Source organism: Thermococcus marinus (assembly GCF_055389025.1).
In genome coordinates this window covers 499,797-553,227 of sequence record NZ_AP042417.1, presented here as the reverse complement: position 1 = coordinate 553,227, position 53,431 = coordinate 499,797, and the positions used below count along the sequence as shown (strand labels likewise).

Annotated in this window: 63 protein-coding genes and 1 tRNA gene (2 of these 64 only partly in view); 30 read left to right on the top strand and 34 right to left on the bottom strand. The window is 54.8% G+C overall.

The genetic code is table 11. The features are described 5' to 3' along the window. The 3 genes from gor to ACZ5ER_RS02900 form a co-directional block, all read right to left on the bottom strand. Window positions 1-186: the start of a glyceraldehyde-3-phosphate:ferredoxin oxidoreductase gene (gene gor / locus ACZ5ER_RS02910; RefSeq protein WP_464934761.1), read on the bottom strand. The gene continues 1,773 nt to the left of window position 1, outside the view; 186 of the gene's 1,959 nt are visible here — the first part of the coding sequence; the start codon lies at window positions 184-186; its stop codon lies beyond the left edge, outside the window. A gap of 167 nt (window positions 187-353) precedes the next feature. Then, window positions 354-1,481, bottom strand: a complete 1,128-nt coding sequence (gene fbp / locus ACZ5ER_RS02905) for a fructose-1,6-bisphosphate aldolase/phosphatase (protein ID WP_464935063.1) — start codon at window positions 1,479-1,481, stop codon at window positions 354-356. 139 nt (window positions 1,482-1,620) lie between these two features. Continuing rightward, window positions 1,621-1,857, bottom strand: coding sequence for a hypothetical protein (locus ACZ5ER_RS02900; RefSeq protein ID WP_050002113.1), 237 nt, complete (start codon window positions 1,855-1,857; stop codon window positions 1,621-1,623). Window positions 1,858-1,951: 94 nt separating this feature from the next. Here ACZ5ER_RS02900 and ACZ5ER_RS02895 point away from each other — a divergent pair. Beyond that, window positions 1,952-2,091 (top strand) — tRNA-Trp (locus ACZ5ER_RS02895). Window positions 2,092-2,503: 412 nt separating this feature from the next. Here the strand turns inward: ACZ5ER_RS02895 and ACZ5ER_RS02890 are convergent. Beyond that, on the bottom strand, window positions 2,504-3,334 hold the full coding sequence (locus tag ACZ5ER_RS02890) for a DMT family transporter (protein ID WP_464934760.1): 831 nt from the start codon (window positions 3,332-3,334) through the stop codon (window positions 2,504-2,506). Window positions 3,335-3,374: 40 nt separating this feature from the next. Continuing rightward, the gene (gene gcvT, locus ACZ5ER_RS02885; RefSeq protein ID WP_050002116.1) at window positions 3,375-4,571 is read right to left on the bottom strand and encodes a glycine cleavage system aminomethyltransferase GcvT; all 1,197 of its coding nucleotides are present in this window, start codon (window positions 4,569-4,571) and stop codon (window positions 3,375-3,377) included. Between the two features lie 104 nt (window positions 4,572-4,675). On the opposite strand from gcvT, the gene ACZ5ER_RS02880 reads away from it, so the two are divergent. Further along, on the top strand, window positions 4,676-5,512 hold the full coding sequence (locus tag ACZ5ER_RS02880) for a universal stress protein (protein WP_050002117.1): 837 nt from the start codon (window positions 4,676-4,678) through the stop codon (window positions 5,510-5,512). 89 nt (window positions 5,513-5,601) lie between these two features. Here ACZ5ER_RS02880 and ACZ5ER_RS02875 read toward each other — a convergent pair whose 3' ends face one another. After that, window positions 5,602-6,189, bottom strand: a complete 588-nt coding sequence (locus tag ACZ5ER_RS02875; RefSeq protein WP_464934759.1) for an endonuclease dU — start codon at window positions 6,187-6,189, stop codon at window positions 5,602-5,604. Beyond that, window positions 6,186-6,500 (bottom strand): divalent-cation tolerance protein CutA, encoded by a 315-nt coding sequence (cutA, locus tag ACZ5ER_RS02870; RefSeq protein WP_050002119.1) that lies wholly within the window; start codon window positions 6,498-6,500, stop codon window positions 6,186-6,188. Before cutA ends, ACZ5ER_RS02875 begins: the two co-directional genes overlap by 4 nt. A gap of 70 nt (window positions 6,501-6,570) precedes the next feature. Between cutA and ACZ5ER_RS02865 the strand changes: the two genes are divergently transcribed. Beyond that, window positions 6,571-6,846, top strand: coding sequence for an acylphosphatase (locus tag ACZ5ER_RS02865; protein WP_050002120.1), 276 nt, complete (start codon window positions 6,571-6,573; stop codon window positions 6,844-6,846). Here the strand turns inward: ACZ5ER_RS02865 and ACZ5ER_RS02860 are convergent. Then, a complete protein-coding gene (locus ACZ5ER_RS02860) occupies window positions 6,830-7,423 on the bottom strand; it encodes a regulator of amino acid metabolism, contains ACT domain protein (protein ID WP_050002121.1) in 594 nt (197 codons plus the stop codon). The genes ACZ5ER_RS02865 and ACZ5ER_RS02860 overlap by 17 nt on opposite strands. A 124-nt stretch (window positions 7,424-7,547) precedes the next feature. Here ACZ5ER_RS02860 and ACZ5ER_RS02855 point away from each other — a divergent pair, with 124 nt between their 5' ends. The 4 genes from ACZ5ER_RS02855 (at window position 7,548) to ACZ5ER_RS02840 (ending at window position 10,237) form a co-directional block, all read left to right on the top strand. Further along, entirely contained in the window at window positions 7,548-8,420 is an 873-nt protein-coding gene (locus ACZ5ER_RS02855) for an ADP-dependent ribose-1-phosphate kinase (protein WP_050002122.1), read from the top strand. 82 nt (window positions 8,421-8,502) lie between these two features. Then, window positions 8,503-8,790, top strand: a complete 288-nt coding sequence (locus ACZ5ER_RS02850) for a hypothetical protein (protein WP_050002123.1) — start codon at window positions 8,503-8,505, stop codon at window positions 8,788-8,790. Between the two features lie 132 nt (window positions 8,791-8,922). After that, on the top strand, window positions 8,923-9,459 hold the full coding sequence (tfe, locus tag ACZ5ER_RS02845; RefSeq protein WP_050002124.1) for a transcription factor E: 537 nt from the start codon (window positions 8,923-8,925) through the stop codon (window positions 9,457-9,459). 46 nt (window positions 9,460-9,505) lie between these two features. Continuing rightward, the gene (locus tag ACZ5ER_RS02840) at window positions 9,506-10,237 is read left to right on the top strand and encodes a DUF2110 family protein (protein ID WP_050002125.1); all 732 of its coding nucleotides are present in this window, start codon (window positions 9,506-9,508) and stop codon (window positions 10,235-10,237) included. On the opposite strand, the gene ACZ5ER_RS02835 is transcribed toward ACZ5ER_RS02840, so the two are convergent. From ACZ5ER_RS02835 to ACZ5ER_RS02795, 9 genes are all read right to left on the bottom strand, one after another. Beyond that, window positions 10,224-11,582: a hypothetical protein gene (locus tag ACZ5ER_RS02835; RefSeq protein WP_464934758.1), complete on the bottom strand. Its 1,359-nt coding sequence runs from the start codon at window positions 11,580-11,582 to the stop codon at window positions 10,224-10,226. The genes ACZ5ER_RS02840 and ACZ5ER_RS02835 overlap by 14 nt on opposite strands. Before the next feature lie 130 nt (window positions 11,583-11,712). Beyond that, a complete protein-coding gene (locus tag ACZ5ER_RS02830; RefSeq protein ID WP_464934757.1) occupies window positions 11,713-12,609 on the bottom strand; it encodes an Mrp/NBP35 family ATP-binding protein in 897 nt (298 codons plus the stop codon). A gap of 96 nt (window positions 12,610-12,705) precedes the next feature. Then, window positions 12,706-13,701 carry a pyruvate synthase subunit PorB gene (gene porB, locus ACZ5ER_RS02825; protein ID WP_050002128.1) on the bottom strand — a complete coding sequence of 332 codons (996 nt, stop codon included), beginning with the start codon at window positions 13,699-13,701 and terminating at the stop codon, window positions 12,706-12,708. Between the two features lie 10 nt (window positions 13,702-13,711). Continuing rightward, window positions 13,712-14,896, bottom strand: a complete 1,185-nt coding sequence (gene porA, locus ACZ5ER_RS02820; RefSeq protein ID WP_050002129.1) for a pyruvate synthase subunit PorA — start codon at window positions 14,894-14,896, stop codon at window positions 13,712-13,714. Window positions 14,897-14,907: 11 nt separating this feature from the next. Continuing rightward, window positions 14,908-15,225: a pyruvate synthase subunit PorD gene (gene porD / locus ACZ5ER_RS02815; RefSeq protein ID WP_050002130.1), complete on the bottom strand. Its 318-nt coding sequence runs from the start codon at window positions 15,223-15,225 to the stop codon at window positions 14,908-14,910. A gap of 58 nt (window positions 15,226-15,283) precedes the next feature. After that, entirely contained in the window at window positions 15,284-16,219 is a 936-nt protein-coding gene (locus ACZ5ER_RS02810; protein WP_050002131.1) for a 3-methyl-2-oxobutanoate dehydrogenase subunit beta, read from the bottom strand. A gap of 5 nt (window positions 16,220-16,224) precedes the next feature. After that, window positions 16,225-17,415 (bottom strand): pyruvate ferredoxin oxidoreductase, encoded by a 1,191-nt coding sequence (porA, locus tag ACZ5ER_RS02805; protein WP_464934756.1) that lies wholly within the window; start codon window positions 17,413-17,415, stop codon window positions 16,225-16,227. A gap of 1 nt (window position 17,416) precedes the next feature. After that, the gene (locus ACZ5ER_RS02800; protein ID WP_050002133.1) at window positions 17,417-17,734 is read right to left on the bottom strand and encodes a 3-methyl-2-oxobutanoate dehydrogenase subunit delta; all 318 of its coding nucleotides are present in this window, start codon (window positions 17,732-17,734) and stop codon (window positions 17,417-17,419) included. Between the two features lie 40 nt (window positions 17,735-17,774). Next, a complete protein-coding gene (locus tag ACZ5ER_RS02795; RefSeq protein ID WP_050002134.1) occupies window positions 17,775-18,332 on the bottom strand; it encodes a pyruvate/ketoisovalerate ferredoxin oxidoreductase subunit gamma in 558 nt (185 codons plus the stop codon). Between the two features lie 199 nt (window positions 18,333-18,531). On the opposite strand from ACZ5ER_RS02795, the gene ACZ5ER_RS02790 reads away from it, so the two are divergent. Then, entirely contained in the window at window positions 18,532-19,494 is a 963-nt protein-coding gene (locus ACZ5ER_RS02790; RefSeq protein WP_464935062.1) for an anion permease, read from the top strand. A gap of 3 nt (window positions 19,495-19,497) precedes the next feature. Here ACZ5ER_RS02790 and hflX read toward each other — a convergent pair whose 3' ends face one another. Then, window positions 19,498-20,772 carry a GTPase HflX gene (gene hflX, locus ACZ5ER_RS02785; RefSeq protein ID WP_464934755.1) on the bottom strand — a complete coding sequence of 425 codons (1,275 nt, stop codon included), beginning with the start codon at window positions 20,770-20,772 and terminating at the stop codon, window positions 19,498-19,500. 82 nt (window positions 20,773-20,854) lie between these two features. Between hflX and ACZ5ER_RS02780 the strand changes: the two genes are divergently transcribed. Further along, window positions 20,855-22,396 (top strand): HEAT repeat domain-containing protein, encoded by a 1,542-nt coding sequence (locus tag ACZ5ER_RS02780; protein WP_050002137.1) that lies wholly within the window; start codon window positions 20,855-20,857, stop codon window positions 22,394-22,396. Between the two features lie 32 nt (window positions 22,397-22,428). On the opposite strand, the gene ACZ5ER_RS02775 is transcribed toward ACZ5ER_RS02780, so the two are convergent. Continuing rightward, on the bottom strand, window positions 22,429-22,764 hold the full coding sequence (locus tag ACZ5ER_RS02775) for a nascent polypeptide-associated complex protein (RefSeq protein ID WP_050002138.1): 336 nt from the start codon (window positions 22,762-22,764) through the stop codon (window positions 22,429-22,431). A 60-nt stretch (window positions 22,765-22,824) separates the two neighbouring features. Here ACZ5ER_RS02775 and ACZ5ER_RS02770 point away from each other — a divergent pair, with 60 nt between their 5' ends. Further along, complete coding sequence (locus tag ACZ5ER_RS02770; RefSeq protein WP_227738742.1) at window positions 22,825-23,037, top strand: hypothetical protein; 213 nt, start codon at window positions 22,825-22,827, stop codon at window positions 23,035-23,037. A gap of 84 nt (window positions 23,038-23,121) precedes the next feature. Here the strand turns inward: ACZ5ER_RS02770 and ACZ5ER_RS02765 are convergent, their stop codons facing one another. From ACZ5ER_RS02765 to ACZ5ER_RS02755, 3 genes are read right to left on the bottom strand one after another with little or no spacing between them, the layout of a single operon-like run. Next, the gene (locus ACZ5ER_RS02765) at window positions 23,122-24,156 is read right to left on the bottom strand and encodes a tetratricopeptide repeat protein (protein WP_464934754.1); all 1,035 of its coding nucleotides are present in this window, start codon (window positions 24,154-24,156) and stop codon (window positions 23,122-23,124) included. Beyond that, window positions 24,144-24,668: a methylated-DNA--protein-cysteine methyltransferase gene (gene otg / locus ACZ5ER_RS02760; RefSeq protein ID WP_464934752.1), complete on the bottom strand. Its 525-nt coding sequence runs from the start codon at window positions 24,666-24,668 to the stop codon at window positions 24,144-24,146. Before otg ends, ACZ5ER_RS02765 begins: the two co-directional genes overlap by 13 nt. Then, the gene (locus tag ACZ5ER_RS02755; protein ID WP_464934751.1) at window positions 24,669-25,370 is read right to left on the bottom strand and encodes an RNA methyltransferase; all 702 of its coding nucleotides are present in this window, start codon (window positions 25,368-25,370) and stop codon (window positions 24,669-24,671) included. It abuts the gene before it with no gap. A 37-nt stretch (window positions 25,371-25,407) separates the two neighbouring features. Here ACZ5ER_RS02755 and ACZ5ER_RS02750 point away from each other — a divergent pair, with 37 nt between their 5' ends. The 7 genes from ACZ5ER_RS02750 (at window position 25,408) to ACZ5ER_RS02720 (ending at window position 31,218) form a co-directional block, all read left to right on the top strand. Next, window positions 25,408-25,875 (top strand): VHS/ENTH/ANTH domain-containing protein, encoded by a 468-nt coding sequence (locus ACZ5ER_RS02750; RefSeq protein ID WP_144244790.1) that lies wholly within the window; start codon window positions 25,408-25,410, stop codon window positions 25,873-25,875. Window positions 25,876-25,879: 4 nt separating this feature from the next. Continuing rightward, on the top strand, window positions 25,880-26,794 hold the full coding sequence (locus ACZ5ER_RS02745) for a 2-dehydropantoate 2-reductase (protein WP_050002144.1): 915 nt from the start codon (window positions 25,880-25,882) through the stop codon (window positions 26,792-26,794). A gap of 13 nt (window positions 26,795-26,807) precedes the next feature. Then, window positions 26,808-27,455: a TIGR00153 family protein gene (locus ACZ5ER_RS02740; protein ID WP_050002145.1), complete on the top strand. Its 648-nt coding sequence runs from the start codon at window positions 26,808-26,810 to the stop codon at window positions 27,453-27,455. Window positions 27,456-27,458: 3 nt separating this feature from the next. Next, on the top strand, window positions 27,459-28,373 hold the full coding sequence (locus tag ACZ5ER_RS02735) for a hydroxyacid dehydrogenase (RefSeq protein WP_464934750.1): 915 nt from the start codon (window positions 27,459-27,461) through the stop codon (window positions 28,371-28,373). 179 nt (window positions 28,374-28,552) lie between these two features. Continuing rightward, entirely contained in the window at window positions 28,553-29,845 is a 1,293-nt protein-coding gene (locus ACZ5ER_RS02730) for an ATP-binding protein (RefSeq protein WP_464934749.1), read from the top strand. A gap of 15 nt (window positions 29,846-29,860) precedes the next feature. Then, on the top strand, window positions 29,861-30,712 hold the full coding sequence (locus ACZ5ER_RS02725; RefSeq protein WP_464934748.1) for a fumarate hydratase: 852 nt from the start codon (window positions 29,861-29,863) through the stop codon (window positions 30,710-30,712). Beyond that, window positions 30,703-31,218, top strand: a complete 516-nt coding sequence (locus ACZ5ER_RS02720) for a FumA C-terminus/TtdB family hydratase beta subunit (protein WP_464934747.1) — start codon at window positions 30,703-30,705, stop codon at window positions 31,216-31,218. The genes ACZ5ER_RS02725 and ACZ5ER_RS02720 overlap by 10 nt, the downstream gene beginning before the upstream one ends. Here ACZ5ER_RS02720 and ACZ5ER_RS02715 read toward each other — a convergent pair. The 3 genes from ACZ5ER_RS02715 to ACZ5ER_RS02705 form a co-directional block, all read right to left on the bottom strand. After that, on the bottom strand, window positions 31,209-32,495 hold the full coding sequence (locus ACZ5ER_RS02715; protein ID WP_050002150.1) for an NAD(P)-dependent malic enzyme: 1,287 nt from the start codon (window positions 32,493-32,495) through the stop codon (window positions 31,209-31,211). The genes ACZ5ER_RS02720 and ACZ5ER_RS02715 overlap by 10 nt on opposite strands. 117 nt (window positions 32,496-32,612) lie before the next feature. Then, window positions 32,613-33,110: a signal peptidase I gene (locus tag ACZ5ER_RS02710; protein ID WP_050002151.1), complete on the bottom strand. Its 498-nt coding sequence runs from the start codon at window positions 33,108-33,110 to the stop codon at window positions 32,613-32,615. Continuing rightward, window positions 33,086-33,634, bottom strand: coding sequence for a DUF531 domain-containing protein (locus tag ACZ5ER_RS02705; protein ID WP_050003907.1), 549 nt, complete (start codon window positions 33,632-33,634; stop codon window positions 33,086-33,088). Before ACZ5ER_RS02705 ends, ACZ5ER_RS02710 begins: the two co-directional genes overlap by 25 nt. 61 nt (window positions 33,635-33,695) lie before the next feature. Here ACZ5ER_RS02705 and ACZ5ER_RS02700 point away from each other — a divergent pair, with 61 nt between their 5' ends. Together ACZ5ER_RS02700 and ACZ5ER_RS02695 are read left to right on the top strand one after the other, a co-directional pair. Further along, entirely contained in the window at window positions 33,696-34,772 is a 1,077-nt protein-coding gene (locus ACZ5ER_RS02700; RefSeq protein WP_050002152.1) for a hypothetical protein, read from the top strand. A gap of 4 nt (window positions 34,773-34,776) precedes the next feature. Continuing rightward, a complete protein-coding gene (locus ACZ5ER_RS02695) occupies window positions 34,777-35,709 on the top strand; it encodes a dipeptidase (protein ID WP_464934745.1) in 933 nt (310 codons plus the stop codon). On the opposite strand, the gene ACZ5ER_RS02690 is transcribed toward ACZ5ER_RS02695, so the two are convergent. Beyond that, window positions 35,706-36,149, bottom strand: a complete 444-nt coding sequence (locus ACZ5ER_RS02690; RefSeq protein WP_050002154.1) for a hypothetical protein — start codon at window positions 36,147-36,149, stop codon at window positions 35,706-35,708. The two genes, ACZ5ER_RS02695 and ACZ5ER_RS02690, sit on opposite strands and share 4 nt — an antisense overlap. Beyond that, entirely contained in the window at window positions 36,146-36,838 is a 693-nt protein-coding gene (locus ACZ5ER_RS02685) for an RAD55 family ATPase (RefSeq protein WP_050002155.1), read from the bottom strand. Before ACZ5ER_RS02685 ends, ACZ5ER_RS02690 begins: the two co-directional genes overlap by 4 nt. Before the next feature lie 78 nt (window positions 36,839-36,916). Between ACZ5ER_RS02685 and ACZ5ER_RS02680 the strand changes: the two genes are divergently transcribed. After that, entirely contained in the window at window positions 36,917-37,774 is an 858-nt protein-coding gene (locus tag ACZ5ER_RS02680; RefSeq protein ID WP_464934744.1) for a class I SAM-dependent methyltransferase, read from the top strand. Here ACZ5ER_RS02680 and ACZ5ER_RS02675 read toward each other — a convergent pair. From ACZ5ER_RS02675 to ACZ5ER_RS02660, 4 genes are all read right to left on the bottom strand, one after another. Further along, the gene (locus ACZ5ER_RS02675) at window positions 37,771-39,171 is read right to left on the bottom strand and encodes a metal-dependent hydrolase (RefSeq protein ID WP_050002157.1); all 1,401 of its coding nucleotides are present in this window, start codon (window positions 39,169-39,171) and stop codon (window positions 37,771-37,773) included. The two genes, ACZ5ER_RS02680 and ACZ5ER_RS02675, sit on opposite strands and share 4 nt — an antisense overlap. Window positions 39,172-39,177: 6 nt before the next feature. Continuing rightward, window positions 39,178-40,500, bottom strand: a complete 1,323-nt coding sequence (locus ACZ5ER_RS02670) for a tripartite tricarboxylate transporter permease (protein ID WP_050003908.1) — start codon at window positions 40,498-40,500, stop codon at window positions 39,178-39,180. Window positions 40,501-40,505: 5 nt separating this feature from the next. Continuing rightward, window positions 40,506-43,493, bottom strand: coding sequence for an OB-fold nucleic acid binding domain-containing protein (locus ACZ5ER_RS02665; RefSeq protein WP_050002158.1), 2,988 nt, complete (start codon window positions 43,491-43,493; stop codon window positions 40,506-40,508). A gap of 205 nt (window positions 43,494-43,698) precedes the next feature. Then, entirely contained in the window at window positions 43,699-45,567 is a 1,869-nt protein-coding gene (locus ACZ5ER_RS02660) for a prolyl oligopeptidase family serine peptidase (protein ID WP_464934743.1), read from the bottom strand. Between the two features lie 121 nt (window positions 45,568-45,688). Here ACZ5ER_RS02660 and ACZ5ER_RS02655 point away from each other — a divergent pair, with 121 nt between their 5' ends. Continuing rightward, window positions 45,689-46,015 carry a hypothetical protein gene (locus tag ACZ5ER_RS02655; RefSeq protein ID WP_050002160.1) on the top strand — a complete coding sequence of 109 codons (327 nt, stop codon included), beginning with the start codon at window positions 45,689-45,691 and terminating at the stop codon, window positions 46,013-46,015. On the opposite strand, the gene ACZ5ER_RS02650 is transcribed toward ACZ5ER_RS02655, so the two are convergent. Further along, window positions 45,983-46,633: a serine/threonine protein kinase gene (locus ACZ5ER_RS02650; protein ID WP_050002161.1), complete on the bottom strand. Its 651-nt coding sequence runs from the start codon at window positions 46,631-46,633 to the stop codon at window positions 45,983-45,985. The two genes, ACZ5ER_RS02655 and ACZ5ER_RS02650, sit on opposite strands and share 33 nt — an antisense overlap. Before the next feature lie 49 nt (window positions 46,634-46,682). Between ACZ5ER_RS02650 and ACZ5ER_RS02645 the strand changes: the two genes are divergently transcribed. The 9 genes from ACZ5ER_RS02645 (at window position 46,683) to ACZ5ER_RS02605 (ending at window position 51,733) form a co-directional block, all read left to right on the top strand. Beyond that, window positions 46,683-46,910, top strand: a complete 228-nt coding sequence (locus ACZ5ER_RS02645) for an Lrp/AsnC family transcriptional regulator (protein ID WP_014122803.1) — start codon at window positions 46,683-46,685, stop codon at window positions 46,908-46,910. Between the two features lie 251 nt (window positions 46,911-47,161). Beyond that, window positions 47,162-47,371: a hypothetical protein gene (locus tag ACZ5ER_RS02640; protein ID WP_050002162.1), complete on the top strand. Its 210-nt coding sequence runs from the start codon at window positions 47,162-47,164 to the stop codon at window positions 47,369-47,371. A 158-nt stretch (window positions 47,372-47,529) separates the two neighbouring features. Further along, on the top strand, window positions 47,530-48,540 hold the full coding sequence (locus ACZ5ER_RS02635) for a hypothetical protein (RefSeq protein WP_464934741.1): 1,011 nt from the start codon (window positions 47,530-47,532) through the stop codon (window positions 48,538-48,540). A gap of 10 nt (window positions 48,541-48,550) precedes the next feature. After that, complete coding sequence (locus ACZ5ER_RS02630) at window positions 48,551-49,219, top strand: hypothetical protein (protein ID WP_050002164.1); 669 nt, start codon at window positions 48,551-48,553, stop codon at window positions 49,217-49,219. A gap of 4 nt (window positions 49,220-49,223) precedes the next feature. Next, the gene (locus tag ACZ5ER_RS02625) at window positions 49,224-49,889 is read left to right on the top strand and encodes a hypothetical protein (protein WP_050002165.1); all 666 of its coding nucleotides are present in this window, start codon (window positions 49,224-49,226) and stop codon (window positions 49,887-49,889) included. A 71-nt stretch (window positions 49,890-49,960) separates the two neighbouring features. Further along, window positions 49,961-50,308: a hypothetical protein gene (locus ACZ5ER_RS02620; protein ID WP_227738744.1), complete on the top strand. Its 348-nt coding sequence runs from the start codon at window positions 49,961-49,963 to the stop codon at window positions 50,306-50,308. Between the two features lie 10 nt (window positions 50,309-50,318). Further along, the gene (locus tag ACZ5ER_RS02615) at window positions 50,319-50,579 is read left to right on the top strand and encodes a hypothetical protein (protein ID WP_050002166.1); all 261 of its coding nucleotides are present in this window, start codon (window positions 50,319-50,321) and stop codon (window positions 50,577-50,579) included. Then, entirely contained in the window at window positions 50,542-50,919 is a 378-nt protein-coding gene (locus tag ACZ5ER_RS02610) for a hypothetical protein (protein WP_464934740.1), read from the top strand. Before ACZ5ER_RS02615 ends, ACZ5ER_RS02610 begins: the two co-directional genes overlap by 38 nt. Before the next feature lie 169 nt (window positions 50,920-51,088). Further along, window positions 51,089-51,733, top strand: coding sequence for a hypothetical protein (locus ACZ5ER_RS02605; RefSeq protein ID WP_050002168.1), 645 nt, complete (start codon window positions 51,089-51,091; stop codon window positions 51,731-51,733). Between the two features lie 258 nt (window positions 51,734-51,991). Here the strand turns inward: ACZ5ER_RS02605 and ACZ5ER_RS02600 are convergent, their stop codons facing one another. Both ACZ5ER_RS02600 and ACZ5ER_RS02595 read right to left on the bottom strand, forming a co-directional pair. Further along, window positions 51,992-52,909 carry an ABC transporter ATP-binding protein gene (locus tag ACZ5ER_RS02600; RefSeq protein ID WP_464934739.1) on the bottom strand — a complete coding sequence of 306 codons (918 nt, stop codon included), beginning with the start codon at window positions 52,907-52,909 and terminating at the stop codon, window positions 51,992-51,994. 5 nt (window positions 52,910-52,914) lie between these two features. Continuing rightward, window positions 52,915-53,431, bottom strand: the 3' portion of a protein-coding gene (locus ACZ5ER_RS02595; protein WP_050002170.1) for an ABC transporter permease subunit. 404 nt of this gene lie beyond the right edge of the window; the window shows 517 of its 921 coding nt (coding positions 405-921); the start codon falls outside the window, past its right edge; the stop codon is at window positions 52,915-52,917.

The following is a 53,431-nucleotide window of genomic DNA, read 5'->3' as shown; positions in this document are numbered from 1 at the left end:
GCCAGAAAACGGCCCCATACCCATGACAACGACGTTCTTGGGGTCGTAGGGGTCGAGGGAGTGGGTTTCAAGAGATTCGTGAAGGTCGATACCGTAGTCTATGATGCCGTACACTCCGTCCTTCTCAAGCTCTTCGTTCTCCACCTTTTTTTCGCCCAGGTTGATCCTGAGAACTGTGAACTTCATACTCCTCACCCCTTTGTATCACTCCGGGTGTTAGCTTTTTAGTGAAGAATATTTAAGGCTTCCGATTGTTTCAATAAAGTAGTTGGGTGTTGAATTATAAAAACCTTAGCAATTTAACTCATGATAGCACTCTGAAAGCAAGTAAAACCAAGAAGAAGAGAAAAGAATCACTCGATGTCCTCAAAGCGCTCCTCAAGCCTCTTCAGCACACCGGGCAGGGTGGTGTACTCCATGTCCTCGAGCGGAAGCCTGTGGGGCTCGAACGGGCCGTGCCTGCGCATGTATTCTGTAATCTCAAGGGCCTTCTGCCTGGCGTAGTCAAAGGCCGGGTCGTCGAAGAGGTCAACAGGACCGACGAGCTTTCCTTCTGGGCTTATCTGCCAGCCGAGGGCGACGACGCGCGGCGGGCCGTCGAACCTCGTCGGGTTGGCCTGGTGCATCGGGACGGGCATTATCGGGCCGTTGTGGCTTCCCCTCATCCAGCCGCTGACGAGGTGCGGGAAGGCGAATGGCTCAAGGACTTCTCCGAGGGCAGGGAGCCCGCTCTGGGCCCTAACTATCGCAACCGGGTCGTCCTTGCCGACGTACTCGCCGGCTATCTCGTAGAGCTTCTCGGTGCTGATGACGGCGACCGGCTCGTCCTTTGGAATTGGGTGGCCCTCCTTCGGGAAGACGCGCTTGATGACGTAGCGGCTCTTAGCTCCTATGAGGGCAAGGAGGTCGTAGAGCTCCTCTGGGGTGTTGAGGATAACGCGCTTGTGCTCCTTTATGTCCCAGACCTCGAAGCGGAAGCCCATGTGCATCTTGGGGTCAATGACCAAACCAGCGGTGTTGAACGGGTCGGCGAACATCCTGAATATCGGCAGGTTGAAGGCACCGGGCTCGGTCTTGTCCATGTGGAAGGTAACCACCGGCTCGCTCTTCCTTAGGGTAATCTCCATCTCGGCAACGCCTGGGCCCATTCCGCGGACGTTTCCGCTGAAGGCGTCCTTGAGAAGGTCCTGCCCGGCACCGTAGAGTCCGAGCTCCTTGGCGACCTTGGTTGCCTCCTCGAAGGCCTTCCAGGCAAGTCCGTGAACGTCGGGGCTGTCAACGCCCTTCTTGTGGGTCATGATGAGCTGGAGGTCATCGCCCGCGTAGGCCACGTAGAAGTCGATTATTGTTCCTTCCTCTTTGGCCTTGGCGAGAACTTCCTCAGCGGTCTCGATGAGCTGGGGGTGCACCCTTGAGTGTCCCGGCCAGCCGCCGATGTCGGCCTTGATTACACTAATCGTTATCTTGTCTCCAACTGCCACAGCAACCACCCCGAGAAAAATTGAGTATTTTATGTTTATAAAACGTTAATATCACCGCCGATGATATACAAGAAGGCGTCAAAATCCAAATGAGATGCGGGAAGCAGAAAAAATAGGTGGTTGCCCAGAAATCAGGAAATCACTCACAGATATCCGTCCAGCCGAACTGCTCCTTTACGACCTTTATAAGGTTCTTGAGCTCGTCTTTCTTGATGTTGACACTTGAGCTTGCGCCGACGAGGGCAATGATGCCGTGAACTTCTTCCTGAACCTGTATGACGTCGTCGTGAACTTTAACGACGCGGAGCTCCCTCTTGGCGGTCTCGTCCTCCCCAATCCTGAACTTGTCCTTTCCGATAACAACGGGCTCCTCCATACTTGGCCACCTCAGAATATTTTTGGGCATTGATGGTAATAAAACTTCCGGGAGCAAAGTTTATAAACCCCAGACGGTTAAGGTTGTGTCGGACGGGGGCGTGGTGTAGCCTGGTCCATCATCGCGGGCTCCAGAGGTATGAGGACTTGCGGGTTTGCTGATTGGGGATGAGCCTTTGGAGCTCTGACCCGGAGAAACCCGCGGACCGGGGTTCAAATCCCCGCGCCCCCACCATTGCAAACTTCGCCTGCGCGAAGTTTGACCAAGGTTCAAGAATACACAATTCTAAGAAGTTTGAGCTTTTAAACGGCCATTTTCTTGGAGGAATTCCCTTTAAGAGGGCCTTAAAGGTGGGTTTTCTCTAAGAAGCGCTCCTGCGGAGCGCAAGAAAAAAGCAAACCTAAATCCAAACGTTTTCAAAATCATGGAATTCCACAGCTCACGGGAGCTGTTAAAAGCGCAAACGCTCTTGAAGAAGCCCCTGTTAGAAGAATCACAAACTTTGATGAAACTTTGCGAAGGCAAAGTTTCTTGGTGAAGCTTTTTCCAAAAGCTTCTTGCCAGCCTTTCCTGAAGGACATTAATAGCTTCAAACCGCTCTCATAGCGTTCAAACGTTTCAACTGATAGCGAAAGATAAAGTCACTTTACTCTCCCCTTCCAAGAAGGATTCCCACCACTATCAGAACCAAGCCCAGAACGGTTGTCGGTTCTATTCTCTCACCCAGGACGAGGGAGATAAAGAACAGGCTGAGGAAGGGCACAAGATAAGCTAGGTTCGAGGCGAAGGCAACGTCGCTCTCAACTGCCCGGTACCAGAGGAGGAACGTAACCCCCATCTCGAACAGACCTACATAAACCGCACCCGCGAGGCCCTGAAGGGGAGGCACTGAAAACTCTCCCGAAACGGCAACTGCCACGGATATGTATGCAAGCCCAAAGATGAAGTTCCAGAACATCTTTTCAATGAGAGGCCTCCCGTCCCGGAGGTTCAGCAGCCAGTAGCCCGCCCAGATAACCGCGCTCCCCAGGCCGAGGGCTACACCTATTGGGTCGGTAAAGTTCAGTCCCGTGACGTTGCCCTTCGTCGCAACGATGATTGCGCCCAGAAAGCCAAGGAAGAGGCCAAATACCGTCTTCACACCAGGTCTCTTCCCAAGCATGGGGACTGAGAGGAGGACGAGCATCAGAGGCCAGGTGTAGTTTAGCGCCTGGGCTTCCTGGGCCGGCAAGCGGTCGTAAGCGGAGAAGAGCACGGTGTAGTAGAGGAAGGGGTTTATCAGACCGAGGTAGGCCGAGCGGAGGTTCTCCCTCGTGGGCCTAAACTCCCTCGCGTAGAGGATTCCGAAGAGGACGAGCGAAGTTAGGGACGCGTAGAACAGGAGCTGGAGCGGGCTCATGTAGCGGAGCGAGAGCTTAAAGGCGCTGGCAACCGTTGACCACAGTAGCACCGCACCAACGGCGTGTTTTTTAGACATGATCGAAGTGGAAGAAGAGAAGAATAAAAAATTTCCGGAATCACTCCTCCCTAAAGGCACCGTACTTCTTGGGGTCATAGAAGGGCGGAGTTACAGTTACAGCCTTCTTGGGCTTGCCCCTAATCTCGACCTCAATTTCGAGGCCCGGCTTGGCGTACTCTTCCTTCACGAAGGCTATTCCGATGCCGATTCCAAGGAGCGGTGAGAGCGTTCCGCTGGTGACCTCACCGATGACCTCACCGTTGGCCAGAACCTTATAGCCTTCTCTCGGGATTCCCTTGTCAACCATCTTGAAGTGCACCATCTTCCTGCCGAGGCCGCGCTCCCTCTGCTTGAGGAGTGCCTCCTTGCCTATGAACTCCTTGTCCCAGAATATGGCGAAGTCGAGGTTGGCCTGGAGCGGGGTGACCTCGTCAATATCAGTGCTGAGGAGCTGGAGCTCCTTGGTCTCGTTTCCGTATAGGGTGTAGCCGGCCTCAAGCCTGAGGGTGTCCCTCGCTCCAAGTCCCGCGGGCTTTATGCCGTACTTCTCGCCGGCCTCCAGAATCGTCTCCCAGACGTGCAGGGCCTTTTCGGGCTCGCCCCTCTTCTCCGGGTCGGGGTGGTAGGGGTTCTTATCTTCGAAGTAGACCTCGAAGCCGTTCTCACCGGTGTAGCCGCTCCTCGAGAGGAGCATCTTGATTCCGTCGAGTTCAACCTCCTTGGCCTGGAACCACCAGAGTTCGTTGATGTCTATGCCGAAGAGCTCCTTCGCGAGGTCCCTCGCCTTCGGGCCCTGGATTGAGAACATGACCATGTCGTAGGTCTTGTTTTCGATTTCGAGGTCAAGCTCGCCGAACTTCTCAATCCCGCGCTTTATCGCGTTGAACCAGGCGTCGAGCTTCTCAAAGGCGTCGCTGTCGCAGACCATCATGTAGGTGTCGTCCCCCATGTTGAAGACGAGAGTCTCGTCCTTAACGGCTCCCCTCTCGTTGAGGACGAGCGTGTAGGTTCCGCTTATCGCAGGCGGCTTGCTTATGTCGTTAGTCGTGACGTACTGGAGGAACTCAAGAGCGTCCTTACCGCGGAATATGAACTCTCCCATGTGGGAGACGTCGAATATTCCAACGCCATTCCTGACGGCGAGGTGCTCCTCCTTTATGCTGGAGTACCAGATAGGCATCTCCCAGCCCGCAAACTCTTCAACCTTCTTGGCATGCTCCTTATGCCAGTCGAAAAGGTGAACCCTCTTGACCATAGCAATCACCGCTCAAACTTGGACTTGAACGTTATAACGCTTTCCAATAGCTCATCGCAACGATAATAAACATTGGAGGACATATTTATACTTGGGTGACCAAAATGTTTGAGAGAATTCTGTATCCAACCGACTTTTCTGATGTATCTCTCCACGCGCTGAGGACGTGCATCCCCAAGCTCTTCGAAATGGGGGCCAAGGAGCTCTACCTCCTCCACGTCATAGACCTGACCGTTGCAGAGCTTGAGGCATTTGAGCTTGAGGAAATCTACCGCGAGAAGCTCGAAGAGCTCGCAAAAGAGCTCAGGGAGAAGGGAATCAACGCCAAGGCAGAGGTGAGAGTGGGAATTCCTTCTCTGGAGATAGCCGAGGCCAGCGAGGAAGCTGGGGTAGACCTCGTCGTGACGCCAAGCGTCGGCGAGAACGTATGGAGGCAGATGTTTCTTGGGAGCACCGCCTCGAACCTCACGAGGACGACGAAGAAGCCCGTCCTGTTGCTCAAGTACGTCAAAAAGGACGACTCCTTTGAGCTGGCGGTGGACTGCTCCGAAATCTTCAGGAGACCCCTCGTGGCGCTCGACTTCTCCAAGTGCTCCATTAAGATAGTCAAGACCGTCAGGAAGTTCGAGGAGCTCATAGAGAAGGGAATCCTCCTCCACTCGGTCGATTACGGAAAAATCGACGAGCTTGAGCACAACATTGAGATCGCCAAGGAGAATCTTGAAAAGACTGCCAAAGGAGTCAAAGCCGAGTTCGAACGCGAAGTCCTGGTGGGAGCCGCAAGCCAAGCGATAATAGGAACCGCTCTAGCCAAAGGGGCAACCCTCATAGTCATCGGCAAGAAGGGACGCAGCGTCCTCAAAGACCTGATACTCGGAAGCACTGCGGAGAGGGTCATGAGGGACTCAAAAGCTCCCGTCCTCCTCGTCCCGTGCGAGTGACCTCAGACTGGAACGGCTTCCTCATCACTTCGGTAGCTACCCTGTTGCCATCATCGGTCGTTTCTTCCTATCTTTTCGGCCTTATAAAGCTACTCCCTCGTGCTCTCGCCGGTCATAACGGCGCTCGCCACGATGTGTGCAAGCCTGAGGGGCTCGGGGATTAAGCCCGTCCTCGTCGTTACCCTGACGACCTCAAACGCGGTCTCGGGCTCCAGCCCGACGGCCTGGACGTAGAGCTTTCCTGGGATCATCTCAAGGAGCGGCGGGGCCTTTCTGAGAAGTTCGGCCCGCCCCTCCCAGTCGGGGAAGTGTTTCCTCAGCGCGAGCTCCATCGCCTTCAGGTCTGGCCTCTTCCTTACGACGACAATAACCGGCAGGCCCGTCTCGCGGTGGAGGGCCTCAAGGTCGACCACGTTGAAGCCGCCGTAGGTAATCCCCTTGAGGAGAATCACCCTCAAGTCCTTGAAGCGGGAATTGACAACGGCATCGATAAGCTTCTCCGTGGCATCGGTGCCGTCAACGGTTATCCACCTCGATACCGCACCAACGACTTCCCTAGAGCCCTTCATGACGACGCCAAAGAGGATTGTCTTCTCCCTTTCGAGCTTGGAAGAAAAGGAGAAGGTCCCGTCGTCAAACCCAACGACGCGGATTTCGGGTTTAACCTTCCTAATCATCCAAACAGCACCTTCGCCATCCACTCTGAGTACTCCCTGTTGAGCTTGTCGAGGTCAATTCTGGCTATTATGGGAACAGTATAGGGGTGGAGCTCCTTCAGAGCCTCCCTGAGGTCTTTCCACTTGCTGACCTCGGTCTTGAGAATTACGCCGATTTCCCGGCCCTCCTCGATTTTCCCTTCCCACCAGTACATGGCCTCGTGCTCCCTCATGTTGGCGCAGACTACCAGCTTCCTCTCAAGGAGCTCCCTGACGACTTTCCTAGCGCTCTCCCAGTCAGGGAAGGTCGTGTAAACGAATATCGCCTCCATCGGACATCCCTTATATAATGGGCCAATAAAGCTTAAATTCATTGTGGGAGAAATTGAAACGGGATGGTGTATGGGCAAGGTCAGGGCTCACCTAAGGATATACGGAAGAGTCCAGGGAGTGGGATTCCGCTGGAGCATGCAGAGGGAAGCGAGGAAGCTCGGAGTGGCTGGCTGGGTAAGGAACCTGCCGGACGGCAGCGTCGAAGCAGTCATAGAAGGCGATGAAGAAAGGGTCGAGGCACTGATAGGCTGGGCCCACCAGGGGCCGCCCCTAGCGAGGGTAACGAGGGTGGAGGTAAAGTGGGAAGAACCGGAGGGCCTTGAGGGCTTCAAGGTCGTTGGGTAGTCGCCTCAAGGAGAACTCTCTTCGGGCAGTACTTGACCTCACAGTAGTTGCACACCAGCTTTTCCTTCTCCCTCTCAGGCGTGTGGAGTATGAACTTCTGGAACCCGCGGATGTCCTTTATCTTTGCGAACGTTTCGACTGGGAGGGTGCCGTCTATGACGATGAATATCTTGCTCGTTCCCTCCCGCAGGTTTCTGCTGAAGACCTCCATGACGCGGACGTTGTTCTCGGCGAGAATCCGCATTACCTCGGCAAAGGCCCTCTCGTAGCCCCCCTTATCCACGTCAATCTCAAGCACTTCCCAGCCCATTAAAGGCGCGACGTCTATGAGGCCCGGAAGAGGGTTCAGGCGCTCGAAAATGAGCTTGAGGGAGTAAGTCTTCTCGATGTATTCTATGGTGTGGTAGATTATCTTCCTGTTCACCCCTATTGCCCTCGCGAGCTCGCTTATTGGAACCTCCACGTTCCTGATGTAAATTTTACCGTTACGCACGCTCAGGCCGTTCTCAAACAGGAACTCGGCAACCTTTCTTCTGGCAGGATAGTTCTTGAAGTAAGCCTCGAGTATGAGCATCATCTTTGTCCACCTCTTACTCATATGTGGGTAGGAATGGATATTTAAACTTTTTTCTGGAGACAAAGGTTAATAACGCAAATACCCTAATGCCCACACAATTCGAGAGCTGAGGGAGGTGAGAAAGATGTTTGACGTCATCGGGATGGGCAACCTCAACTACGACATAATTTTCCTCCTTGACCGCTTCCCCGAGTTCCATGAGAAGGTCGTCTCAAAGGAGGCACACTTCGGCCTCGGAGGTGCCGCCGGGAACACGATAAGCTGGCTCGCGACGTTCGGACTGAAGACCGGATTCATCGGCGCCGTTGGAAGGGACGAGATTGGCGAGGCCCACCTGAGGTACTTCGAAAAGCTAGGCGTTGACACGTCCGGCATAGACGTTGTTGACGTCCCGTCAGGAGTGGCTGTGGCCATGGTTCACGGGGACGACAAGAGGATTATCAAGCACCCCGGCGCCAACGCACTCAGGAAGTTCAAGCCGGACTACGCGAGAAAGGCGAAGCTCCTGCACCTCTCGTCCAACCCGCCGGAGCTCATAGAGGAAGCCGTCCGCTTCGCGAACGCCAACGGAATCCTGATTTCGGTGGACATCGGAGAGGCGACTCTGCCGAGAGAAGTTGAGGGGATGATAGACCACCTCCTGATGAACGAAGACGAGTACAGGAGGAAGTACGGCTCCCTCGACACTTCCCTCAGCAACGCAAAGAACCTCATAATAACCCTCAATGGGGGAGGAGCACTCGTCCGTGAAGGGGACGAGACCTACGAAGTCCGCGGACTGAGCGCAAGGGTCGTTGACAGCACGGGGGCGGGAGACTCCTTCGACGCGGGAGTGATTTACGGGGTTCTCCAGGGATGGTCTCTCAGAGACGCCGCCAAGCTCGGCATGCTCCTGGCCTATCTGACCGTCCAGAAGGTCGGCGCGAGGAGTGCAATAATACCGCTCGAAGAGGTCATCAAAATGTCAAAAGAGCTGAACCTCGATTTGCCATGGTAACAATGGCCCTCCACCGTTGGAAAACCTTAAAAATTCGGGCTTCAAAAAAGGTTAGAGAGGCTAAAGAGCGGAGGTGAGCCCTTTGGAAATAGTGATTGACAACTTCAAGCCAAAGATAACAAGGCCATTCAAGAGAAAAAACGAGTACTGGGTCAAGCTCATCCTTCCTGATGGAGAGGAGTACATAATGAAGTTCAAGAGCCCCCTTGAGGCAGAGGACGCGATATACGGCATGCTCGACGACCTTCAGGTCTACGGAGGAAAGGTCAAGCTCAAGCTCCGCGAGGGAAACGTCATCGAGGACATCGAGGTTATCGAGCTCTACAAGCCGTCCGCAAAGGAACTCCTCAACGAGTACTTCAACGACTGACGTCCTTTTCTGTTCATTATCGTTGTCATTTTGACAGGAAACTTATATATAGCCCCACGCCCAATATTTATATCGGAGTCTATCCGTTTAGGTGTCTTAGGCACCACGATCAAATACGTGGAGGTCGTCCCAGTGGCAAGACGGAAGGACAAGGAGCTCATCGAGATTGCAATGGACATCGGTGGAGAAGAGGCCGTTGAGGTAGTTAAGGCCCTCGAAAAAATGAAGGAAGCCACCGACGAGGAGCTGGCCGAGAAAACGGGCATAAGGGTCAACACTGTGAGAAGAATACTCTACCAGCTCAACGATCAGGGGCTGGCCGACTTCAAGAGAATCCGCGACCCGGAGACGGGGTGGTATTACTACTACTGGCGCCTTGAGACCAAGAGGCTGCCCGAAGTAATAAGGGCCAAGAAAATGGCCGAACTGAAGAAGCTCAAGGAGATGCTCGAAGAGGAGACCAGCGAGATTTACTACTGGTGCGGTGAGGAGGGGCACCCGAGGCTCACCTTCGACGAGGCCATGGAGTACGAGTTCCAGTGCCCGATATGCGGTAAGATGCTCATGCAGTACGACAACAGCCGAATTGTCGAAGAGCTCAAGAAGCGTATAGAAGAGCTTGAAATTGAACTGGGCCTCAGGAAGAAGCCCAGGCAAAAGAAGAGTTAAAATAAGGAGGAATGGCTCCCTTTAATGAACTTCGGGGATGGTGAAGATGGAAGAAGTGGTTATTCTTGAGAAGGTTTACGGGGACAGGAGCGGTTTTGACAAGCTCAACAGGAAGCTCCGCCCCCTTTTGGCGGACCTGGAAGTCGAGTGGAAGCTCTCGGCAACGACCAAGAACTGGGTGAAGGTAAGCCTCTCCGGCGAGGACGAAGAGGTAAGCGCCAACCTCGTCAGAGAGGAGTTCGGCGAGGTTCCCTACAGCCTCAAGAACGTTGAAGTTGGGAAGACCTACAGGGGGCGCTTCATAGACCTCGGTAAGGTCGGGTACGGCACCTACGTCGATATAGGGATTTTCAAGCCCAGGCCAAAGGACGCGCTAATTCCCCTTTACTACCTCAAGAAGACCTTCAGGGACAAGCCGGTAAGGCAGATGATACGCGAGTTCGGCTGGATTGACAACCTCCCGGTAGAGGTGGAAGTCACTGACATCGAGTTTGGGGCGAGGGAAGTCGAGCTCGCCTTCAGCGAAGCCCAGCTGAGGAAGATTAAGGAGTGGCTGAGCGACGGCCACGACAAGCTCTTCATAGCGGGAACCATAAGCGAGAAGGTCGAAGAGGCGCTTATCAAAACCGGTCACGGAAGGGACGTCAAGAGGATGGAAGAGCTCGGGCTCATGGAGACCCTTCTCGTCCTAAAGAAGGGCACCCAGGCACCGGGCATCATCAAGGAAATCGGCCCCCACCTCAAGGGAGCCGTTTTCGGGGCAATCAAGTTTGAATGACCGAGTGAACGAGCCTGACTGCGAGCACTGAAATGAGAACCAGGACGTAGGGGAATAACCCCTCAACGAAAGGTGCCATCAGAAAGAACGCAAGCGTCGAGAGCGTTATGAACGCAGTCGGGCCCTTCCACCTTATTTTTCTAAAACTTGCCGCCAGGGCGTAGAGCAAAACTACAAGGCTTAAGAAAGACTGCGATACTATGCCCTCAAAGAAACCCACGTTGAACTGAAAGCTCGTCCAACTTGCCAACCAGTCGGAGCCGTAAACTCTAACCAGAGCTCCAAAGCCAGCCCACGTCAGGACAAGGTAGAGAGAGTTCATGGACTTTCTTCCGGGGTACGTGAGGGCGAGAAACAGGGGGAACAGCAGGGCGTAGGGGTTCACGAGGGACGCGACGAGCGTGGCGAACGAAAGCACCAGTACCTGAACAGTTCTTCCCATGCCAGGGGTAACTGGCAGGTTCATTGCCAGGGCAAGGGCGAGGAGCATCAGTACGACGCCCGGGAGGACTGAGCCGAGGGCACAGACCTCGGAGCGGAAGACCGGCGAAGATAGGGCCAGCCCAAGGGCGACAAAGCCGAGCCCCCTCTCATGTCTGGGCGCAACATAAAAGAACAGCCCCGCCATTGAGAGGAGGAGAAGCCAGTGAACCAGCCAGAGGTTCTCGTCAACCGGAGGGATGACGGAAAGAATGCCTCCCACCAATGTAGCCAGTGGAGAAGACGACGCTCCACCGGATGAAACGGTCAGTGCCTCAAAGAGGAAATTCACTGAGTTTTCAGAGAGAGAAGGTTCATTGGAGACAAAGAACCACGAAAGTACCAAAGAAGCCGCAAGGATAAAGAACCTGGGGGAGTAGTCCCTGCCCTTTCTGAGACTGAGCACCACGAGAATGATTATAGCCAGCGCCAGCACTGCAAAGACGGTTAATGCCTCCTTAGTAGGGGCCCAGATTTCGGAGAAAGCCTCGTGCGTCAGGTAGATGTTGTCCTCGGCCCCGGTTATAAAAACGGTGTCGTTAACGACAACCACCATCGGGGAAAGGGAGAAGCTTTCAGGGAGACCCGTCAGGTTCCAAAGCAGTCTCATCTCGGGGTTCTCGTAGACGTTACCAACGAGAACTGTTGTGCCGTTTCCGTGCTCCAAGACCTCACCGAGCTTTGCATCAACGTAGCGCGCCCAGCCCCTCGCCCATGCGTCCTCTCCGGGAACAACTTGATAGGTTGTGTTGGACTGCAAAAACTCTTCAAAACTGGCCTTATCAGGATAATAACTAACCCCGCCGGCAGAAACGGGCGGCAAGAGGAGCAGGAGAAGCAAAAGCACGGCCGAAACCTTTCTCATTCTCCCCCCTCTGTTATAAGTGGAGACAGGGGTTAAAAGCTTAACGTAGCCTGGTCCAGCGCGGCCCCATCGCAACGGCTCCCGCCGGCCTGAGCCGCGCCGGGGAAGAATGAGTAAAAGGAGTTAAAAATCACTCGGTTTTCTGCTCCTCTCCCTCACCCTTGAGCTCCTCAAGCTTCTTCACGAGCTCATCGGCTATCTCCAGGAAGGCCTTCGCCGCAGGGGTGTCGCCGTAGAGGACTATCGGCATGCCGGCGTCGCTGGCTTCCCTGGCCTTGAGGTCTATCGGGACATCACCGAGGAAATCAACCCCCTCCTTCTCGGCCAGCTTCCTGCCTCCGCCCTTGCCGAAGAGGTCAATCTCGTTGCCGCAGTGCGGACAGATGAGGTAGCTCATGTTTTCAACGACGGCTATGTAGGGCACTTCCATCTTCTTCATCATGTTGACGGCCTTGCCGGTGTCGAGCAGGGCAACTTCCTGTGGGGTAGTGACTATAACCGCCGCGTCGAGCTGGACGTTCTGGACGACCGTGAGGATTTCATCGCCCGTTCCGGGCGGGAAGTCGATTATCATGAAGTCGAGCTCACCCCACTTCACGTCGCCGAGGAGCTGTTTGATGGCCTTGGTAACGAGGGCCCCACGCCAGATTATCGGCTGGTCTTCGGGGACGAGGAAGCCCATGCTCATGACTTTGATCGGGGTCGTCTGGCCGAGGAAGTCGTTCATGGGGGGAATCATCTCAAAGTGCCCGTCCTCCATGCGCTCGGCCAGGACATCGGCCTTGTCAACGCCGAGCATCTTCGCCACGTTCGGCCCGTGTATGTCCGCGTCGAGGAGGCCAACGTAGTAGCCCTTCTTGGCGAGGGCCGTGGCAAGGTTAACCGCAACGGTGCTCTTTCCAACGCCGCCCTTACCGCTGAGGACGGCTATCCTGTACTTCCACTTCTTCTGCTTCTCCTTAATCCTCTCGGTGAGCGGGTCAGTGCCCAGACCACCCACGTTAAGTGTCGGAGCCTTGATCGTCATTTACATCACCGGAGAGAATAGTTCGGGCAACTTAAAAACCTTTGTCCCAAAATCCGGCAGAATTGCTCAAATATGGGTAGAAAAGAGGGGAAAGGTTCACTCCTCCGGCTTCGGGAGGGTGACATCGACGCCGAGGACTTTCCACATGGCCTTTATCTGCTCGCGGAGCTCGTCGATGGCTTCAGGCTTCTTGAAGAGGTGCTTGAACCTGCCCTGGAGCTTGAGGTACTCCTCTATGGGCTTCTTAAACTCGATGGCAACTACTTTGCCTCCCTCGCGCTTGACCTTGGCGCCTCCTCCGGGCGGCTGTATCTTGATGTTGTGGAAGTCGCCGTTCTCAATCTCGAAGAGCGGCCAGACACCGGTCTCGATGGCGAGGCGGGCTATCTCAACGCCCTTCTCAAGCGGGCTCTTCCAGCCGGTCGGGCAGGTGCAGTGAACCTGGACGAAGGCCGGGCCGTCCACCTTGGCGGCCTTCTTCATCTTCCTGACGAAGTCGAACGGGTTTCCAATGCTGGCGGTGGCGACGTAGGGCACCTGGTGGGCTGCAGCTATAAGCGCGACCCACTTCTTGGGCTTGTCCTCACCGATGGAGTACTTGCCGGGCGGGCTGGTGGTCGTCCAGGCTCCATAGGGGGTCGAGCTCGACCTCTGGATTCCGGTGTTCATGTAGGCCTCGTTGTCGTACATGAGGTAGACCACGTTGTGCCAGCGCTCGAGCATACCGCTGAGGGCCTGCATACCGATGTCGGCGGTACCACCGTCTCCACCGATGGCCAGTATCTTGCCCTTCCTTCCGAGCTTCTTCCAAGCGGCTTCGACACCACTGGCGGCGGCGGCCGCGTTCTCGAAGGCAACGTGCACCCATGGGACTTTCCAGGCAGTGTACGGGAAGACGGCACTAACGACCTCCATACATCCGGTGGCCTGGGCTATGGCGAAGGCGTTCGGGTCGCCGTACTTCTCCTCCATGGCCTCGCTGAAGGCCTTTGTGGCGAGCTTAAGAGCGATGGCACAGCCACAGCCGGCACACGCAGCGTGGCCCGGTGCCCAGTACTCGCGAGTGGTAATGGGGGGCTTCCTAACGGCCATTTTCCTCACCTCACAGGATCTCCTTCCTAAGTCCTATCCAGTTGACCTCATCAAACTCCTCTCCAGCGAGGGCCTTCTGGGCGATCGCGAGGGCCTCGTCGAGGTCCTTGAAGGTGACGTCCCTTCCACCGAGACCGAGGATGAAGTCGACGATCTTCGGCTTCTCCTCCTGGTTGATGAGGGCCCTGCTGAAGTCCTGGAAGAGTGCTCCACCGACGCTGAAGGTGACGTTCTTCTCAAGGAGCGCGAGAACCTTGGCCTTCTTGGCGAGCTCCCTGACCTCCTCGGTCGGGAACGGGCGGTAAACGGTGAGCTTCGCGGCACCGACCTTGAGGCCCTTCTCCCTGAGGTGGTCAACATACTCCTTGACGGTTCCGGCGAGGGAGCCCATGGTGACGAAGATTATCTCCGCGTCGTCGGTCCTGTACTCCTCAACCTTCTGGTACTTTCTACCAAAGCGCTTCTCGAACTCGGCGAAGACCTCGTCGATGACCTTCTTGGCGTTCTCGTTGGCCTGCCAGACGGTGTAGCGGGCCTCCATGTAGTGGGCCGGGAAGGCGAGCGTACCCTGGGTGATCGGCCTGGCCGGGTCGAGGTAGGCGTGCTTCGGCTCGTACTCGCCGAGGAACTCGTCAACGAGCTCCTGGTCAGGTATCTCGACGGGCTCGACGGTGTGTGTGAGAATGAACGCGTCGAAGCCGACCATCGCCGGGAGGAGGACACGCTCGTCCTCGGCGACCTTGAAGGCCATCAGGATGAGGTCTAAAGCTTCTTGATTGTTCTCGGCGTAGAACTGGAGCCAGCCGGTGTCGCGCTCGCTGATGGTGTCCTGCCAGTCGTTCCAGATGTTGATCGGAGCGCTTAAAGCCCTGTTTCCAACGGCGATGACTATCGGAAGGCGCATTCCCGCTGCTATGAAGAGGATTTCATGCATCAGGGCGAGACCCTGGGAAGCGGTCGCGGTGAAAGTCCTGACGCCCGCGGCGGAGGCACCGACACAGGCGGAGATAGCGGAGTGCTCGCTCTCGACCTTGATGAACTCGGCGTCGAGCTCGCCGTTGGCGACGAACTCGCTGATCTTCTCGGGGACGAGGGTTGACGGGGTAATGGGGAACGCGGCTATAACCTTCGGCTTGGCAAGCTTCGCGGCCCAAGCGGCGGCTTCATTTGCCTTCATAACGGTTCTAATCGGCATTTTTCACCACCTCACTTGCTCTCCCTAACCATAACTATGGCATCAACAGGGCACTCGTTCGCACAAATACCACAGCCCTTACAGTAGTCGTAGTCAAAGACCGGGTAGCCCTCCTCGTCAAGGTAGATTGCAGGCTCAGGGCAGTAGATGTAGCAGAGGTAGCACCTGGTGCACTTGTCCCTGTTGAACTCGGGCATGAAGACTCTCCAGCTTCCGGTCTTGTTGATTACGCTACTGCCCGGGATGTAAGCAATTGCTCCCGGTGTCATCTTTTCGCTATACTCCTTCTGAACCCGCTCAATGTCGGCCTTAAACGGACTCTCAGCCATATGTATCACCTCGGGTGAGTTATCAGCGGGAAACTTAAACCTTATGGAAAAGGAAAGGTCAGCCGAAGACCTCGGCAAGCTTCTTGAGCTTCTCCCACTCGCGGAGCACCCAGCTCTGGAGGTTCTCGATGTCCTCCTTTGTCATGTACTTGAACCTGCCCTGGAGCTTGAGGAACTCCTCGATGGGCTTGGGCTCCTTCTTCGGGCTGGGCATGTTTATCTTGTACTTGCCGTTCTCGTACTCGAAGAGCGGGAAGTATGCGGTCTGAACGGCGAGCCTCGCGAGCTCGATGCTCTTGTCGGTCGGGGCGCGCCAGCCGGTCGGGCACGGGGCAAAGAGCTGGATAAAGCTCGGGCCCTCAATCTCCCTGGCCTTCTTGAGCTTTCTTATAAAGTCCTCGGGATAAGCCACGCTAGCGGTCGCCGCATATGGAATGTTGTGGGCTATGACGATGTCGATGACCTTCTTCTTGTGCCTCTTCTCAAGGAAGTGCTTCTTTCCGCCCGGAGTGTTGGTGGTCCACGCACCGTAGGGGGTTGAACTTGACCTCTGGATTCCGGTGTTCATGTAAGCCTCATTGTCGTACATTATGTAGACCGCGTCGTGGCCCCTCTCAAGGAAGCCCGAAAGCGCCTGGAGACCGATGTCGGCGGTACCACCGTCGCCGGCCCAGCCGACGACCATGACTCCGTCCTCGCCCTTGACCTTGATTCCCCTCGCCTTCAGGGCGGCCTCTATACCGCCAAGGACGGCACCGGTCGTCTCGAACGCGGTGTGGAAGAGGTTCGCATCAAGGGCGGTGTAGGGCCAGGGGCCGGCTATGATGGTCGAACAGCAAGCCGGGATGGTGAAGATGGTCTTCCTCCCGTAGGCCTTGAGGACGTAACGGAGGCCCAGGGCGGCACCACAGCCCTGGCAGGCGGTGTGACCAGCGTAAAAGTGCTCCTCAGCGGGAATGCTCAACCTCTTCTTAACGTTCTCAGGAATCTCCATCGTTCTCACCTCTTAAGGTGGTACCAGTCAACCTCCACATCAAGCTCGCCCTTCTCGATTATGGCCTTCATGTTCTCTGCAATCTTCTTGACGTCCGGCACTGTGAAGTCCCTGCCTCCGAGACCGACGATGTAGTTCTTCATTATCGGCCTCGCCGAGGTGTTGTAGAGCGCTCCCTTGGCCTCGTTGAAGAGTATACCCTCCTGGCCAAAGGAGAAGTTCCTGTCGAGAACCGCTATTCCCTTAACGCTCTCGGCTATCTCCCTGAGCTCCTCCTTCGGGAACGGGCGGAACCACCTGACCTTGGCGTAGCCGACCTTGTAGCCCTCCTTCCTGAGGAGCTCGACGGCCTCCTTGACGGTTCCCATGAGGGAGCCCATACCCATGAAGACGAAGTCGGCATCGTCAACGTAGCCCTTCTCAATCATATCGCTGTAGTCCCTGCCGAAGCGCTCGCCGAACTCCTTACCGACGTCCTTGATGACCTTCTTGGCGTCTTCCATGGCCTTGGCTATCTTGTAGCGGAACTCGTAGTAGTCAGCCGGAGTTCCAAGGGCACCGACTGAAAATGGCCTGCTGAAGTCAGCCAGGTCGTAGAGCGGCTTCCTCGGCGGGAGGAACTCGTCAACGAGCTCCTGCGGAATCATCTCGACGACGTCGTAGGTGTGGCTCAGGATGAAGGCGCTCTCAACGACCATAGCCGGAAGGTTGACGGTCTCGGCTATCTTAAAGGCCATCAGGACGCCGTCGTAGACCTCCTGGTTGTTCTCGGCGTAGAACTGCATCCAGCCGGTGTCACGCTGGGCCAGGCTGTCGGTCTGGTCGTCCCAGACGCTCCACGGCGGAGCCATGGCACGGTTAACGTCAACCATAACTATCGGCAGTCTCGCACCGCTCGCCCAGTGGAGCATCTCATGCATGAGGGCAAGGCCCTGGGCAGAAGTGGCCGTGAAGGCCCTCGCACCGGCCGCGGAAGCGCCTATGCACGCGGCCATGGCGGAGTGCTCGCTCTCGACGGGGACGTACTGGAGGTTCTCAACCTCACCGTTGGCTATGAACTCGGCAACCTTCTCAATGATGCTGGTCTGGGGGGTTATCGGGTAAGCGGCAACTACCTGGACGCGGGCGTGCTTGACGGCGTAAGCGGCCGCGTAGTTACCACTCACAACCTTCCTAATAGGCTTGTACTCGGCCATATCACTTCTCCTCCTTCTCCATTGTTATGGCCTTGGTCGGGCACTCGTTCGCACAAATACCACAGCCCTTACAGTAGTCGTAGTCAATCGCCACGTAGCCGTCTTCCTTGATGTATATCGCCGGCTCTGGGCAGAACTTCCAGCAGATGTAGCACTTGACACACTTGTCTTCATTAACAACCGGTATGAAAGTTCTCCAGTCGCCCGTGAAGTTTACCAGGGTAGTCCCCAGGGTTATCGGCGCCTCCGGGTACTGCTCAACAGACGTGAAAGTGAGCTTCTCGGCCCGCGCCTTCTTTTCTCCAAACAAAGTGTTCAACTTCACCACCACCCGCCTCTTTAAGGAAGGGAAGAGAAGATCAGAGCTCGTAGACAACGGTCTTGTTGAATGCCTCTTCGGCGGCCTTGGCGTTCTTCTCGCCGAGGGCTCCCGAGAAGGTCTCCTTGATGGCCTCCTTGACGTAGTCGAGCTCGACTATGCCGGTGGCCTTGGCGACGGCGCCGAGGATAGCGGTGTTGGTGATCGGGAGGCCGAGCACGTCAAGGGCGATGGTGGTAGCATCTACGAGGGCCAGCTTGGCCGGCTTCTTCTTGAGCTTCTCAAGGACCTCCTCCTTGCTCTTCTCGGTGTTGACGATGACTATTCCGTCGTCCTTGAGACCGGCGGTAACGTCGACGGTGTCGAGAAGGCTCGGGTCGAGGACGACAACGATGTCGGGCTCGTAAATCTGGGTCTTAATCCTTATCGGCTTGTCGTCAATCCTGGTGAAAGCCGTAACCGGCGCTCCACGCCTCTCAACACCGAAGAAGGGGAACGCCTGGACGTACTTGCCTGCCTTGAAGGCTGCTGAGGCTAAAATGTTGGCGGCCGTAACGGCACCCTGTCCACCCCTACCGTGAAAACGTATCTCAATCATCTTCCCTGCCTCCTTGAGGTTTTTCACCCGTAGTTAATCCGAAACATTTATTTAGGTTTCGGTATCGTGTTTAGGAATTCTAAATGGGGATTTTTTGGGTAAAGGTGAACTTTGAGTTCCGCCGATGGTTTTTTTCGCTCATCGTTTCCCGAAAACTTTTTTAATCAGCTATATAGACTATATAGGTCAGGTGGTGGGCATGGAGGGAATAGCAATAGCAGCGATTGCAGTGGCCTTCTACATCGCATGGAACATAGGCTCAAACGACTCGGCGAACGCCATGGGAACCGCCGTAGGTTCCGGAATACTGAGCTTCCGCCAGGCAACCCTCACGATAGCGATATTCGTCCTTCTCGGGGCATACCTGAAGGGCCACAAGGTCATGAAAACGGTCGGAAAGGGCATAGTGCCCGAAGGCTTCCTTACGATGGAGATGGCACTCATAGCCTTATTAGCCGCAGGGGTCTGGGTGACGATAGCGACCGTAAAAGGCCTCCCGGTTTCAACGACGCAGGCAATAGTCGGGGGCGTCATAGGGGTCGGCTTAGCCATGAAGGCCCCCGTCAACTGGGCCACCCTCGGAAAGATAGCCGCCGCGTGGGTGGTCTCGCCAATACTATCTGGAGTCTTTGCAATGGTTCTCTACAAGTTTTACTCCCGCGTGATTTCGAGCATAAAGAGCGTCTCGACGATTGAGACCCTCTACAAGGCACTCGCTATTCTCGGAGGCTCTTACATGGCCTTCAACTTCGGGACTAACGAGGTGGCCAACGCCTCCGGGCCGATAGTTGGTGCCGGCTTTATGGAGCCCAAAACAGCTGGAATCCTCGTCGCCCTAAGCCTCGCGGTAGGCTCTCTTACATTCAGCTACGCTGTGATGCACACCGTCGGAAAGAAGATAACGGCCCTCGGCCCCGTCTCGGCCTTCGCGGCCCAGTTCGGCTCTGCCATAGCTGTCAGCCTCGCCAACTTCTTCGGCCTCCCGGTCAGCTCAAGCCAGTCCATAGTGGGCGGTGTCGTCGGGGTCGGCCTGCTGGCCGGGCAGAAAGTCGAGAAGAGGGTCATCAAGGACATCATATTCGGCTGGGTGGCGACTCCTTCGACGGCAATTGTGATTTCATTCGTCCTCGTCAAGATTTTCAGCCTCGCCGGAATGGTGTGAGGGTCAGGAGGGGCGCTCTATCCTGACCCCCATTCTCGTGAGCTCCTTCAGCATGCCGGTCTGAATATAGGCCCTCACCCTTGTCACATCACCGTAGTCCACCGAAAGAACCTCGCCCACAGAGCTCACGAAGGAAATGACGGCGGGAACCTTTGAGGGGTCTTCAACGACTATCTCAAAGTGGCCGTACTTCGGTAGCTTGAGGAGAGTCCCCTCAAGGAGTGAGTAGAGCTCGTCAAGCCGGCCCTCTTTGGCAGATACCTTCGCAACGCCACCTATCGGGATTCCCAGCTCTTCACCGAGTTCAGCTATGAGCCTCGCCTTCTCCTCCGCGTCTTTCCGCTCGATTAGGTCAACCTTGTTGAGGACAACCAGGAGGGGCTTGTCGAGGGCCTTCAGCTCGCGGAGGACGTCTATAGACGCCCTAAACTTCCTCGCAATTTCACGCCAGGGTTCGCTCGAATCGAGGACGAGGAGGACTATATCCGCCTTGACTATCTCTTCAAGCGTCGAGTGGAAAGCCTCGACTATGAACGGGGGGAGGCCGTCTATGAACCCGACAGTGTCGGTGATGAGAACCCTCTTGCCCCCTAACCTGAAGCGCCTTGTAGTGGTGTCCAACGTCGTAAACATCTGGTTTCTGGCCTCTACGCTCTCCCCGGCCAGCGCGTTGAGGAGGGTTGACTTCCCCGCGTTCGTATACCCGGCAAGGGAGACCAGTATAAAGCCCACTTCTTCGCGCTTCTTTCTCCTGACTTCGCGCTCGGCCTTTACCCTTTCAAGCTCCTTCCTTATCTTACCCATGCGGTAGCGTATGTGTTTGAGGTACTGATGGGTCTGGTACTCACCCATGCCCTTAAAACCCGCCCTGTCACCGAGCTTGATTCGCCTTATTGCCTCTTTTACCAGCGGAATTTCGTACTGGAGGGAAGCCAGCTCGACCTGGAGCTTGGCCTCCTTGGAGTGGGCCCTCTTTTCGAAAATCTCAAGGACGAGCTGCCAGCGATCCATTATCTCAACTCGAAGCTCCTTCCAGAGGTTGTACGCCTGGGAGGGGGTCAGCCTGTTTGCAAAAATAACCTTATCCGGCCCCAGCTCTTTAACGAGTTCCTTAAGTTCTTCAAGCTTTCCCTTTCCTATGTTGTAGCGCGGGTGCTCCTCACGGTTCTGCTCAAGGACGGCCACGACATCATAGCCCGCGCTCCTAAGGAGCTCCTCAAACTCCACGCGGCTGAGCCTTTCCCTTCGAGAGTACCTGATGACACCTATTGCCCTCATCGTCTACCCCCTTGAAGGGGGGCTTAATAACCTTTGGGCTAAGCTTAAATCCAAACACACCGTAATATGTTAGGGGAAGACAATGCCGTGGCTAACACTCCTCGCCGTTCTGAACGGTAAAGATATAATTGTAGATAAAGGCGGCATAAAAGAAGACCTCTTGGCGTGGCGTCTTAATGACATCAAGATGCTAGCCGAGGAGTACGACAAGGCCTTCACGACCCTTCTCGAACTGCTAAACGACGACAACCCCCACGTGAGGGCGAACGTTATTCAGGTGCTCATGGACATGCTCTCAGAAGGAAAACTAGAAGGCGAAAGGCTAAAGCTCGCGCTCGATTCCGTGCTCGAGCTGGTGAAGGACGAAGACGAGAGGGTAGCACTGAAGGCCCTTGAATTCATAAACGCACTCCTTGAAACCGGTGAACTCACGGAGGAAGAGTATAAAAGGGTCACCGAGGCGCTGAAAGAGGTCGTGAAGTCCGGAATGCCCATTCTTGGCGAATATGCGGCCGAGGGCCTGGGCAAACTAGGCGCAAAGGTCGCCAGGATAGCATACAAGATAATCCAGTGGCTGTTTTCGCTCATAGGCTCAAGCAAAAAGAGGGAAGTCCAGAGCGCGGCGATAACTGCCCTGACCGAGATGGCCATGAAGACCAGCGACAGCAGGGTTCTAAACGAGGTCTTTGACGGAATATCCGACCTGCTCGCACACCCCGACCCGTACGTCGTTGAAAGGGCCCTCTACTCCATTGACCGAATGCTCTCAAGGGAAAAGGACATCAGCATGAGGAACAAACTAAAAGCGATAACTAGAATAAAGGAGCTTAGAAGTGACATCAAGCTCGGAACCAAAGCGTCCCAGGTGCTTGAAAAGCTTGAAAAAGCCACCGTGACGAGCGAGGAGGTAATAAGCGAGGCAGAGGCCAAAAAGAGGCTTGAGATAAGCCAATACAGCATAGACGACGTTGACAGGCTCTTGGACGCCGGAAAGACCGAGATAGTCGCAGAGATGGCCAAACTCGACTCAAACGTTATGGACATGGTTCTCGATATGCTGGAAAGCGACGACTACAGCAGGAGAATGGACGCGCTCTGGATTGTCGCACGGCTGACGAGCCACTTGACCCCAAGCGACGCCTATAGAATTCTTCCCGTGCTCGGGGACTTCCTGAAGAGCAAAAACCCATGGGCCCGTGAGACGGCCGCGAAGGTTCTCGCAGACATATACGCCCTCTACCCGGGCACGTCCAGGTTTTTCACCACGCTCCTTGACACCCTCCTTAAGTCGGGCAATCCAAGGGACGTTGAGGGGGCCCTCGAACTAATGGCCAAACTCTTAGACAGACTGCCGTCAAAAGATATGTTCACCGGAATGCTCAAGCTGGTTCTAAGGCTGCTGGACGACGAGAAAACCAGGGGAGTTACACTCCGCGTCCTCGCGAGGGAAGCACAGAAGCTCCTCGACCTGGACACGGAAGACCTCTTTGCGCTGGAACACAAGCTAAAGGAAATCTACGGAAAAGAAGGTGGAAAATACGACAACATAATAGCGGGCCTCATAGACGTGATAGAGGACATCCTCAAAATGCGCAGACAGGGAATAGTGATGACGAGCGATTGAGGTACGGCGAACAAAAGGGTAAGAAGAGATTATTACTCCCCGCTGAGCTTGAGGATTGCCTCAGCTATGTCGCCCTTCGTTTCTTTTAGGGCCTTGAGGGCCGTCTCCCTGTCAACTCCGGCCTGCTCCATGACGAGCTGGATGTCCTCTTCAGGTATCTCAATGACTTCCCTAACCTCCTCACTCCCGGGAACAATCTGGTAGGTCTTCTCGCCCTGGACGACCATCACGGTAACGGCGGGATCCTTAAGGACGATCTCCTTCCCCTCAAACCTCAGGACGACCTCCTTAACGCCCTCAAGCTCCTCCATCTTTATGCCGAGCTGGCGCATGAGCTTCTTCATCTGCCTCGGGTTCATACCCATCATCATGACCACCTAATAAGGAAGTCCCTCCGCAGTTTTAAAAAGGTTGGCAAAGTTTTTCAGGTGCTCCGCGAAATCCCGTTCGGTGAGAGTATGCCCTACATCCCACAGAGGGTTCCCTCTGATTTCCAAATTCTATTCGGCACACTGGGTGTAGTCCTGCTTTTTCTCGTATTCTGGCTCTTCTCTAACTGGATGAAGAGGTACGCAGAGAGAAAGGAGAAGGAAATCGAAGAGGAGCTTAAAGAGTTGGAGCAAATTGGGGAGCTACATTAGCCTACGTACAGACCGTTTGTCCCAGAACTGATAAACATAGAAAAAGAGCCGTGCCGCAGTTAGGAGAAGAAAAAACCTTCAGCCTCAGGCCCCTTCCTTTTCATCGCCGGGGAAGTTTGAGGTCTCCTCGTTGGCCTTCATTATCTTTTGCCTGTACTCCTCGTACTTCCTCCGCGCCTCTTCTGCCTTCTCCTTCTCGCCGAGGTACTCGTAGGCCTCTGCAACGTGCTTCCACCACATCGGGTCATTTTCAGCTTCCTTGAGGCAGTACTCGAGGAACTTCTGGTATGCCTCGCGGGCCAGCTCCTCTCTGCCGAGCTTCCTCGCTATGTTGCCGACGTCCTCCCAGAAGACGCCCTCCTCCTGGGCCTCCTTGGTGTAGTACTCAAGGGCCTTCTCCCAGGCTTCCTTAGCTTTCTCCTCGTTTCCGAGCTCCTCGTAGAGCTTGGCAACGTCCTCCCAGAACCAGGGCTCCTCCTCGGCGTACTTTTCAAGCGCCTTGGCGGCCCTCTCCATGTTTCCGGCCTTCTTCCAGTACTCGTGGGCCTCCTTCAGGTAGTAGGTGTCCTTTTCCTTGTCGTAGAGGGCCTCGTATATCTCGGCGGCCTTCTCGTACTTTCCGGCCTTCTCGTAGGCCCAGGCGGCGCTCTCAAGCCAGCCGAGCTTTAGGTACATCTCCGCGGCCTTCTCGTAGTTTCCGGCCTTCTCGTACTTTCTTGCCGCCTGCTTGTAGCGTCCCATCCTCTCAAGCTTTTCAGCCGAGCGGAAGCGGTCGGCTATGCTCAAATCGGGCTCGCTTATGTACCATATTCCGAAGGCCAGCAGGAGGACGAAGAACGCTATGATTCCCCCAACGATTTCGAGCTTCTGCCAGGTGAGCACGAGGTAGGAGCCGTAGCCCGCTATCGCGGTGAGGACTGCCAGAATGGCCCCGTACTTCCAGCTCTCGGCGTAGAGTGTCAGCGCCGTAAAGAAGAGCAGCGCGAGCGTGAAACCGACGAAGCCTATCGCGAGGACAACCTGCACCAGCTTCCAGAAGCCCCAGTTGTAGACTATGAAACCGGCCACCGCAAGGAGGGCAACGAGGAAGCCGATTATATAGGCTTTCAGCTTGTCCATTCCTTCACCCCCTCAAGTTCGAGCAGGAACTTCTTTTCTTCAATCCCAAGGTTATAGTGGCCTATGCCGTCATTCGCCACAACCCTGTGGCAGGGAACGATTATTGGATACGGATTCCTCTTCATCGCCCCGCCGACCGCTCTCGGCGACGTTTCAAGGGCCTTTGCAAGGCTACCGTAGGTTATAACAGCCCCTCTTTTAACGTTTTTCGTGAGCCATTCGTAAACGCGCCTCTCAAAGGGTGTTACACCCTCGAAGGAGAGCTCGGAAAGGGCTTTCTCGTTGTCAAGCTCCCCAACCATAACGCGATAAACGAGCTCGGTGTAGTTGCTCGGCTGGACGTCGAGGGAAACGGCAACGTTTCTCCCCCGCAGGAACCCGGCGAGGTTTCTGATTCTCTCCAAAAGCTCGCCCCTCGTGAAGGCGAAGCTTACACCCTGAATCCTCCCGTGAAAGATTACCCCAATCCAGACGTCTCTCCCGTTGACCCTAAACCTCTCCACCGCGAGCATTCAGCATTCCTCCAGCCTCTTAACGGCCCTTCTCAGCGGGCCTATGAGGGTGTGCACCTCCCGACCATAGAGGAAGGCCTTACCGACTGCCTTCCGGAAGACCTTAACGAAAACCTCTCGCCTCTCCTCGTCCTTGGGGTAGTTGAGAGCGTTTAAAAGCTCGGCCCATACCCTAACGAGCGCCTCCTTTTCATCTCTCGTCGCAGGTTTTAGGGCTTCAGCGGAAGGCTCGGGCCTGGTCTTTGAAAGCTCGTAGAGTATAACCGCGACCGCCTGCGCGAGGTTCATAACGGGGTAATCCTCGCTCGTGGGGATTGTGACCGTGATGTCAAGCCGCTCAAGCTCCTCGTTTTTCAGGCCAATGCTCTCCCTGCCAAAGAACAGGCCCACCCTACCGGTGTAGCCCTTGAGGGTCTCCCTAAGCTCCCAGGGGTACATAGGGGCCCGGTATGGGATAAACCTTGCCCCAGGTTTCCCGGTAGTCCCCACGGTCAGGTCAAACAGCTCAAGGGCTTCATCAAAGCCCTCCAGCACGACGGCGTTATCGAGCACGTCCTTGGCGTGAACGGCGTAGCTGTAGCTCTCCTCTGTCAGGTTCGGCCTCACGAGGACTAACCTCGAAAAGCCGAAGTTCTTCATGGTCCTCGCTATCATTCCTATGTTCGCCGGCCCCTCCGGTTCGACTAGAACAACAGAGAGCATCGGTATGCATTTAAGGGGAAGTCTTTAAACAGTTGCGGTGGGAGTAATGTATTCGCTGGCTTACATTCCGCTTGTCCTCCCCGCGGTGAAGAAAAAAGCAAGGCCGTTTTCGGCGGGGGCTTTGCTGGCCTTTGCGGTGAGCTATCCCCTCCCAGAGGAGGCCATGTACGGCCTGATTGCGCTCTCCGTTCTTCTCCTTGCACTGGGCTACCCCTACGAGAAACAGCCCGTTAAGTTCTGGGAGCGCTTCTTAAACGCCGTGATAGGGGGCACTGGCCTGGCGATAGCGCTCGGCCTCCGTGAACTTGGAGAGGCAGGCGCAGTCCTCGGCGTTGCAGTTCCATTCCTGCTAACGAAAAACAGGGTTCTTGCCTCGTTTGGGCTCCTGCCCGCGTCGGCGCTCTACCTGACAGGGGCTTACAGGGTTTCAGAAAACGCGAAGCTGACACTCTTTGCGCTGGTTTACATCTATTCGCTCCACCACATGAGAAAGCTGCTGAGGTGAGACCATGAAAGTCTACGTGCTCGGTGCGGGAAGCATTGGCTCCCTTTTCGGTGCCCTCCTGGCGAGAGCGGGGCACGACGTCCTTCTCATAGGGAGAGAGGAGCAGGTCCGGGCAATCAAAGAGAAAGGGCTGAGAGTTGTGGGCGCTGAAGAGTTTAAGGTGAAGGCAAAGGCGACGACTTACGCCCCCAACGAGCCCCCGGAGCTGCTTCTCCTGACAACGAAGTCGTACTCGACGAAGACGGCCCTTGAATGCGCGAGAAGATGCATAGGGGAAAACACGTGGATTCTAAGCGTCCAGAACGGCCTCGGGAACGAGGAGCTGGCACTAAAGCTGACACCGAACGTAATAGGCGGAGTAACGACCAACGGGGCCATGCTCGTTGAGTGGGGAGTCGTTAAGTGGGCGGGAAAGGGGATAACCGTCATCGGAAAGTATCCGACAGGAAGAGCTGAGTTCGTTGAGGAAGTCGCGAGGGCCTTCACCGAGGCGGGATTAGAAACGAAGGTCACAGAAAATGCCATCGGCTGGAAGTGGGCGAAGGCAATAGTGAACTCCGTGATAAATGGGCTGGGAACAGTTCTGGAGGTCAAAAACGGTGTCCTCCGCGAGATACCGGAGCTCGAAGGAATTTCCATAGAGATAGCGAGGGAAGGCTGCATAATCGCCCAGCAGCTCGGCATCGAGTTCGAAGTCCACCCCCTTGAGCTCCTCTGGGACACGATAGAGAGGACAAAGGACAACTACAACTCGACCCTGCAGGACGTAATGCGCGGGAGAAGGACGGAGGTGGACTACATACACGGCAAAATCGTGGAGTATGCGCACTCGGTCGGCCTTGAGGCCCCGAGGAACGAGTTGCTGTGGGCACTTATCAAGGCAAAGGAAAACCTAAATAGGAGTTCCACGAATCCTTAAGTGGGGTGTGAACATGTCACTCTTCGGGGGTAAGGAGAACGACGTTTTTGAGGCCATAGACAGGCACCTTAACGTTGTTTACGAGACCGTCAAGACGTTTGAGAAGCTTATCGAAGCCTACCTCAACGGCGACTTCGAGAGGGCCAAGGAGCTTGAGGAGGAAGTAGGGACCCTTGAGAGCGAAGCAGACAAGCTCAGGAGGAGCATCGAGCTCATGCTCTATGAGGGCGCCTTCCTCCCCGCCAGCAGGGGAGACTACGTGAGGCTGAGCGAGCTGATAGACCAGGTCGCCGACGCTGCCGAAAGCGCGGCCCACACCCTCATTCTGGCCAAGCCCAAGGTTCCGGGAGAGCTCAAGAACGACCTAATGAACCTTGTAAGGGAATCCGTGAAGACGTACGAAAAGCTCATGGAAGCGGTAAAGGCGCTCAACAGGGACGTAGATAAAGCCATAGAGCTCGCCAAGGAGACCGAAGACCTCGAAGAAAATGCCGATGAAGTAGAGTACCGGCTCAAGGGGATGGTGTTTGAGAGCGAGACCATAACCACCTACGCAAAATTAATATGGAACCAGATTCTTACAAAAATCGGCGACATAGCCGACCGCGCGGAGGACGCCTCCGACCAGGTCATGCTGATGGCTATAAAGAGGAGGGGATGAAAAATGAAAGTTCTCGTTGCGGCGCCACTTCACGAGAAAGCTTTGGAGGTTTTGAAAAACGCAGGTTTTGAGATTGTTTACGAGGAGTACCCAGACGAGGACAGGCTCCTTGAGCTCGTCCGTGATGCTGACGCTATCATCGTCAGGAGCAAACCAAAGGTTACGAGGAAGGTTATAGAGGCCGCTCCAAAGCTCAAGGTCATCGGAAGGGCCGGCGTCGGCCTCGACAACATAGACCTTGAAGCGGCAAAGGAGCGCGGTATAAAGGTCGTCAACAGCCCGGGAGCGAGCTCAAGGAGCGTTGCCGAACTGGCAGTTGGGCTCATGTTCGCCGTCGCCAGGAAGATAGCCTTCGCCGACAGGAAGATGAGGGAAGGCGTCTGGGCCAAGAAGCAGTGCATGGGCATCGAGCTTGAGGGCAAGACCATTGGAGTTATCGGCTTCGGAAGGATAGGCTACGAGGTCGCCAAGATAGCCAACGCCCTCGGCATGAAAGTCCTGCTCTACGACCCCAAGCCAAACGAGGAGCGCGCAAAGGAAGTTGGAGGAAAGTTCGTCAGCCTTGAGGAGCTCCTCAAGGAGAGCGACGTCGTTACTCTACACGTCCCGCTCCTCGATGCAACTTACCACCTCATCAACGAGGAGCGCCTTAAGCTCATGAAGAAGACCGCGATACTCATAAACGCCGCCCGCGGGGCCGTCGTTGACACCGAGGCCCTCGTCAAGGCCCTCAAGGAGGGCTGGATCGCCGGGGCCGGCCTCGACGTCTTCGAGGAGGAGCCACTGCCGGCGGATCACCCGCTCACCAAGCTCGACAACGTTGTTTTAACGCCGCACATCGGCGCCTCAACTGAGGAGGCCCAGATGCGCGCTGGCGTTCAGGTCGCGGAGCAAATAGTCGAGATTCTCAAGGGCTGATGCCCTTTCCCTTCTTACTTCTAACGCCCGCTGAACCAAGTTCGGTGTTCTCGGGGCAGATACTACCAGTATAATGTGATAGTTTGGGCGAAATGTTTACCAGTATGGTGGTAGAGTTTTGGGAAAAAGTCCGCCAGTATAGTGGTAAACTTTATAGGAAGTTTGCACCAGTTTAGCCCATGAAGGCGGAGAAACTCAAAAGGATTTTAGCCGACCAATGGGAGACCCTCCGCGAGAAGCTCGAAAGGGAGAACATCGTCGAGAGGGAGCTAAAAGAGAAGATAGTGAAAAACTTCAGCCCAACGGCCCACATAATAACGGGGCCGAGGCGCTCCGGAAAGTCCGTTCTCTCGGCAACCCTGCCGGGCAAGCCACTCTACGTGAACTTCGAGGATCCTGCGATGGCAGGGTTCGAGGTGAGGGACTACAAAGAGCTACTCAAAGCCGGTTACGAGCTCCTCGGCGAGTTCGACTACATAGTCCTCGACGAGGTTCAGGAAGTTGAAGGCTGGGAGCGAATGGTCTCGGTTCTGAGGGAGAGCTATCCCACCGTCGTCACGGGAAGCAACGCCCGCCTGCTCTCGCGGGAGTTCTCAACCTACCTGACCGGCAGGTACCTGAGCTACACCCTCCTCCCGTTTTCGTTCAGAGAGTTCTTAGCTTACAGGGGAATTAAGCCGGAGGTTAGAACCACGAGGGACGAGGCAAGGGTAAAGAGAGCCCTAACGGAGTACATCGAGCGCGGGGGCTTTCCAGAGGCACTGCGCTTCGGCAGGGAGTACCTCGTGAACCTCTACAACGACATAATCACGAGGGACGTTATAGTCCGCTACGGCATTAGAAACGTCCGCGAGCTGAAGGAGGCCGCGTTCTATCTCTTCTCGAACTTCGCGGGCAGGTTTACCTATAGCAAGACAAAGAACGTCCTTAGAATCGGCAACGTCGAGACGGTCAAGAACTACGTCGAGGATCTCCAATCGGCCTACCTGATATTCGAGCTTCCCAAGTTCTCCTTCAAGCCGAAGGAAGTCGTTAGAGGCGATAAAAAGGTCTATGCAATCGACACGGGAATGCTCAACGCCGTCCTGCCGAAGGTTTCCGAGAACATCGGCAGACTCATGGAGAACGTCGTCTTCCTTGAACTCCTACGGTTCAAATATTACAAGAGACCCAGTGTTGAACTCTACCATTATCGGGACACCAAAGGCGAGGTGGACTTCGTCGCCAAAGAGAACGGAAGTGTTGAGCTGATTCAGGTCACCTACGCTTCAGAGGAAGGGGAGATAGCAAAGAGGGAGCTGGAAAACCTGTTCAGAGTTATGGAACTCTTCGGCGTGAAAACCGGGACGCTCGTGACGTGGAACTACTCCGGAGAAATAACGAGGGACGGACTACGGGTTAACGCCGTTCCCCTCTGGAGATGGCTTTTAAATTCTCGCGTCAATCTTTTTAACTTTCACACCCAACCTTAGACAGGTGAGTGCCTATTGATAGATGCCATCGTCGAGGCGATAAGGCTCGCTGTGACGAGGATTCCAGACGACGTCGTTTCCGCTTTGAGAGAAGCCTACGAGCGCGAGGACAACGATGTGGCGCGCTTCAACCTCGGGAACATCTTGAGGGCGATAGAGATTGGCAGAACCGAGTCAATACCCGTCTGCCAGGACACGGGGACGCTTACGTTCTTCGTAGAGGCCGGCGTGGAGAGCCCGTTTCTCGGAGAAGTTAAAGACTGGCTCGTCGAGGCGACGAGAAAAGCTACCACGGAAATCCCGCTCAGGCCCAACGCCGTGGACGTTCTCACAGGGGAAAACTCCGGCGACAACACGGGCAAAGACGTTCCAGTAATCCACTGGGAGCTCGTCCCTGGTGATGCTATAAGAATAGCGGTACTCCCCAAGGGTGGCGGAAGCGAGAACTGCTCCGCCTTGGCAATGCTCACGCCAGGCGAGGGCTGGGAAGGAGTTAAGCGCTTCGTGGTCGAGAAGGTTAAGGCCTGCGGTGGAAAGCCCTGTCCTCCGGTTGTTCTGGGCATAGGCGTCGGTGGTGGCGCCGATTACTCCCTCCTGCTGGCGAAGAAGGCCCTCCTCAGGCGGGTCGGCGAGAGGAACCCTGACGAAAGGATTGCGGAAATCGAGGGGGAGCTTCTGGAGGAAATCAACGCCCTCGGAGTCGGCCCGATGGGGATGGGCGGGAAAACGACCGCTCTGGACGTGAAGATAGAGGTCACCCACAGGCATCCTGCGAGCTTCCCCGTTGGTCTAATAGTCCAGTGCTGGGCCAACAGGCGGGCCTTCGTGAGGATAAAACCCGACGGGAGGGTCGAGGTGTGGCAGTGAGGCTGAGAACCCCGCTGAGCACGGAGGATGTCCTTAGACTGGAGGTGGGGGACGTCGTTTACCTATCGGGAGAAATCGTTACCGCGAGGGACTCGGCCCACAGGCGGATTCTGAGCCTTCCGAAGGAGGAACTGCCCTTCAACCCCGAGGGGGCCGTAATCTACCACTGCGGGCCCGTCGTGAGGAAAACCCACGGGAGCTACGAGATAGTCTCGGCAGGGCCGACGACGAGCGCGAGAATGAACCGCTACCTCGACGGGGTTCTTGACCTGGGTATCAGGGGGATAATAGGGAAGGGAGGAATGAAAGCTGAGCCGTTCAGGGGCAGAGCGGTTTACTTCGCCTTTACTGGAGGGGCCGGCTCACTCGCCGCCAAAAGCGTAAAGCGGGTCAGGGCCGTCCACTGGCTTGACCTTGGAATACCTGAGGCCCTCTGGGTCCTTGAGGTGGAGGACTTCCCCCTGCTGGTTGCAATCGACGCGCACGGGAACTCGCTCTACCGGTAGGCCTTACGCTCATCATTCATGGGGACTATGAACCTGGAGTAGAACTCCCTCCACTTCCTTAGCCTCTCCGCGACCTCCTCTGGATTAACGCGAACCCTTGCAACGCCTTCCTTCATGGCTTCCTCAGCGACAGCCTTCGCCACAGTGGGGTGAACGTCGGGGTGGAAGGGTGAGGGGATTATCTCCTCCTCGCTCGGCTCTATCACGGAGGCCATGGCCTTTGAGGCTTCGATTATCATGCCGTCCGTTATCGTCCTGGCCCTCACGTCAAGGGCCCCGCGGAAGATTGCAGGGAAACCGAGCAGGTTGTTTATCTGGTTCGGGTAGTCGCTCCTCCCCGTTGCCACGATCCTCGCACCGGCTTTCTTTGCCTCTTCCGGCAGTATCTCGGGCGTTGGATTGGCGAGCGGAAACACTATCGCGTCGTCGGCCATGCCTCTTACCCACTCGGGTTTTATGACGCCCGGCCCGGGCCTCGTGAATGAGATGAGAACGTCCGCTCCCCTGAGCGCCTCAGCCGAACCTCCCTCAACTCCCTCGCCGTTCGTTCTTGCCAGAAGTTCGCCCCTGTATGGAAACAGCTCTTCAAGGGGAAGGTCTGAAGTCAGAACCCTCGGCTTCCCATCAACGAGCTCAACGACGCGGACGTTTTCAGGCTTGACGCCGGCCTTGACGAGGAGCCTGAGCGTTGCAAAACCGGCAGCACCAGCCCCGAACAGTGCGATGCTGACCTCCCCCAGCTTCTTGCCGACGACCTTGAGGGCGTTGATAAGGCCAGCCAGAACGACGCTCGCTGTCCCCTGCTGGTCGTCGTGAAAGACAGGTACCTCCAGCTCTTCCCTGAGCCTCTCCAAGATGTAGAAGCACTTCGGCGAGGCTATGTCTTCGAGGTTTATCCCGCCGAAGGAGGGTGAAACGGCCTTAACGACCTCGATGAACCTTTCTGGTTCTTTTTCCGCCAGAACGAGCGGAAAGGCATCAACACCGCCGAAGGCCTTGAAGAGAAGCGCCTTTCCTTCCATCACGGGTAGGGCGCCGAGAGGCCCTACGTCGCCGAGGCCGAGAACCCTGCTCCCGTCGCTCACCACCGCAACCGTGTTAGCCCGATTGGTATATTCGAAAACCTTCTCAAGTTCTCTGCTTATCTCACGCGAAACCTCGGCGACGCCTGGCGTGTAGGCCAGCGGGAGCGTCTCCCTGGTGAGGGGAACCTTCGGAATGACCTCTATCTTGCCGTTGCCTATGAAGTTGCCCCTGTGAAACTCCTTCGCGTCCATTCAACCACCGGAGGGGTTGGCATGAGGAAGTTAAAATGCCTTTCGATGAAGGGAAAAATTGACAAGAACCGGTCAGGGGCCGATTAGCTCATCACGGCTCAGCTACCTACCCTCACATCATCCCAGCCCCAAAGCGGTGCGAATCCAGAGCGGAATGAGGCCTATCTTCGGGAACACCATCTCGGCCTTGGCCTCGACGGCGTAGGCTGGGACACAGCCGGCCATATACCCCTCGGGGAGCAAGACTTCCAGCGGGCCTTCAGAGGAGGGGTACGGGGGGTCGGGGACGGGGTTGTTGTCCCCCCACGTCACGTAGCACGTCTCGGGCCTTCCGTTGATTTTAACGGTGGAAACGTACCGGACGCGGTGGATTATCGGGTACTCGTAACCGGGGCGCTTGTAGACTATAACGTCGCCGACCTCCACTTGGTCGGGGCTCGTAACGCCCCTCAGGAGGACGATGTCTCCCCGGTAAAACACCGGCTCCATCGAGCCGCTGACGACTATAACTAAGGGAGAGTCCGTGTGGAGGGCCACCCTAAGCCCCACGTGGATTCCAAAGACGACGACCAGTGCAACAACGAGCCACGCTACTTCCCTCTTCCACTCCCCCATCTCAGGGCCTCCATATACGTGGCGATTCTAACGGCTATGGCACCTATCGCGGTGCACGTCTCAAGGCTGACTCTCTTGCCCGTGACGTCCATATGATAGCGTGCCAACTTAAAGGTTTCCTTCGGGAGACCGTGTCTCCCGAGCCCGATGAGGAGCAGAAAGCGCTCGCCGTTGAGAGCCCTCTCAGCAAGTTCTAAGGGGGTTATCTCCTTATCCCCAGAAGGCTTTCTCGTGGTCGCCACAGGAACCCCAAACTGGGGCGGAAATCCCCTCTTCGGGAAGTCCAGCAGGTGGAAGCGGTTCCCGCGGGCGAGCTCAATCAGGTACTTACCCCCCTCTCCTATCGTGGTGTGCCCGCTGACTTCCTCCGCAACGTCGAGGGGCTTTCCGTCGAAGGGGAACCCCACAAGGGCCAGGTGAAAGCCGTAGGCGTATGCTATCGGAGCGGAGCGGGCTATCGCACGAAGATGGGCCTCGTGAAGCCTCCTAACATCGTATGTGTTGTACAAGGCTAAGGTCAGCATCGGCATGGTTCTTAGAACACTGGGAATGTTTATAAGGGTTTAGAAGCTAGTAAAAACCACTATGACCACTCTAGAGGATATCCGGGCTCTGGCGGAGAGGGGGCAGTTTGAGGACGCGCTCGGGCGGATTGAAGAACTTGACAGCAGGCTAGACCAGATAAAGGCCCTCATAGACGTCGCCATAATTATGAAGGAGAAAGGCAATCCTGAGGACTGGATTATAGGACTCATTGAGGACGCCGAATACATAGCTGGGCACTGTAAGGACCCGTACACCAGAACAGTAGGATACGGCATAATCGCGTTTGCTTTTCACACCCTGGGATACTACAATGAAGCCTCAGAGGCATTTAACACGGCCATAGATGAGGCCGGGAAGATTAAGGACCCCCTGGCACGGGGACAGGCCATAGCGACTGTAGCCTACTACATCGCCACCACCGGCGACGCCGAGACCGCAATGGAGCTCTTTAATACGGCCTTTGAAGTGATAGCCAGGGCCGAGGTTGAGTACCGGGCCAAAGTTGACGGCCTCCTTAGGGTGGCTGAACTCCTAGAAAACGCTGGAGACGCGCTGTTCTCAAAGAACGCAATAGAGTTCTACAGAATAGCCTTCGATATCTTTGACAAACTCCACGTGAACCAGAGGGCAGGGGTCGTTGAGAAGAAGCTCCAGCTGGCAGAGATTACCAGCGAGACGGGCCTGCCCGAGATACGGCGGGCCCTACTTGAGGGGCGTTACCACTACGCACTGGCACTCATAAGGAGGAAGTTTAGGGGGGCGTCTAGGCTTATAGGAGAGCTTGAGGCCGCTCTGTGGATGAAGCGCGTAAACGACCCGACTTATATTGACGTGGTCGAAGAGGCCCTTAAGGAGACAAGAGAAGTCGAGCTCTCACCCGCGAGCGCCGAGAGGATAGCAACCCTTCTTACCCAGCTTGGAAGCCTGAGGGAAGCCCTTGCCTTCGCACAGCTGATAGACGATGCAACCAGGAAGAGCAGCGCCCTCAGGGGGATAGCCCTTGCCCTCGCAGAGAGGGAGGAGTACGAGGACGCCGAGAAGGTCGCGGAGCTGATACCTCTACCACACGTCAGAGAGGAAACCTTAAGGGACATAGAGACCATGTCCCTTGGGTGAGCCCATGATTTTCGATGCCCATTCCGACCTGCCGACCTTTGTCTATGATGAGAGAAAGGCCGGAAAAACGCGCGTCCTTGAGGAAAACTATGAGAAGTTCTTCAACGGCTGGGTTAGTTCGAGGGTTATGGCAATCTGGACGAGGCCCGAGAGGAGAAAAGACGCCACCACCTACGGCCTGGAAGTCCTAAACGCTCTTCTGAGGGACGTTGAAGAGAGCGAGCGCTTTGAATTAGTCACAACAGTCAAAGAAATGAAAAAAGCCATAGAAGACGGGAGGGTCGCCCTCTGGCTCGGCCTTGAGGGCGGAGAGCCAATAGGGGAGAGCCTCGACGTCCTTGAGGTCTTCCACAGGCTCGGCCTTAGGGTTCTAACACTGACCTGGAGCCTGCGCAACGCGATAGGCGACGGTGTCTTTGAGAGAACTGGCGGCGGACTCACCAACTTCGGCGTCGAGGTCGTCGGCAAGGCAGAGGAGCTCGGCATCGTTATAGACCTCAGCCACATAAACGAGGCCGGCTTCTGGGACACCCTTGATGTAACGTCTTTCCCGGTCATAGCCTCCCACTCCAACGCAAGGGCCCTCTGCGACAACCCAAGAAACCTGACGGACGACCAGCTGAAGGCGATAGCCGAGAGGGACGGTGTCGTCGGGGCAGTTGCGATACCGAGCTTCGTGGACAGGGAAAGGCCAACACTGGGGAAGTACGTGGAGCACATAAAGTACATGGCAGACCTCATCGGCTACAAACACGTCGGCCTCGGCTTTGACTTTGTTTACTACCTCCAGGGCTGGAGCGGAAGGAGCGTTGAGGGCTTTGAAAACGAGTCAAAGATTCCCGCGCTGGTGGAGATGCTGAAGGAGAACTTCAGCGAGAAAGAGGTAGAGGCAATAACGTTCAAAAACTTTGAGAGGGTTTTTGAGAGGATAACCTAAGGCTTCCTCAGGAAGGAGGGGCATCTTAGGGGCCTCTTGCTGTTGGGAAAACCCACAAAGCCGAGGAATCTCACCTCGCCAGTGAGACGTACTGAGAGCATGCCGAAAGTCTTTGAACGCTCCGTGGCTGAACGAACTGTCTCAGTGCTGAGCTCGACCTCAAGGGTAGGGGGACTGTAACTACCAAGCGCTATGGCCTGCTCCCTGTCAGAGGCCCCCTTTCGCCTCCCTTTTTTGAAAGCATTGACAGCACTCGACAGGACGTTATTGGCCTCTGCCTCCATGAAAACACGGTTCTTAAGCTCCCTGGCCCACCCGCTCCACGCGAGATGACCCGAGTAGCCCAAGAGATAGCCGAGTAAGTAGGCCTTTCGTACGGGGTCGGTCTCCAATAGTATCTCCTTTACCGTCACCGGCTTTTCGCTGAAGCGTTTGCTCATACGAGCGGCCCCCTGACGTAGAGCCCGCGAGGCCCGAACTCAATTCGGTGCATCTTCGTTTCGTGGTTCGTCCTGCGCATCTTGAGAACCTGAATCGCCCTCACCATATCGGCACCGTCCAAGTAGTAGTGAAGCATTATAACGCCATCAACCAGGTAGTATTCCTCCGTATAGCGGTCGAGTTCAGTCATTTCAGCAATGAAGATACTGGTTATCCCCAGATCCTCGATTGTCCTAATAAACGTCGCCAGCTCGGCCCTCTTCTCCGCAAGATTGGTGGTTGGAAAGTCTATCGCCGTCAGGGGATCTATCACGAGCCGTGAGACATTCGCCTCCCTCGCGAGGTCTTTAATGCGGATCATCACACTGCTCCACTGGGGCGGCTTTGCAGTGGAGCCCCAGAGCTCCCTCCCAAGGTCGTAGAGGATGAAGTTCCCATTGGCAACGTAGTCCTTCACCCGCGGATCAAAGCGCTCAAAATCCTTGAGAACTTCATCAGGCTTGTAGACGAGTGAGATGTAAGCAACGCGTTCGCCGTTCCTTGCACCCTCTGCAAGGAACTGCATTGCGAAGGTCGTCTTCCCGCTCCCAGGAGGACCAGTCACTAGGTAAGCCTTTCCGGGTATAAATCCCCCCTCAATTAGCTCGTCAAAGCCGGGCACCCCGGAGGGGATCCTTCCCCACGTCATGTTTTCGCCCCCCACAATAATAAAACCAAGGTGCAAAATTATATAAAAGTATGGCGGACTGTAAGGCTGGGGAAAGGCATGGACGCTTACTTTTTAACGGCCAGGGACGCAAGGAGAATGCTCCTTTCAAGGGGGGCAGTTAAGCTCAACCTCGACCTTAGAAAAACAAACAGGACGTGGGAAGTTGTCCGAGAAGGCGCCGAGTTCATCTTTCCCGACGGTACGCGGGTTGAGAGGGAAATAATCGAAAGAATTGCGAGGGACGAGGGGAGCGTCTACTTCGTTAAGGACGGGAAGGTCTACAAGGCGGCGATAGCGGGTGAGCACTTCTACAAGCTCGTTCCAACAATCCCGCCGACGATAGAGATAAACGGCATCAGGATGCACAGGACTAAGGGGGTAAACCCCCTCCAGGACACGAGGAACAAGGTGAACACGGTCAAGCCAAAGGAAGGAGAGACCGTCCTCGACACCTGCATGGGGCTCGGCTACACCGCCATAGAGGCCTCGAAGCGCGGGGCCTACGTCATGACCATCGAGAAAGACCCCAACGTCATCGAGCTCGCGCGCATAAATCCCTGGAGTCGGGAACTGTTCACGGGAGGCAAAATCCAGGTGATTCAGGGAGACGCCTTCGAGGTCGTGAAGAAGTTCAAGGACGGGAGCTTTGACGTTGTAATCCACGACCCGCCGCGATTCTCGTTAGCCGGCCACCTCTACTCGGAAGAGTTCTACCGCGAGCTTTTCAGGGTTTTAAAACCCGGAGGAAGGCTCTTCCACTACGTAGGTAACCCAGGAAAGAAATACCGGGGGAAAGACCTTCAGAAGGGCGTCATGGAGCGGCTGAGGAGAGCGGGCTTCATGGGGGTTAAAAGGGTCGAGGAAGCGCTTGGAGTCGTTGCGAGAAAACCCGAAAAGAAGGGGGGAAGGGATTAAATCCCTCCGACCTCTTCAAGCTCTTCGAAGGCCTCAAGGTTCGTGTAGTAGTCCATCAGCTCGGCTATCTCCCTTCTGAGCTTGAAGCTCCTGAGTATTGCAATTCCAAAGCCTATTATTGACGGCCACGCCAGCAGGAGGAGCAGCTTTGCGTCGCTCATCGGTATGGGTCTCGGGTCGGTGAAGCGGTTGAAGTTCCATATCATAAAGGCTATCATCAGCCAGGCGGTGGAGAAGTTGGTGAGCCCGCTGCCGCTCTCGCCGAGCTTGAAACCGGGGATAACGTCCTTGGTGATGGGTGGCAGGAGGTTGCTTCCCATGAATCCGAGCTGGTCTTCGAAGACGTGGAGCCACTGGCCAATCATTGAAGCGATGGCAAGCTCCGTGGCGTGCGAATAGCCTATCAGCTTGAAGAAGGCGAAGACGACGAGGCCTATTATGATGCCCATCGTGAGGGAGTGGCTGAAGCCGTGGTGCCATGGCAAAAACCTGTCCTTGACGACGGTCTTGCCCTTGAACGTGGCTCTCCTGAACGCTATCTCCGGGCCGGAGAAGGAGTCTATCCTCGTGGGCTTGGGGTAGGTCTTGATGAAGGGAACGCTGACCTTCGCTATTCCATAGCGCCTGTACTCGGGCGGCTTGTCCGTTATGGCCACTCCTCCAGGGGTCACTATCGGCCCCATCTCGACGCGGACTTCCCTCTTCGGCGGGTCGAGGTGGACGAAGAACTGCCTGTAAACGTCTCCTGGCAGGCGGATGTTGTGTATCTTGACTATCCTCTCGCCCTCGTGGTAGGCCTCCTCGATGGCCCTTGCTATCGTCTCCGCTATGCCCTGCGGGTGCGGTGCGTCGCTGACGACGAGCTTGAGGGAGCCGTCCTCATCAACATCGACGTAGCCAAAGACGAGCATCTCCCTGCCTTCCTCTATCTTTCCGAACTCCTCCTCGAAGAACTCGTAGTCATCTCCGAAGGCCTCAACGGTAATCTTCCCTGTTCCGTCGTTGAGGGTGAAGACTATGCTGTTGTAGCTATCCGTCACGGTCTCTTCCGTTCCGTCCTCGCGGAGCACCTTGTAAGTGAGCTTTCCTGAACCCCGGACGAGGATTTCCTCGACCTTTCCCTCGACGGCAAAGAACTGGTAGCGGTTCTTCTCGCTAAGCTCGCTGATTTTAACGAGCTTCGGAGCGTAGTGCTTCTTCTCGTCCCACGGGGCCGGGTCTATCTCGTAGTCCCTTCTGGCGAAGAACTTCCCGAACTTGAAGTCCACGAAGTCGGGGAAGTAGGCAGCGGCTGCAGCTATGACGGGGATGAGTATGCCGAGGCGCAGGTCGCCGACGAGGGCGGCGAAGAAGGTCGCCGCCGCGAGACCCGATATGTAGTGCGTGAATCCTCTCATCTTACATCACCCCAGCCCGAGCAGGTGCATGAAGTACCCGGTGTGTCCAGTCATGCTGATGAGCACGGGCAGTACGAGCCCTCCAAGGCAGTAGCTCCTCCTGGTGTTGAAGGCCGCCGCCATCATTCCAATGGCCGTTGAGACGAAGAGCACGACAACTCCCATCGGGCCCGTGAGGAGGTAGGAGATAACTACTAGGACTACTGCCACGATGTACGAGAGCTTCTTGATGTGGAGGACGTTGAAGCTCCTGGCTATGAACTTGGAGAGGTAGTAGGTGAACAGGAAGCTTATTCCCGCGCTGAGCAGTATGACGCCCATGGCGGCAAGGTACTCCGAGTAGCTCTTTGGCGTGTAAACTGAGCTCACGAGCCATGCCGCCGCTCCCCTCGTGAGCCTGAGGTTCGGCAGGAAGAGGAGCGTGAAGGCTCCAACGTAGTAGATGACCCTGTTCACGCCCTGGCTTATGATGAAGGCATCGTCTCCACGCTGGCTCGTCATGTGGCCGGCTACGAGCGCACCCATACCTCCGGTGATTATTGGGTAGACTGCCGCTATGGTTCCACCGAGCGCTCCACCGAAGGTGGCCTTGAGGGCGTTGTATATGCTACTCTCGACCTTGTCCTCTGGGACCTGCTCAAGCATCGGCGGGTTGGAGAGTATGTTGAGGAGAACCCACGACATTCCGAAGAAGCCTATGAACATCGGGGTCAGCCTGGTGTAGGCGCTCGTAGTCGGAAGGAGGTTGGTGTTCATAACGATGAAGCCCAGTATTCCTGAGATGAAGAACACTAGGATTCCGCCGAGTATCTGCCTCCAGGCCAGCCAGAGCCTCTGGAGGGGCGTCTTTCCGCGGTCGCCTTCCTTGGGCCACTCACTCATGAACATGAAGACCACTATGGCGACGAGGAAGTAGGTTATGTAGGGGCTGGTGGCCTGGTAGATTGGAGGTAGAACCTTCGGGAATATGAAGAGCGCCCCCAGCACGAGGACGAGGGTTCCTGCAACTGCACCGATGAGGTAAAGGAGAACCGCCTCATGTCCCCTGCCTAGGAGCAGGTAGCGCTGGGTCGGGAAGAGGAGGAACACCGCGCTCTCGTCGGCGACGCTGAAGTAGACGCTCGATATCGCGCTTACGAAGGCATAGGCCACTATGGCCCCTATGGCGAAGAACGGGAAGGCCTGCACGGGCATGAGCTCGCCGACGCCAAAGACCGCCACGAGGAGGGCCATTATGTTGAATATGTGGAACCCCGGAATCCACGAGATTAGTGAGCCGAACAGCACTCCAGCGAACGACCAAAGTAAAAGGTCGGAGAGGGGAATCATGGCCATCACCTCACCTCGATACAGTCAGTTCTGTAGGGAATGACCTCAACGGTTCCCTTGTACTCCGAGACGTAGCCCGCTACTCTGACCGTCTGGCCCTTCTCGAAGCTCATGTCTCCAGCAACGCTCTTCGGAATGAATACCACCAGCTCGCCGCTTCCGTCGTCTACGGTAAGCTTGATGAAGGAACTGCCCACATAGACGTCCTTAACGGTGCCCTCGACAACGACGGTCTTTCCGAGCAGGTCAAGGGTGACCTTGCCGGTCTTGAGCTCCTCCGCCGGGACTGCCTCAACAACGGTTATGGAGACGACCTTCTTGGCGTCAGCGTCGTAGGTTATCCTGAGGGTGCTTCCGGTTCCAGCTTCCCTCGGGTCTGGGAGGAGCTCTCTCTGGACCGGGAGCTCTGCACTTCCGCTGTCGTCGTGGACTTTCATGAAGTAGCCGTTGTCGTAGCCAAGCTCGTCCCATACCACCGTGAGGTTAACGACTCCGGTGGCACTTGAAAGCTCGGCGACTTTCACTTCTTCCGTTGCGGAGGTCTCCTCAGAGGGGCCCTCGGAAGGTGCCTCTTCCACGATGACCGCGTTGAGGTCGTAGACGACTATCTCCGCCTCACCGTTGTACTCATCAACGTATCCAGCTGCACTGACAATCTGCTCCTCCTTGACGCTGAGGTCGGCTCCACCCGGTATGAAGACCGTTACCTCACCGCTTCCATCGTCCACCTTCAGCTTGAGGTTGCTTCCAACGGTGGCAACCTCGGAAACGGTTCCCTTTACGGCAACGGTCTTGCCCTTCATGGAGAGGTCGACGGCACCCGTGCCGAGCAGTGGCGATGGTTTGGCCTTGATGACCTCAAGCTGGGTTATTCTGCCGGAGAGCGGGTCAGCAACTACCTTAAGGGTGCTTCCGGTACCGGCTTCAAGCGGGTTCGGCAGGAGCGAGCGCTCGGCGAGGAGCGTCGCGCTTCCGGTGGAATCGCTGACTGTCAGGGCGTAGTCCGGCTTCTGGTAGGCAATTGAGTCCCAATTTACAGCCAGGAGGAGCGGTTCAGAGGCGGTCTTCAGGTCGGAGACCGTTCCTTCGACTGATCCGCCCTGCTGGAGCTTTTCAATGGCGAGAGGGTTGAAGACGACAACCTCTGGCTCGCCGCGGTAGATTTCAACGTATCCACCGACCTGCACGATATCGCCAGCAGACGGAACATAGGTCAGCTCATTGGCAGCCGCCCTCGGAACGAAGACCGGCAGGTTACCGATGGTTATCTTGAGGTTGCCGCTGAGGTTTGCCACGTCAGTGACCTTGCCGACGACCGCGACGAGCTGGCCCTCCATCTCCGTTGTGACCTCGTCGGGCTTGAGCGGAACCGGGGCCACGGGCACTTCAACCGTGATGTTCTCGCCCTTCACAAGGCTCTCATCAACGACCGTGCCCCTGACAACGACCTGGCTACCGGTACCCGCTTCGAGCGGGTTGAGGTTGAGGAGTGCATCCCTCTGGAGGGAGACTTTAACACCGTCGACGGTGATGTAGTATGTGCCGTCGGAGTACGTTACTCCCTCCAGAGAGCCAGCGAACTCAACGGGCTGACCCTTGTAGTCAGCGAGCTGAGAGGCGCTGACCCTCGGGAGCTCAACGGTCTGGGGCCGGACGGGTTCTCCAAGGGCCCTTATGCCGGCTCCAGTGTAAACAACTATTTCAAGCGCACCGCGGTACTCCTCGAGGTATCCGCCAACCTCAACACCGAGACCGTCCTTGAGCTTGTCAATAGTCTCGTTGGAAATCTCGGCGAGGGTTGCCGACGGAATGAAGACGTCAATCTTTCCAGTTCCGTCGTCAACAACGAGCTTGAGGTTGGAGCCCACCCTGACGACTTCCTCGATGTTGCCCTTCACCGCAACTATCGAGCCAATCATGTCAGAGGTTAGGGTTCCGATGGGCCTGAACTCGGCCTTACCGGGCTTGACGATGCTCAGGTAAGCCGCAACGAGCCTGCCGTCGTCTCCCATCTTTCCGGCAACCTTAATGACGCTCTCGCTCGATACTCTGAACGGGTCGAGGTTTGCGAGAACCTCGCGCGGGGCAATGACCTCAAGGTAGTTCTGACCGTCGGTAAGGGTAATCACATAGCGGCCGCTCTCGTAGGTTACGCCCGCAAGGGAACCCTCAACGGACATTGCCATTCCTGGATAGCCGTGGGCTTCTCCTATCTGAACGACTGGGGCGTTTTCAATAGACTTTACCGAGACCTGGGAGAGGTCCCTAACGACTATCTCAGGAGATGAACCCTTGTAGAGATAAACTATTCCCGGGGCGTACACAGTGTCGCCAACTTTCACATTGAAGTCATTGAAGACCAGCAGAACCCTTGGGATAAGGACTGCAACCTCAGAGTCGCCCGTGTCCACAGTAAGCAGGTATCCAGAGCTGACGTTTAAGAACTCGGTGACGATGCCCTCAACAGCCACGTAGGTGTTGGCCATATCGGGGGTCAGGGAAGTGACGACCTGAGGGTTCTCGGAGTAGAGCTTCGAGTCGAACTTCAGGCCGTCGAGGTACTGGAGCATCGAGTAGGTGTACGTCTCCCTCACGCGGAGCTGGACTTCTGCAGTCACGTTGTCCCCTGGGAAAGGGATAACGCCCTTTTTCAGCATCTCATCGGCGAGTGGCGAGTATACCCTGACGTCAATTTGACCCGTCCCATCGTCAACCGTGAAAGTTAAGGAAAGCTTTCCGCCCGACTGCGACACGTAGGGAACACTGGCCACTGTGCCGCTAACCCTCACCACCGCGTAGTTCATCATGTAGTTGCCGTAGACGTCGCTTACTTTCACAAGAGGAGCCTGAGCACTCTGAGCGGCGACGAGAAGAATAGCGACGCCGATTACCGACAGGAGAATGGAGATATATTTGAGCCTCGACACGTCGAGCTTCTTCTGTTCTTTCAGCCCGTGGTAGTAGAGCTTTTTCTCACGTTTCTTTTCCGTCATACATGATACCTCCTGGCCATTGATTTGGCAACCCAGTTGATGGATTGTATTTTTAACATTTTCGTGTCAAAATAAGGCAGAGTTGGGCAGTTTTGAGCAAAATAGTACATTACACGTTGGAGAAATAATTAAATACTCTGATTAAAAGTCCACACTAGACAGTGTCAAGACAAGGAAAATCGCGTTAAGAAGAAAAAAGATAACATCAGTTCCCATTCCCCTTGAGTATCTTCTCTACCTCAAAGCCCTCCTCGTACTTCTTGAGCTTGCGCTCGAAGAACTCTATGAAGAGCCTGTAGCGCTTCGCCCTGTGCCTCGGGCTTCCGCGGACGCTGTGGCCGTGGGCGCCGCGCTTGAATATCGCTATGTAGGCTTCCTTGCCCATGTCCTTGAGCACGTTGTAGAACATAAGGCTCTGGTCGAGCGGACAGCGGTAGTCCTCAAGCGAGTGGATTAGGAGTATCGGCGCCTTCACGTTCTGAGCGTAGAACAGCGGGCTGAGCTTCCTGAAGTTCTCGTTCTCTAACGGATTTGGCCCGATGACCTCGACGTCGTACCAGAGCCCTATGTCCGAGAAGGCGTAGCTGGTGAGCCAGTAGCTTATGCCGTTCTCGCTTATTCCTGCCTTGAAGAGGTCGCTCTGAGTCAAGGCCCAGTTGGTCATGAAGCCGCCGTAGCTTATGCCCGTTATTCCAACGCGCTCCCTGTCGGCCTGCGGTTCGAGCTTGAAGAACTCCTCGATGCCGTTCATTATGTCCTCAAAGTCCTCCAAGCCAGTCCTCTCCAGGACGCGGAGCGCGAAGTCCTCGTCGTAGCCGTCGCTGCCGCGCGGGTTCACGAAGACGACGTAGTAGCCCTTGCTCGCCATCAGCTGCATCTCGTAGACGAAGCGGTGGCCGTACATCCCCTTCGGCCCGCCGTGGACGAAGACTATCACCGGGGCCTTCTCCTCTTTAACCTCCGGCCTGAGGTACCAGCCGTCTATCTCGAGGTCTTTGCTCTTGAAGCGGAAGTGCCTCGGCTCGAAGGTCTTGAGCTTCCTGAATATCGGCCCGTTGTATTCGGTGACCTGTTTCAGCTCGCCGTCGTAGAGGTAGAGCTCGCCTATCCTCGTGGCGGTCATGATGAGGAGCAATGCTTTGCCATCGCTGACGTCAAGCCCGTAAATCCAGTGGTCGCCGGTAACAACACGCTCGGCCTTCCCGTCCCAGAGCCAGAGGTTTACCCTGCCAGCATCTGGAGTGAGGAAGTAGACCTTTCCTTCCGTGAGCTTGGCTTCCCAGACGTCGAGCGGGCCCTCGTAGATCGGTTTAAGCTCGCCGTCCCAGAGGTACAGCCAGTCGTGCTCGCTGATGAACCGCTTTTCTTTCTTGCCCCTCAGGAGTATTCTCTTTCCGTCGGAGTCAACCGCCTCGAAGGAGACCCTCTCGAAGAGCTTCTCTTCCTCCCCGTCCTTCCATAGGACTATGTCGTAGAACTTGAACAGGGCAGGCTTGCTCCCCTCGCGGTGCGGGACGTTCACAACTATCGCATCGCCGTGCCAGAGGCCACTCGAAAACCTCAGCTTCTCAAACTGTTCGAGTATCTCCTCGCTTTCAGTGTCGAGAACCCAGAATGTGGTCTTCTCCCCGTCGAAGAATCCCATATTGTCGAACCAGACCGGGACGTCGTCGTCAAAGACGAAGTCCTCATCGTCCCTCCTCTTGAAGCCGACAACTAAGAGTCTCCTCGAATCGTCGTTCCACTGCATCGAGCGGACGTTTTTAGTTGAGAGGACTTTCTTGGCGCTCAGGGTCTGGATATCGGCCACCCATATCTCGGTCTCCTTCTTCTCCTCGTTAAAGCAGGTGAAGGCGAGCTTTCTGCCGTCTGGCGAAATCCTCGGCATTGAGGCGTTCTCGATGAAGCGCCTTGAGCCCGTTTCAAGGTCTTCAACAACAACCGTGCTCTCGTACTTGTTGTCCTTCATGTTGGCCTTCGTCAGGGTGTACGCGATTAAGTTTCCCCGTATCCTCGGGTCGCCCAGGTAGGCGAACTTAGAAAAGGTCTCGTGGTTCCATTCGATGCCGGTCATAACGCTATCACCAGGTTTCAATAGACACAGCGGAGTATATAAGCTTAACTTTGATGGACAGCATTGGGCACGGAGAACATTTAAAAAAGAGCCCGCCGATATGATGGGCCAGGTGAGAGACGTGAAGGAGACGAGCGCTATAGCGATAATCTTCTCAACTGGGATAGTCCTCTCACTCCTGCTCAAGAACTACATAGGGATAGCGGTGGCGGCCATTGGAATTCCGGCGTACCTAGCGTACACCGCCCGCGAGCAGAACATCCTCGCGAAGTCGAGGCTCTACGACAGAGACCTCTTTATCATGATTGGAATCTCGGTAGTGGTAATCCTCGTGTTCAACTACTTCCTCGACCCGAGGATTGGGCTCATAGCCCTTGCCGTTGTTGTCCCGCTTCTTGCGGTCTGGGCAGACAGGCTAAAGACCGGAAAGGAGCTCCAGAAGGCGTGAGAGCCGGCCAGTCCTCTTGTATTCCCTCAGCGCTTCTTTAACATTCTCTCGAAAGCCCTCGTCGAGGTCGAACTTTGAGTAGAGCCTCTCGGAAATCGCGTTTTTACCCACGAACAGCATTGAAAAAGTTGACGTGAGGTTGTTGGGCTTCCTCCAGCCTGCCTTCTCGAAGTCTATAATCCACACACGGGCGCCAACTATGATGTGCTTGCCCCCCTGCATCTGGCCGTGGTCGAGGCCGAGCCTGTCGAGGAGGGCAGTCTTTTCGGCTATCTGAAAGAGGTGGCGCTTTTCGATGTCGGCGTAGAGTATAGGCTCGCCCTCGGCGAACTCCCTGACGATGTAGGGGAGTCCCTCAAACGTCCCGGTGAAGAGCAACGGCGGGGTTATTCCAAAAGGCCGTATGGCCTTAAGTATATCGGCCTCCCTGTCGAAGTTGCTCCTCGGGGAGTCTGGTCTCTGGAGCTTTACGATGGCCTTTTTTCCCTTAAACTCTCCCACGAACACGAGGCTCGTCGTCCCCTTGGAGAGCGGCCTAACCCCATCAAACCCAAGTTCACCGAGGCGGGTCAAAAACCGCTCAAGCCTTTTACGACCAATGATGTTCTCGAACGTCATTCTCGATAAGCTTAAATAGGGCGAGGGTTAAATATTTTTGGTGATACCCATGGTGACGGCTTTTATTTTGATGGTTACGGCCGCTGGAAAAGAAAGGGAAGTTATGGAGAAGCTTCTTGCCATGCCCGAGGTTAAGGAGGCCTACGTCGTCTACGGCGAGTACGACCTCGTCGTTAAGGTTGAGACCGACACGCTAAAGGACCTCGACCAGTTCATAACGGAAAAGATAAGGCGCATGCCGGAGATCCAGATGACCTCGACGATGATAGCCATCTGAACCTCCCTTCCGTTATTCCATTCTCTCTTAATATTAGAACGCTTTCGAAGCCCATCCTTCAGAACAGGGCAAAGTTCACGCTCAAAAGCACTATCGTGACGATGGGAACTAAAAATATCACCATTTATTTGAGTATAGAAAATGTAACTTAACCGGTGGGTTTTTACTTTAATTTTTAACTTAAAGTTTACGAAACTTTTTTGAATCCAGAATTATTTGCCCAGAGCTGAAAATCCTTGGAGGTGGTAACATTGAACCGCCAGGGAATTGTTGGAGTGGTATTTCTCTTCCTAGTTCTAACTCTACCAGGAACCTCCGCCCTTTCCCTGCCTTGGTCAGGGCTTCCGATTTTGGGGACAGAGAGTGGCGCCTATCCAATTCGTCTCGAGAGCGTTGAGCAGAGCGGCAACATCGCGGTCATTACCTGGGACGTCCCACCGAACTGCATCTCCGGCTACTGAACAGTCCTCATCAGCAAAGACAGGAGAACTGTAAAGGAAAGAGTTCATCTTGGCCGTCTCAAGCCGTGGGGCAAGAAGGTTGCCGTTTTCCTGAACGTCAAAGAGCCAGTTTACGTCAAGCTACGCATCACCTCCGGAAATGGCATCTTCATGAGCTCGTGGGTGAGGCTAACCCCCAATCCGTGCCGAGGTTCTTCCCCACCGGCTATACGGCAACCTACCCCGTGCAGAAGGGAGAGATAAGACCACAGTTCATTCAAATCCCGATCCTTATCGGAGCAATAATCTCAGTAGGTTTTGCGCTCTGGGACGCGTATGACGCGTACAACGTGTGCTCCGACTACGGTGGAGACTCCATAAAGTGTACCGTTGCGGCGGGTTCCGTGTTTGTTTTCAGCCTGGCCATAGAAGGTGATGAGATTGTTAGCATATTCAGGCACGGTGATGAGCTTGTCGAGGTTCCTGGGAGGTTGTACAGTACGCTAAAGCGCCTCGACATTGTTGAGGAGATTGACCAGGGGCTTCAAAAGGCCAGGTTTGTAAATGAGAGGTTCGCCCACATCTTTGACGACATAGCTAAGCACGGCGATGATGCCGCTAAGGCCCTCGACGACCTTGTCAGGGCAGGCGTTTCAAAGGAGGCAGTTGAGGAGGCCGTTAAGCACGGAGCAACGATAAAGGGAGTGAAGGAAGGGATTGAGAGGTTTGCAAAATCAACATCATCCATAAAGAACTCTCATGGATACACTATCGTCATAGAGAGAGGCAACGAGAGATATGGCCTGATCCACGGCTGGTTAAGGCACGTGCATGGCTACGAGATGGACTATAAGCGGGAGACATCGTTCTTTCCGATGGGACAGGAAATAGTGTACTACGTGAACGGCCAGAGGAAAGTTATGAAACTTCCCAAGACAATCCAGTCTCCGGAGGAACTGTACAATGAGATTGTACGACTAACAAGGCAATATAAGGACCTACTGAGGCCCAACATGGAATCTCGCCCAGGTACAATTATTTTAACCAAGCCGTCTAATCTCCCAGGAATAACTGAAATAACCGTAGTCTTTAAGAGAAGAGGAAGCACATATAAGCTCATTACATTCTGGCCAGATAGTGGAAGTGCAGTATGGGTATACAAGAACGGTAAGTGGATACGCCGTCCATGAGGTGATTCCGATGCCCTTCCAGGAGTTCAAATTTGCTGGAAAGCACCTGAAGGTAGAAATCGGACCACCTCCCCACGGGCTCTTGCCCGAGTGCTTCTTTGGCTTTTTTTCAGTTATTACTGTTGATGGCGAGCCATTGTTTGGCGAGGTTATTGGGGGCCACATAGAATATGATGAGTGCGGTCTTGAGATAGCTATCGAGCTCATGCAGGCTATTCTCTGTCTGTTAAGCCCCAGGATGTCCCTTAATCCACACTGTGCAAAATGTCTCAACCCACCCGCAGAGAGGAAATGTGAACACTTCCTCTCCAGACGTAAGGAAATCCCTGATGCGGCTTACTGTGCAAGAATCGGTCGTAATTATTATTTATTCACCATCGAAAACGGAATGTTTGTTGTGTATTATAAGATAAATGAACACCGGGCAGTTGGAGACATTGAAGTCTTTGTTCCAGTTGAGAAAGTTCTCCGGCTTTCATTTAGGGAATTCGCTGAGGACATAATAGATATGGCAGAAAACTTCTGGAACTACTTACTTTCAAACTTGGAGGACATTAACAGTTTCCTAGTATCGTCTGGATGCGAGGAGTGGATGATTACGGAAAAAGAACTCGGAAAATACAAAAGTCTTCTCACGACTCTAAAATCTATCTACTCGGAAAAGACAAATTTGAGGTGAGAGCATGGAGCTGCAACTAAGGGGCAGGTTCTTTGAAATTGTTGTAAATCTGCCTGAAACTGGGGTAAATTGCAGGTATCCATTCAAAATTTCATTAAGAATGGGGGGAATTCAAGTTACTCCCCACCGAGGAGTTTCCGGAGATGTGTTTGGGCTATTTAGAGACCTTGTTAGGCTGAGCATCTGTCTCCTTGAGGAAGAAAACTGTGAGGAAGTTAAAGAGGATTCCTTCCTCTTCTGGAGGGACATTGCTATTGAGGCGGGCTTTTATAAAGCGGATGAAATTCCAATAGAGGACGTTGTTGCGGGAAAAATAAGGACATATTCAGCCAGCTTAATGCTCCAGGACTGCATCTTTTCCTTCAGGTCGGAGGAGGAGACTTTAAGAATACACTTCAAGTGTGGGGATTTCAATCTTGGCAGTGTAGATGTGCCAATTAAAGAGTTCGTTCTTGAAGTTCTCAAGCTCTCCAGAATGTTTTTGCGGTTTTTAGAGGGGAATTTAGACCATATAAATGAGCACTTAAAAAAGAAAGGGTGCAAATGGCCATTTACTATAACAAAAGGTGAATTGCTTGGATTGAAGAGAGATGTAGGATATCTCAAGGAACTCCTGCGTGGAAAATACTTGGAGGAAGTTGATATTGGGTCAATTGAGGAAACTACCTAAAATGAAAATGAAAGAGAACCGAGAGGAGCGGACTGCTCCATGCATTCCTCAGACACGTTTGGGGGTACGAGATGGAGAAGAAACCAGTTACCACTTTCTGGCCGATGGGTCAGAAGATTGTCGTGAACGGTCAGGCGAAGCAGCTGCCTAAGGTATTCAGGGACGAGCGTGAACTCAGAGAGTTCCTTGATGAAGTACTGGAGAGGGCGCTTAAGAAAGAAAAGTACGCGAAGAAGTTCAAGGAGGGTAGTGTTACCTTAACTGTCGAACTCTCGGACGTTGGCATTTACAAGCAAGGCATAACATCAGTAGAGTTTGCATTCGAATACAAAAACGGTGTCTACTACCTGAAGACAGCATATCCTAAGAAGGGCTGGGCTGTTGAGACGTATATTCCTGGCAGGGGCGGCTGGCAGTGAGGTGCTAGGAATGTGGGTCACAATGAAGGGAAAGCACTTGGAGTTGCGGTATGAGATTGGGTACTTCGAGGACGTAGAAGTGTGGAATCCCTTCCACCTTCTAATTTTTATTGACGGCCACATGCTAGTAGGATACGCGTTCAAAAAATACAACTGCAAGATAATGGGAGAGGGAGGGGATCCCTACAGTTTCTTCGGGGATATGTTAAACTGTTGTGATTTTATGCTTGACGATGAAGGGAAGTATTTGGAGGGGGAATTATATTGGTGATCTCAGAGAGGAGGCAAGGGAGCTTGGGTTTGTTGTTAAGGATTCGACGAAGCTTTACTGGTCGCATCTTGGGGCGGATTATTCGAGGGCGATTCTTGAGCTTGATGGTGAGCTTTTGAAAGTCCATTATTACAATGACTTGCTCAGTTACACCGACTGCCCCGAGTTTGAAGGCAAGCATAAGGGCACTGTTGTCGTTCCCTTCAATGAGTTCGTTGAAGATGTGCTAAAAATGGCCAGAGAGTACATTGAGAAGTGGTTCCCAGTAGATGTTAAAATCAGGTTTGATGTGGATGATGACTTCACTCCGGAGGATTATGAGCGGAGAAAAAACGCATGAAAGAGTTCATTAAATACGTTGAAAAACTTTATCAGAAAAAGGCGAAATGAGACTGGCTTCAATTCAGCTTTAGCTTTGAGGATGGGAAGTTCGTCCTGAAGACGGCGTATCCAGAGAAGGGTAGTGCTGTGTGGGAGTACAACAGATACCTCGGATGGAGGGTGAAAAAATGATTGAGTATTTTGATTTGCGGGGAAGGCACGTGTTTGTAAGAGTCTGGACAGAGTACGTGCCTTCCCCAGACCCCTTCACTTTAGTTTTTATCATCGACAACAATATTATCACCGGAATATGCTGGAACGGAGAACTCGAAGGAGCTGAGGCTGACGTTTACAGGTTTTTTGAGAGTTTGTTAACTGCTTGTTATTACTTTTTACAGCTGGAACATCCACACGTTCAAAAGATAACCAAATACAGCAGGGAGGAGGCGGAGAAAGAGGGGTTTCAATTGAAAGATGAAATCGTAGTGTATCAAGTGCCTGAAAGATCGAGCATTTACTACTTCTGCTCCACCAAGAACACAGTGAGAGTATACTACCACAATGAACTCCTTGAAGCCACGAATTGCCCAGAATACAAGGGCAAGCACAAGGGTGTTGTTGAAGTTCCTCTCAAAGAGTTCGTTGAGGATGTTTTGAAAATCAGCAGGGAGTACTTGGAGAAGTACGCTTCAGTCATCGAGAAAATCAGGCTTGAGCACGGGGAAGAGCCAGATGATTATGGGTTCCTCCAAGAGTTTTATCGTGAAGTGAAGGAACTGTACCATAAAAAATTCCAGTCTAGTCCATATAGCCATAGGTATCCTCAAGACTAACAAAACAGTATTGCTATAGAATCTGGAGGATGAGAGATATGAAGGAAAATAACCCCTAGGGGAAAGCATATCTCACTGAAAAGTACTTCAAAAAAGCTTTGGATTCAGTTCTTCTTTATTATTGACGGCAATCTAACCACTGGAACATGCTGGATTAAAGAAAAGCTATATCCAATCAAGGAAACCAGTTGCTGAAGAGCGCGCGGTTGACTGTCTGGCCCCATATACCACACAATAAAAAAATTTGAAAACAAAAAGCTACTGAACCATCTTTAGGAAGATTTCTTCTAAGCTTGGTTCTTTGACTTGCATGGTGAGTATCTTCGCCCCCTGACCTGCAACAAAGTCGTGAATCTCCTCCCTAACGTCCCTCGACGCAACGACACGGTACTTGTTCTCCCCAAGCGGGGCAACGCTCCACTCCACGGAACCCCAGTCCACCGGTTTGTTCGTCTCAATGATGATGGTGTAACCTGCCTTCCTCAGGAACTCGCGCTTGATGTTCTCGATACTATCCTCCAAGCGGAGTTTACCCTTGACAATCACCCCAACCGTGTCGCAAACCTCCTCCACGTGCGCGAGAATGTGGCTGGAGAAGAACACCGTCTTCCCAGCCTTCCTCTGCTCCCTGATAATCTCCTTGAACTCGGCTATTCCTTTCGGATCCAGCCCGGTCATCGGCTCGTCAAGAATGAGAAGCTCCGGGTCGTTGATGAGCGCCTGGGCAAGGAGAAGCCTCTGACGCATTCCCTTGGAGAACTTACCGACCTTCCTGTTCCTGACCTCCTTCAAACCAACCAGGTCGAGGAGTTCACCTATGCGCTTCTCCTTCTCGGCCCTGGGAATCCCGAAGGCGTCGGCAATAACGTCAAGAGTCTGCTCGGGAGTTAGAAAATCCCAGAGCGTGGCGTGCTCCGGCATGTAACCGACCCTCGCTTTAGCCTTGACGAGCCTGCCCTCATCAAACCTGCCGTCCCTGAAGACTTCCTCGCCAAACAATTCAATCCTCCCCTCCTGAGGGAAGATGAGGCCGAGGGTGCTGAGAATCGTCGTGCTCTTCCCGGCACCGTTGGGTCCAAGGAAGCCGTAAACTTGACCTGGCTTAACCTCAAGGTTAAGACCGTCCAAAGCCCTAACGTCCTTATAGACCTTGACAAGGTTCTCAACCCTCAACATCGCCCTCACCTCAAGTCCATTCTTCTGAACCTGAAGAGGGTAAGTCCCAGGTAAACCGGGACAAGGCCAGCCATCAAGGCCGTTTGAGCGGGATTGTCAGCTATGGCTCTCTTGACCCCGATATACTCAACCGTATACGTGCCGTCGTCGTTGAAGGTGGTCCTGTCTATGTCCGTGAACACGTCGAGCATGAGAACCTGGGGGGCGTAGAAGAGGTACCGCAGGTGGTACTCCCGATAAAGCTCGTCCAGGCGCTCGCGGTAGGCCATTTTCTCCCCCTGCGAAAGCTTGTCGAAGTCCTTCCAGTCCTCAATTCCGAACTCCTCCTTCGCCTTATCCTCCGCGAAGCCGTCCACCACCTGGGGCATGACGAGCCCTGTAACGAAGAACATAACAAGGGCCAGCCCCAAGGCGGTGTTGGAGGAGCGGATAAGGGTAGAAATCAGCAGGCCGAGAGCCAACAGCTGGAGCATGGCAAGGAGGATTAGCAGGTTCGAGAGGATTAAATCCCCCACGAGGGAA

Excerpts from the sequence above, each read along its gene's own strand:
- ACZ5ER_RS02670 (WP_050003908.1), bottom strand. The coding sequence starts at position 40,500 with ATGATTCCCCTCTCCGACCTTTTACTTTGGTCGTTCGCTGGAGTGCTG.
- ACZ5ER_RS02810 (WP_050002131.1), bottom strand. The coding sequence starts at position 16,219 with ATGGAGATTCCTGAGAACGTTAAGAAGAGGTTGAGCATTCCCGCTGAG.
- ACZ5ER_RS02790 (WP_464935062.1), top strand. The coding sequence starts at position 18,532 with ATGGAGGGAATAGCAATAGCAGCGATTGCAGTGGCCTTCTACATCGCA.
- porB (WP_050002128.1), bottom strand. The coding sequence starts at position 13,701 with ATGGCCGTTAGGAAGCCCCCCATTACCACTCGCGAGTACTGGGCACCG.
- ACZ5ER_RS02625 (WP_050002165.1), top strand. The coding sequence starts at position 49,224 with ATGGAGCTGCAACTAAGGGGCAGGTTCTTTGAAATTGTTGTAAATCTG.
- ACZ5ER_RS02685 (WP_050002155.1), bottom strand. The coding sequence starts at position 36,838 with ATGACGTGGGGAAGGATCCCCTCCGGGGTGCCCGGCTTTGACGAGCTA.
- ACZ5ER_RS02610 (WP_464934740.1), top strand. The coding sequence starts at position 50,542 with ATGAAGGGAAGTATTTGGAGGGGGAATTATATTGGTGATCTCAGAGAG.
- porA (WP_050002129.1), bottom strand. The coding sequence starts at position 14,896 with ATGCCGATTAGAACCGTTATGAAGGCAAATGAAGCCGCCGCTTGGGCC.
- ACZ5ER_RS02730 (WP_464934749.1), top strand. The coding sequence starts at position 28,553 with ATGAAGGCGGAGAAACTCAAAAGGATTTTAGCCGACCAATGGGAGACC.
- ACZ5ER_RS02630 (WP_050002164.1), top strand. The coding sequence starts at position 48,551 with ATGCCCTTCCAGGAGTTCAAATTTGCTGGAAAGCACCTGAAGGTAGAA.
- ACZ5ER_RS02705 (WP_050003907.1), bottom strand. The coding sequence starts at position 33,634 with ATGCTGACCTTAGCCTTGTACAACACATACGATGTTAGGAGGCTTCAC.
- hflX (WP_464934755.1), bottom strand. The coding sequence starts at position 20,772 with ATGAGGGCAATAGGTGTCATCAGGTACTCTCGAAGGGAAAGGCTCAGC.
- ACZ5ER_RS02875 (WP_464934759.1), bottom strand. The coding sequence starts at position 6,189 with ATGATTAGGAAGGTTAAACCCGAAATCCGCGTCGTTGGGTTTGACGAC.
- ACZ5ER_RS02860 (WP_050002121.1), bottom strand. The coding sequence starts at position 7,423 with ATGATGCTCATACTCGAGGCTTACTTCAAGAACTATCCTGCCAGAAGA.
- ACZ5ER_RS02835 (WP_464934758.1), bottom strand. The coding sequence starts at position 11,582 with ATGAGAAAGGTTTCGGCCGTGCTTTTGCTTCTCCTGCTCCTCTTGCCG.
- otg (WP_464934752.1), bottom strand. The coding sequence starts at position 24,668 with ATGCTCGCGGTGGAGAGGTTTAGGGTCAACGGGAGAGACGTCTGGATT.
- ACZ5ER_RS02690 (WP_050002154.1), bottom strand. The coding sequence starts at position 36,149 with ATGAGCAAACGCTTCAGCGAAAAGCCGGTGACGGTAAAGGAGATACTA.
- ACZ5ER_RS02880 (WP_050002117.1), top strand. The coding sequence starts at position 4,676 with ATGTTTGAGAGAATTCTGTATCCAACCGACTTTTCTGATGTATCTCTC.
- ACZ5ER_RS02675 (WP_050002157.1), bottom strand. The coding sequence starts at position 39,171 with ATGAGAGGATTCACGCACTACATATCGGGTCTCGCGGCGGCGACCTTC.
- ACZ5ER_RS02740 (WP_050002145.1), top strand. The coding sequence starts at position 26,808 with ATGTCACTCTTCGGGGGTAAGGAGAACGACGTTTTTGAGGCCATAGAC.
- ACZ5ER_RS02755 (WP_464934751.1), bottom strand. The coding sequence starts at position 25,370 with ATGCTCTCTGTTGTTCTAGTCGAACCGGAGGGGCCGGCGAACATAGGA.
- porD (WP_050002130.1), bottom strand. The coding sequence starts at position 15,225 with ATGGCTGAGAGTCCGTTTAAGGCCGACATTGAGCGGGTTCAGAAGGAG.
- ACZ5ER_RS02615 (WP_050002166.1), top strand. The coding sequence starts at position 50,319 with ATGTGGGTCACAATGAAGGGAAAGCACTTGGAGTTGCGGTATGAGATT.
- ACZ5ER_RS02765 (WP_464934754.1), bottom strand. The coding sequence starts at position 24,156 with ATGGACAAGCTGAAAGCCTATATAATCGGCTTCCTCGTTGCCCTCCTT.
- gcvT (WP_050002116.1), bottom strand. The coding sequence starts at position 4,571 with ATGGTCAAGAGGGTTCACCTTTTCGACTGGCATAAGGAGCATGCCAAG.
- ACZ5ER_RS02665 (WP_050002158.1), bottom strand. The coding sequence starts at position 43,493 with ATGACGGAAAAGAAACGTGAGAAAAAGCTCTACTACCACGGGCTGAAA.
- ACZ5ER_RS02620 (WP_227738744.1), top strand. The coding sequence starts at position 49,961 with ATGGAGAAGAAACCAGTTACCACTTTCTGGCCGATGGGTCAGAAGATT.
- ACZ5ER_RS02780 (WP_050002137.1), top strand. The coding sequence starts at position 20,855 with ATGCCGTGGCTAACACTCCTCGCCGTTCTGAACGGTAAAGATATAATT.
- ACZ5ER_RS02700 (WP_050002152.1), top strand. The coding sequence starts at position 33,696 with ATGACCACTCTAGAGGATATCCGGGCTCTGGCGGAGAGGGGGCAGTTT.
- ACZ5ER_RS02735 (WP_464934750.1), top strand. The coding sequence starts at position 27,459 with ATGAAAGTTCTCGTTGCGGCGCCACTTCACGAGAAAGCTTTGGAGGTT.
- ACZ5ER_RS02715 (WP_050002150.1), bottom strand. The coding sequence starts at position 32,495 with ATGGACGCGAAGGAGTTTCACAGGGGCAACTTCATAGGCAACGGCAAG.
- ACZ5ER_RS02710 (WP_050002151.1), bottom strand. The coding sequence starts at position 33,110 with ATGGGGGAGTGGAAGAGGGAAGTAGCGTGGCTCGTTGTTGCACTGGTC.
- ACZ5ER_RS02645 (WP_014122803.1), top strand. The coding sequence starts at position 46,683 with ATGGTGACGGCTTTTATTTTGATGGTTACGGCCGCTGGAAAAGAAAGG.
- ACZ5ER_RS02840 (WP_050002125.1), top strand. The coding sequence starts at position 9,506 with ATGGAAGAAGTGGTTATTCTTGAGAAGGTTTACGGGGACAGGAGCGGT.
- ACZ5ER_RS02650 (WP_050002161.1), bottom strand. The coding sequence starts at position 46,633 with ATGACGTTCGAGAACATCATTGGTCGTAAAAGGCTTGAGCGGTTTTTG.
- ACZ5ER_RS02830 (WP_464934757.1), bottom strand. The coding sequence starts at position 12,609 with ATGACGATCAAGGCTCCGACACTTAACGTGGGTGGTCTGGGCACTGAC.
- ACZ5ER_RS02795 (WP_050002134.1), bottom strand. The coding sequence starts at position 18,332 with ATGATTGAGATACGTTTTCACGGTAGGGGTGGACAGGGTGCCGTTACG.
- ACZ5ER_RS02775 (WP_050002138.1), bottom strand. The coding sequence starts at position 22,764 with ATGATGGGTATGAACCCGAGGCAGATGAAGAAGCTCATGCGCCAGCTC.
- ACZ5ER_RS02900 (WP_050002113.1), bottom strand. The coding sequence starts at position 1,857 with ATGGAGGAGCCCGTTGTTATCGGAAAGGACAAGTTCAGGATTGGGGAG.
- ACZ5ER_RS02680 (WP_464934744.1), top strand. The coding sequence starts at position 36,917 with ATGGACGCTTACTTTTTAACGGCCAGGGACGCAAGGAGAATGCTCCTT.
- cutA (WP_050002119.1), bottom strand. The coding sequence starts at position 6,500 with ATGGAGGCGATATTCGTTTACACGACCTTCCCTGACTGGGAGAGCGCT.
- ACZ5ER_RS02855 (WP_050002122.1), top strand. The coding sequence starts at position 7,548 with ATGTTTGACGTCATCGGGATGGGCAACCTCAACTACGACATAATTTTC.
- porA (WP_464934756.1), bottom strand. The coding sequence starts at position 17,415 with ATGGCCGAGTACAAGCCTATTAGGAAGGTTGTGAGTGGTAACTACGCG.
- ACZ5ER_RS02660 (WP_464934743.1), bottom strand. The coding sequence starts at position 45,567 with ATGACCGGCATCGAATGGAACCACGAGACCTTTTCTAAGTTCGCCTAC.
- ACZ5ER_RS02745 (WP_050002144.1), top strand. The coding sequence starts at position 25,880 with ATGAAAGTCTACGTGCTCGGTGCGGGAAGCATTGGCTCCCTTTTCGGT.
- ACZ5ER_RS02605 (WP_050002168.1), top strand. The coding sequence starts at position 51,089 with ATGATTGAGTATTTTGATTTGCGGGGAAGGCACGTGTTTGTAAGAGTC.
- ACZ5ER_RS02865 (WP_050002120.1), top strand. The coding sequence starts at position 6,571 with ATGGGCAAGGTCAGGGCTCACCTAAGGATATACGGAAGAGTCCAGGGA.
- ACZ5ER_RS02695 (WP_464934745.1), top strand. The coding sequence starts at position 34,777 with ATGATTTTCGATGCCCATTCCGACCTGCCGACCTTTGTCTATGATGAG.
- ACZ5ER_RS02600 (WP_464934739.1), bottom strand. The coding sequence starts at position 52,909 with ATGTTGAGGGTTGAGAACCTTGTCAAGGTCTATAAGGACGTTAGGGCT.
- ACZ5ER_RS02890 (WP_464934760.1), bottom strand. The coding sequence starts at position 3,334 with ATGTCTAAAAAACACGCCGTTGGTGCGGTGCTACTGTGGTCAACGGTT.